At 73.3% G+C, this 52851-nt stretch carries 59 protein-coding genes and 3 pseudogenes (2 of these 62 only partly in view); 28 read left to right on the top strand and 34 right to left on the bottom strand.

All coding sequences use genetic code 11. The features are described 5' to 3' along the window. Positions 1-496, bottom strand: the 5' portion of a protein-coding gene (locus AB0O11_RS20800; RefSeq protein ID WP_363388850.1) for a hypothetical protein. The gene continues 200 nt to the left of window position 1, outside the view; the window shows 496 of its 696 coding nt (coding positions 1-496); it begins with the start codon at positions 494-496; its stop codon lies off the left edge, out of view. A gap of 335 nt (positions 497-831) precedes the next feature. Here AB0O11_RS20800 and AB0O11_RS20805 point away from each other — a divergent pair, with 335 nt between their 5' ends. Continuing rightward, positions 832-1329: a hypothetical protein gene (locus AB0O11_RS20805; RefSeq protein ID WP_363388853.1), complete on the top strand. Its 498-nt coding sequence runs from the start codon at positions 832-834 to the stop codon at positions 1327-1329. A 167-nt stretch (positions 1330-1496) separates the two neighbouring features. On the opposite strand, the pseudogene AB0O11_RS20810 reads toward AB0O11_RS20805, so the two are convergent. Beyond that, positions 1497-1580, bottom strand: a pseudogene (locus AB0O11_RS20810) (histidine phosphatase family protein); the annotation flags it as partial. A gap of 37 nt (positions 1581-1617) precedes the next feature. Further along, positions 1618-2817 carry a transposase gene (locus AB0O11_RS20815; RefSeq protein ID WP_363389117.1) on the bottom strand — a complete coding sequence of 400 codons (1200 nt, stop codon included), beginning with the start codon at positions 2815-2817 and terminating at the stop codon, positions 1618-1620. 335 nt (positions 2818-3152) lie between these two features. Between AB0O11_RS20815 and AB0O11_RS20820 the strand changes: the two genes are divergently transcribed. Then, positions 3153-3473 carry a hypothetical protein gene (locus tag AB0O11_RS20820; protein ID WP_363388856.1) on the top strand — a complete coding sequence of 107 codons (321 nt, stop codon included), beginning with the start codon at positions 3153-3155 and terminating at the stop codon, positions 3471-3473. Positions 3474-3537: 64 nt separating this feature from the next. Here AB0O11_RS20820 and AB0O11_RS20825 read toward each other — a convergent pair whose 3' ends face one another. The 3 genes from AB0O11_RS20825 to AB0O11_RS20835 are packed head-to-tail and all read right to left on the bottom strand — an operon-like array spanning position 3538 to position 4485. Further along, positions 3538-4005 (bottom strand): NUDIX domain-containing protein, encoded by a 468-nt coding sequence (locus AB0O11_RS20825; RefSeq protein ID WP_363388859.1) that lies wholly within the window; start codon positions 4003-4005, stop codon positions 3538-3540. Between the two features lie 34 nt (positions 4006-4039). After that, entirely contained in the window at positions 4040-4285 is a 246-nt protein-coding gene (locus AB0O11_RS20830; protein WP_363388861.1) for a hypothetical protein, read from the bottom strand. Beyond that, positions 4285-4485: a hypothetical protein gene (locus AB0O11_RS20835; RefSeq protein WP_363388864.1), complete on the bottom strand. Its 201-nt coding sequence runs from the start codon at positions 4483-4485 to the stop codon at positions 4285-4287. The genes AB0O11_RS20830 and AB0O11_RS20835 overlap by 1 nt, the downstream gene beginning before the upstream one ends. 118 nt (positions 4486-4603) lie before the next feature. Between AB0O11_RS20835 and AB0O11_RS20840 the strand changes: the two genes are divergently transcribed. The 3 genes from AB0O11_RS20840 to AB0O11_RS20850 all read left to right on the top strand — a co-directional run bounded on the left by AB0O11_RS20840 (position 4604) and on the right by AB0O11_RS20850 (position 6302). Next, positions 4604-5443, top strand: a complete 840-nt coding sequence (locus AB0O11_RS20840; protein ID WP_363388867.1) for a helix-turn-helix transcriptional regulator — start codon at positions 4604-4606, stop codon at positions 5441-5443. After that, a complete protein-coding gene (locus AB0O11_RS20845; RefSeq protein WP_363388870.1) occupies positions 5428-5637 on the top strand; it encodes a DUF397 domain-containing protein in 210 nt (69 codons plus the stop codon). The genes AB0O11_RS20840 and AB0O11_RS20845 overlap by 16 nt, the downstream gene beginning before the upstream one ends. A 149-nt stretch (positions 5638-5786) precedes the next feature. Continuing rightward, entirely contained in the window at positions 5787-6302 is a 516-nt protein-coding gene (locus AB0O11_RS20850) for a DinB family protein (protein ID WP_363388873.1), read from the top strand. A 7-nt stretch (positions 6303-6309) separates the two neighbouring features. Here AB0O11_RS20850 and AB0O11_RS20855 read toward each other — a convergent pair whose 3' ends face one another. Both AB0O11_RS20855 and AB0O11_RS20860 read right to left on the bottom strand, forming a co-directional pair. Next, on the bottom strand, positions 6310-7125 hold the full coding sequence (locus AB0O11_RS20855) for a GNAT family N-acetyltransferase (RefSeq protein ID WP_363388876.1): 816 nt from the start codon (positions 7123-7125) through the stop codon (positions 6310-6312). Positions 7126-7135: 10 nt separating this feature from the next. After that, complete coding sequence (locus tag AB0O11_RS20860; protein WP_363388879.1) at positions 7136-7516, bottom strand: hypothetical protein; 381 nt, start codon at positions 7514-7516, stop codon at positions 7136-7138. Positions 7517-7800: 284 nt separating this feature from the next. On the opposite strand from AB0O11_RS20860, the gene AB0O11_RS20865 reads away from it, so the two are divergent. Continuing rightward, a complete protein-coding gene (locus AB0O11_RS20865; protein WP_363388881.1) occupies positions 7801-8574 on the top strand; it encodes a nucleotidyltransferase family protein in 774 nt (257 codons plus the stop codon). 108 nt (positions 8575-8682) lie between these two features. Here the strand turns inward: AB0O11_RS20865 and AB0O11_RS20870 are convergent, their stop codons facing one another. Together AB0O11_RS20870 and AB0O11_RS20875 are read right to left on the bottom strand one after the other, a co-directional pair. Then, complete coding sequence (locus tag AB0O11_RS20870; RefSeq protein ID WP_363388884.1) at positions 8683-9183, bottom strand: peptidylprolyl isomerase; 501 nt, start codon at positions 9181-9183, stop codon at positions 8683-8685. An 85-nt stretch (positions 9184-9268) separates the two neighbouring features. Further along, positions 9269-10375: a hypothetical protein gene (locus tag AB0O11_RS20875; protein WP_363388887.1), complete on the bottom strand. Its 1107-nt coding sequence runs from the start codon at positions 10373-10375 to the stop codon at positions 9269-9271. Between the two features lie 251 nt (positions 10376-10626). Between AB0O11_RS20875 and AB0O11_RS20880 the strand changes: the two genes are divergently transcribed. Next, a complete protein-coding gene (locus tag AB0O11_RS20880) occupies positions 10627-11229 on the top strand; it encodes a dihydrofolate reductase family protein (RefSeq protein ID WP_363388890.1) in 603 nt (200 codons plus the stop codon). Between the two features lie 231 nt (positions 11230-11460). Here AB0O11_RS20880 and AB0O11_RS20885 read toward each other — a convergent pair whose 3' ends face one another. Further along, a complete protein-coding gene (locus AB0O11_RS20885; RefSeq protein WP_363389120.1) occupies positions 11461-11820 on the bottom strand; it encodes an SRPBCC family protein in 360 nt (119 codons plus the stop codon). Between the two features lie 134 nt (positions 11821-11954). Here AB0O11_RS20885 and AB0O11_RS20890 point away from each other — a divergent pair, with 134 nt between their 5' ends. The 5 genes and pseudogenes from AB0O11_RS20890 to AB0O11_RS20910 form a co-directional block, all read left to right on the top strand. Beyond that, positions 11955-12632 (top strand): HAD-IA family hydrolase, encoded by a 678-nt coding sequence (locus AB0O11_RS20890; protein WP_363388893.1) that lies wholly within the window; start codon positions 11955-11957, stop codon positions 12630-12632. Positions 12633-12769: 137 nt separating this feature from the next. Next, positions 12770-13135 (top strand): hypothetical protein, encoded by a 366-nt coding sequence (locus AB0O11_RS20895; protein WP_363388895.1) that lies wholly within the window; start codon positions 12770-12772, stop codon positions 13133-13135. 218 nt (positions 13136-13353) lie between these two features. Further along, on the top strand, positions 13354-14454 hold the full coding sequence (locus AB0O11_RS20900; RefSeq protein ID WP_363388898.1) for a substrate-binding domain-containing protein: 1101 nt from the start codon (positions 13354-13356) through the stop codon (positions 14452-14454). A gap of 37 nt (positions 14455-14491) precedes the next feature. Continuing rightward, the gene (locus tag AB0O11_RS20905; protein WP_363388900.1) at positions 14492-15283 is read left to right on the top strand and encodes an ATP-binding cassette domain-containing protein; all 792 of its coding nucleotides are present in this window, start codon (positions 14492-14494) and stop codon (positions 15281-15283) included. A 2-nt stretch (positions 15284-15285) separates the two neighbouring features. After that, a pseudogene (locus tag AB0O11_RS20910) lies at positions 15286-16533 on the top strand (sugar ABC transporter permease); the annotation flags it as partial. Between the two features lie 86 nt (positions 16534-16619). Here AB0O11_RS20910 and AB0O11_RS20915 read toward each other — a convergent pair. The 3 genes from AB0O11_RS20915 to AB0O11_RS20925 all read right to left on the bottom strand — a co-directional run bounded on the left by AB0O11_RS20915 (position 16620) and on the right by AB0O11_RS20925 (position 18110). Further along, on the bottom strand, positions 16620-16829 hold the full coding sequence (locus tag AB0O11_RS20915) for a hypothetical protein (protein WP_363388903.1): 210 nt from the start codon (positions 16827-16829) through the stop codon (positions 16620-16622). A gap of 276 nt (positions 16830-17105) precedes the next feature. Continuing rightward, positions 17106-17660 (bottom strand): hypothetical protein, encoded by a 555-nt coding sequence (locus AB0O11_RS20920; protein ID WP_363388906.1) that lies wholly within the window; start codon positions 17658-17660, stop codon positions 17106-17108. A 15-nt stretch (positions 17661-17675) separates the two neighbouring features. After that, positions 17676-18110: an ATP-binding protein gene (locus AB0O11_RS20925; protein ID WP_363388909.1), complete on the bottom strand. Its 435-nt coding sequence runs from the start codon at positions 18108-18110 to the stop codon at positions 17676-17678. Positions 18111-18432: 322 nt separating this feature from the next. On the opposite strand from AB0O11_RS20925, the gene AB0O11_RS20930 reads away from it, so the two are divergent. The 3 genes and pseudogenes from AB0O11_RS20930 to AB0O11_RS20940 form a co-directional block, all read left to right on the top strand. Continuing rightward, positions 18433-19260, top strand: a complete 828-nt coding sequence (locus AB0O11_RS20930; protein ID WP_363388912.1) for a helix-turn-helix transcriptional regulator — start codon at positions 18433-18435, stop codon at positions 19258-19260. Beyond that, positions 19253-19450, top strand: coding sequence for a DUF397 domain-containing protein (locus tag AB0O11_RS20935; protein WP_363388914.1), 198 nt, complete (start codon positions 19253-19255; stop codon positions 19448-19450). Before AB0O11_RS20930 ends, AB0O11_RS20935 begins: the two co-directional genes overlap by 8 nt. 65 nt (positions 19451-19515) lie before the next feature. Then, positions 19516-19695, top strand: a pseudogene (locus tag AB0O11_RS20940) (NUDIX domain-containing protein); the annotation flags it as partial. 177 nt (positions 19696-19872) lie between these two features. Here AB0O11_RS20940 and AB0O11_RS20945 read toward each other — a convergent pair. Both AB0O11_RS20945 and AB0O11_RS20950 read right to left on the bottom strand, forming a co-directional pair. Further along, the gene (locus AB0O11_RS20945; protein ID WP_363388917.1) at positions 19873-20535 is read right to left on the bottom strand and encodes a response regulator transcription factor; all 663 of its coding nucleotides are present in this window, start codon (positions 20533-20535) and stop codon (positions 19873-19875) included. Beyond that, a complete protein-coding gene (locus AB0O11_RS20950) occupies positions 20532-21692 on the bottom strand; it encodes a histidine kinase (protein WP_363388920.1) in 1161 nt (386 codons plus the stop codon). The genes AB0O11_RS20945 and AB0O11_RS20950 overlap by 4 nt, the downstream gene beginning before the upstream one ends. Before the next feature lie 465 nt (positions 21693-22157). Here AB0O11_RS20950 and AB0O11_RS20955 point away from each other — a divergent pair, with 465 nt between their 5' ends. Both AB0O11_RS20955 and AB0O11_RS20960 read left to right on the top strand, forming a co-directional pair. Next, positions 22158-23648: a hypothetical protein gene (locus AB0O11_RS20955; RefSeq protein WP_363388923.1), complete on the top strand. Its 1491-nt coding sequence runs from the start codon at positions 22158-22160 to the stop codon at positions 23646-23648. A 236-nt stretch (positions 23649-23884) separates the two neighbouring features. After that, on the top strand, positions 23885-24772 hold the full coding sequence (locus AB0O11_RS20960) for a hypothetical protein (protein WP_363388926.1): 888 nt from the start codon (positions 23885-23887) through the stop codon (positions 24770-24772). Between the two features lie 195 nt (positions 24773-24967). On the opposite strand, the gene AB0O11_RS20965 is transcribed toward AB0O11_RS20960, so the two are convergent. Both AB0O11_RS20965 and AB0O11_RS20970 read right to left on the bottom strand, forming a co-directional pair. After that, positions 24968-26278, bottom strand: coding sequence for a S8 family serine peptidase (locus AB0O11_RS20965; RefSeq protein ID WP_363388929.1), 1311 nt, complete (start codon positions 26276-26278; stop codon positions 24968-24970). 404 nt (positions 26279-26682) lie between these two features. Next, entirely contained in the window at positions 26683-27336 is a 654-nt protein-coding gene (locus tag AB0O11_RS20970) for a hypothetical protein (protein WP_363388932.1), read from the bottom strand. 349 nt (positions 27337-27685) lie between these two features. Here AB0O11_RS20970 and AB0O11_RS20975 point away from each other — a divergent pair, with 349 nt between their 5' ends. Further along, positions 27686-28423, top strand: a complete 738-nt coding sequence (locus AB0O11_RS20975; RefSeq protein ID WP_363388935.1) for a histone-like nucleoid-structuring protein Lsr2 — start codon at positions 27686-27688, stop codon at positions 28421-28423. 54 nt (positions 28424-28477) lie between these two features. Here AB0O11_RS20975 and AB0O11_RS20980 read toward each other — a convergent pair whose 3' ends face one another. Next, positions 28478-30115 carry an alkaline phosphatase D family protein gene (locus tag AB0O11_RS20980; protein ID WP_363388938.1) on the bottom strand — a complete coding sequence of 546 codons (1638 nt, stop codon included), beginning with the start codon at positions 30113-30115 and terminating at the stop codon, positions 28478-28480. A gap of 325 nt (positions 30116-30440) precedes the next feature. Between AB0O11_RS20980 and AB0O11_RS20985 the strand changes: the two genes are divergently transcribed. Further along, a complete protein-coding gene (locus tag AB0O11_RS20985; protein ID WP_363388941.1) occupies positions 30441-30704 on the top strand; it encodes a LysR substrate-binding domain-containing protein in 264 nt (87 codons plus the stop codon). Between the two features lie 12 nt (positions 30705-30716). Here the strand turns inward: AB0O11_RS20985 and AB0O11_RS20990 are convergent, their stop codons facing one another. Further along, entirely contained in the window at positions 30717-31619 is a 903-nt protein-coding gene (locus AB0O11_RS20990) for a neutral zinc metallopeptidase (protein WP_363388944.1), read from the bottom strand. 118 nt (positions 31620-31737) lie between these two features. Next, the gene (locus AB0O11_RS20995; RefSeq protein ID WP_363389123.1) at positions 31738-32574 is read right to left on the bottom strand and encodes a helix-turn-helix transcriptional regulator; all 837 of its coding nucleotides are present in this window, start codon (positions 32572-32574) and stop codon (positions 31738-31740) included. A 142-nt stretch (positions 32575-32716) separates the two neighbouring features. Between AB0O11_RS20995 and AB0O11_RS21000 the strand changes: the two genes are divergently transcribed. After that, entirely contained in the window at positions 32717-33574 is an 858-nt protein-coding gene (locus tag AB0O11_RS21000; protein ID WP_363388947.1) for an NAD(P)-dependent oxidoreductase, read from the top strand. A 50-nt stretch (positions 33575-33624) separates the two neighbouring features. On the opposite strand, the gene fusA is transcribed toward AB0O11_RS21000, so the two are convergent. The 4 genes from fusA to AB0O11_RS21020 form a co-directional block, all read right to left on the bottom strand. Then, entirely contained in the window at positions 33625-35673 is a 2049-nt protein-coding gene (gene fusA / locus AB0O11_RS21005) for an elongation factor G (RefSeq protein WP_363388949.1), read from the bottom strand. Positions 35674-36056: 383 nt separating this feature from the next. After that, positions 36057-36569 (bottom strand): hemerythrin domain-containing protein, encoded by a 513-nt coding sequence (locus AB0O11_RS21010; RefSeq protein ID WP_363388952.1) that lies wholly within the window; start codon positions 36567-36569, stop codon positions 36057-36059. A gap of 151 nt (positions 36570-36720) precedes the next feature. Next, positions 36721-37278: a nuclear transport factor 2 family protein gene (locus AB0O11_RS21015; protein ID WP_363388955.1), complete on the bottom strand. Its 558-nt coding sequence runs from the start codon at positions 37276-37278 to the stop codon at positions 36721-36723. A 69-nt stretch (positions 37279-37347) separates the two neighbouring features. Continuing rightward, the gene (locus tag AB0O11_RS21020) at positions 37348-38343 is read right to left on the bottom strand and encodes an EamA family transporter (protein ID WP_363388958.1); all 996 of its coding nucleotides are present in this window, start codon (positions 38341-38343) and stop codon (positions 37348-37350) included. 48 nt (positions 38344-38391) lie between these two features. Here AB0O11_RS21020 and AB0O11_RS21025 point away from each other — a divergent pair, with 48 nt between their 5' ends. From AB0O11_RS21025 to AB0O11_RS21035, 3 genes are all read left to right on the top strand, one after another. Further along, entirely contained in the window at positions 38392-38931 is a 540-nt protein-coding gene (locus AB0O11_RS21025; protein ID WP_363388961.1) for a MarR family transcriptional regulator, read from the top strand. Between the two features lie 24 nt (positions 38932-38955). Further along, a complete protein-coding gene (locus AB0O11_RS21030) occupies positions 38956-39480 on the top strand; it encodes a DUF6328 family protein (RefSeq protein WP_363388964.1) in 525 nt (174 codons plus the stop codon). 129 nt (positions 39481-39609) lie between these two features. Further along, positions 39610-40212, top strand: coding sequence for an AAA family ATPase (locus AB0O11_RS21035; protein WP_363388967.1), 603 nt, complete (start codon positions 39610-39612; stop codon positions 40210-40212). Between the two features lie 19 nt (positions 40213-40231). On the opposite strand, the gene AB0O11_RS21040 is transcribed toward AB0O11_RS21035, so the two are convergent. After that, positions 40232-40642: a helix-turn-helix domain-containing protein gene (locus AB0O11_RS21040; protein WP_363388970.1), complete on the bottom strand. Its 411-nt coding sequence runs from the start codon at positions 40640-40642 to the stop codon at positions 40232-40234. Positions 40643-40753: 111 nt separating this feature from the next. Here AB0O11_RS21040 and AB0O11_RS21045 point away from each other — a divergent pair, with 111 nt between their 5' ends. After that, the gene (locus AB0O11_RS21045; protein WP_363389126.1) at positions 40754-41692 is read left to right on the top strand and encodes an NADP-dependent oxidoreductase; all 939 of its coding nucleotides are present in this window, start codon (positions 40754-40756) and stop codon (positions 41690-41692) included. 62 nt (positions 41693-41754) lie between these two features. Here the strand turns inward: AB0O11_RS21045 and AB0O11_RS21050 are convergent, their stop codons facing one another. Next, positions 41755-42507 (bottom strand): helix-turn-helix domain-containing protein, encoded by a 753-nt coding sequence (locus tag AB0O11_RS21050; protein ID WP_363389129.1) that lies wholly within the window; start codon positions 42505-42507, stop codon positions 41755-41757. 273 nt (positions 42508-42780) lie between these two features. Here AB0O11_RS21050 and AB0O11_RS21055 point away from each other — a divergent pair, with 273 nt between their 5' ends. The 3 genes from AB0O11_RS21055 to AB0O11_RS21065 all read left to right on the top strand — a co-directional run bounded on the left by AB0O11_RS21055 (position 42781) and on the right by AB0O11_RS21065 (position 45108). Beyond that, positions 42781-43446 carry a DUF4097 family beta strand repeat-containing protein gene (locus AB0O11_RS21055; RefSeq protein WP_363388972.1) on the top strand — a complete coding sequence of 222 codons (666 nt, stop codon included), beginning with the start codon at positions 42781-42783 and terminating at the stop codon, positions 43444-43446. A 36-nt stretch (positions 43447-43482) separates the two neighbouring features. Continuing rightward, on the top strand, positions 43483-44310 hold the full coding sequence (locus AB0O11_RS21060; RefSeq protein WP_363388975.1) for an alpha/beta fold hydrolase: 828 nt from the start codon (positions 43483-43485) through the stop codon (positions 44308-44310). Positions 44311-44457: 147 nt separating this feature from the next. Beyond that, a complete protein-coding gene (locus AB0O11_RS21065; RefSeq protein WP_363388978.1) occupies positions 44458-45108 on the top strand; it encodes a GNAT family N-acetyltransferase in 651 nt (216 codons plus the stop codon). A gap of 124 nt (positions 45109-45232) precedes the next feature. Here the strand turns inward: AB0O11_RS21065 and AB0O11_RS21070 are convergent, their stop codons facing one another. The 4 genes from AB0O11_RS21070 to AB0O11_RS21085 all read right to left on the bottom strand — a co-directional run bounded on the left by AB0O11_RS21070 (position 45233) and on the right by AB0O11_RS21085 (position 48902). Then, complete coding sequence (locus tag AB0O11_RS21070) at positions 45233-45772, bottom strand: HAD hydrolase-like protein (protein ID WP_363388981.1); 540 nt, start codon at positions 45770-45772, stop codon at positions 45233-45235. Then, complete coding sequence (locus tag AB0O11_RS21075) at positions 45658-46857, bottom strand: transposase (protein ID WP_363389131.1); 1200 nt, start codon at positions 46855-46857, stop codon at positions 45658-45660. The genes AB0O11_RS21070 and AB0O11_RS21075 overlap by 115 nt, the downstream gene beginning before the upstream one ends. Positions 46858-47201: 344 nt before the next feature. Next, positions 47202-48407: a hypothetical protein gene (locus tag AB0O11_RS21080; protein WP_363388984.1), complete on the bottom strand. Its 1206-nt coding sequence runs from the start codon at positions 48405-48407 to the stop codon at positions 47202-47204. A gap of 144 nt (positions 48408-48551) precedes the next feature. Continuing rightward, positions 48552-48902 (bottom strand): helix-turn-helix transcriptional regulator, encoded by a 351-nt coding sequence (locus tag AB0O11_RS21085; RefSeq protein ID WP_363388987.1) that lies wholly within the window; start codon positions 48900-48902, stop codon positions 48552-48554. Positions 48903-49053: 151 nt separating this feature from the next. Here AB0O11_RS21085 and AB0O11_RS21090 point away from each other — a divergent pair, with 151 nt between their 5' ends. Continuing rightward, positions 49054-50229 carry an MFS transporter gene (locus tag AB0O11_RS21090; protein WP_363388990.1) on the top strand — a complete coding sequence of 392 codons (1176 nt, stop codon included), beginning with the start codon at positions 49054-49056 and terminating at the stop codon, positions 50227-50229. Positions 50230-50320: 91 nt separating this feature from the next. On the opposite strand, the gene pgm is transcribed toward AB0O11_RS21090, so the two are convergent. The 3 genes from pgm to AB0O11_RS21105 all read right to left on the bottom strand — a co-directional run. Next, entirely contained in the window at positions 50321-51961 is a 1641-nt protein-coding gene (pgm, locus tag AB0O11_RS21095) for a phosphoglucomutase (alpha-D-glucose-1,6-bisphosphate-dependent) (RefSeq protein WP_363388993.1), read from the bottom strand. A gap of 137 nt (positions 51962-52098) precedes the next feature. Next, a complete protein-coding gene (locus tag AB0O11_RS21100) occupies positions 52099-52398 on the bottom strand; it encodes a YciI family protein (RefSeq protein ID WP_363388996.1) in 300 nt (99 codons plus the stop codon). 128 nt (positions 52399-52526) lie between these two features. Beyond that, positions 52527-52851, bottom strand: the 3' end of a protein-coding gene (locus AB0O11_RS21105; RefSeq protein ID WP_363388998.1) for an IS200/IS605 family accessory protein TnpB-related protein. The gene runs 1307 nt beyond the window's last position; 325 of the gene's 1632 nt are visible here — the last part of the coding sequence; its start codon lies beyond the right edge, outside the window; its stop codon occupies positions 52527-52529.

Here is a 52851-nt window from a genome sequence, read left to right on the forward strand (position 1 = left end):
CGAACAAGTGGGTGTCGTCGCCCCGCAGTTCGACCTTCCCCACGTCGCCCGGGAAGAAGGTGAAGAACGACAGCCGCCGGTAGTCGCCGATCGTCTTCGGCTTGTGCCTGGCCGTGAGGACCTCGGTCCGGTTGCCGTAGATCTCCGTGGACAGCCCGCCGTCGACCCGGGTGAGCGAGGCGGAGCACAGGTGGGAGTCGTCCACGAGCCACAGCACGTCCGCCCGGTCCTGGCCGTCGTCGTCCAGCACGATCGGGTTCGACAGCGCGGGGACGGGACAGCGCTGCAGGCGCATGCCGGCCAGCTCGTCCGCGATCCACTGCTTGGACGCCGGAGCCGGCTCGGGCAGCACCACCGAGTGCACCGTCGGCGTCGCCGACACCGCAGGCACGGTGCTCGGCGGCGCCTGCCCTCCGCCGCCCTGCCCCGTACAGGCCACCGCCGCCAGCACCAGCACCACCGCCGCCGCGCACCCGCCCCACGCCGTCCGCCGCATCACGCCTCCCCCGTGCCGCTCCCCCGTGTCACTCCCCCGGACCGTGATCATGCCCAACCTGAGGACCCGGGAGTGTCCGGGAACGGCAACAGCCCTGCACCGGAGCGGCGTTGGCCGTGCGCCGGTGGTGGTGCCACCGCACCACGTCGCCCGGGCCGCCGTCGAATGCTCGTACGCCCCGCCGACCGACGACCGGTGGACGGAGCAGTCAACGGCGCGGGCCGCGCCGTTCATCGCGCCGTCCATCGTTTGTCGACCGGTGTTGCGCATCGTTCATCGCGGCGCGGGAGACAGCCTGCGCCACCCACCGAAGACACACGGAATCGAGGGAAACCATGCGCACCTCCGCACGCTTCGCGGCGCTGGCCGCGGTGGCCGCCATCGGACTCGGCACCATCGCCACCGGCACCGCCCAGGCCGCCCCGACCACCCCCCAGCCCGCCCGGGCCGCCCTCTCGGCCGCCCGGAGCACCGCGATCCACCTGCACAACGGGACCGGCTGCACGCTCTACCGGACCGACTACTCCCTGGCCCACGGCATCTGGACGCAGGGCCAGGAGCCGCCGCAGACCCTGGGGAACACCAACGACTTCACCTTCCAGTCGGAGAGCAACGGATTCATGACCGGCACCGAGGGCACGGTGACCTTCCGGGGGTACAACTGCGAGGACGGCTGGCGCGAGGGCAAGGCCGTCGTGCTGCACTGGGCCAACCCCTACGTCGGCTCCAACAGCTACGACGACAACGGCACCGACCGCGGCATCTTCCGCACGACCCGCGAGGGCGGCGGCGGCGACAACGCCGACGTCTTCTGGGGCGCGTGGAAGGCCTGATCCCGGCCACCGGGCACCGCCGGGCAAGCGCCGTCGGACAGTTCAGGATCTGCTCGGACCCCCGCACCCGCGCCGGGTGACGCTTGAAGGGCGGCGCCCCGCGGCCCGCTGTCGAACGGCCCGGGCCGACCGGGCCGTTCGGCAGCGGGAGCGTCCACCGGGGGACGTCAGACGTGCGGTGCCCAGAAGTCGACGAGCCGGCCGACGCCGTGCTCGACGGACTTCCAACTGCCCTGGAACGTCAGGATCGCGGTGACTCCTCCCCCGGCTGATGCCGGGGGCTTCTCGCTAACCCGGGCGGGCGTTGCGACGGGCCAGCCCGGCCCGTAGGACGTTGACGGCTCCCACCGTGTCGGCGTGCGCCCGGTGGGCGCAGCCGGTGCAGTGGAAGGTGTCCTGGGTGGGCCGGTTCTCCGCTGCGACGTGTCCGCATGCGGGACACGTCCGGGAGGTGTTGCGGGGGTCCACGGCGATCACTTCCCGTCCGGCGCTTTCAGCCTTGGCGTGCAGGATCGTGAGGAACACCCCCCATCCGGCATCCGATATCGAGCGGTTCAACCCCGCCTTGGCCGCAGCCCCGTTGGGGAGAAAGGCACCCGGCCGGCCGGGATCAGGCTTCGGCGCGGGGGCCCTGACCATGCTGCGGATCCTGAGGTCCTCGTGCGCGATGAAGTCATGCGCGCGGACCAGGCCGAGGGCGGTCTTGTGCGCGTGGTCGAGCCGTTGACGGCGGACCTTACGGTGCAGCCTGGCCACGGTCTCCACAGCCTTACGGCGGCGCTTCGACCCGCGCTTGCACCGGGAGAGGGCCTGCTGGGCGGCTTCGAGCTTCGCCGCGGCCTTCCGGCCATGGCGGGGATTGGGAACGAACCCGCCGTCGGAGTCGGCGAGGAAGCTGGCTATGCCCATGTCGATGCCGACCACGGATCCGGTCGCGGGCAGCGGCTCGGGCCGGGCCTGTTCGGCCGTCAGCACCACGTACCAGCGTTTGCCCTCACGCTTGACCGAGATCGTCTTGACCGTGCCGGCCACCGAGCGGTGCCGGTGCACCCTGACGTGGCCGACGCCCTGGAAACGGACGCGGGTCACCGGGTCGTGCGGGGTTGAGTCCCAGCGGCAGCCGTCGCCGTTCTTGGGGAAGTCCACCGTGTCGAACCGGTTCACGCCGCGAAAGCGTGGGTATCCGGGTTTCCCGCCGGACGTGACCCGGCGGAAGAACGCGGCGAACGCCTTGTCCAGCCGTCGAAGCGTGGCCTGCTGGGAGGAGAAGGACCAGCGGCCCTGACGCTCCGGGTCGAACGCCCGGATCTCCTTGAGCTGCGCGGACTGATCGCCATAGCGGACCGTCGTCCCGGAGACATGCCGCCAGGCATCCCGACGTTCCTGCAACGCCCCGTTGTAGAGCGAGCAGTGATCCCGCAGCATCTCCGTCAGTGCCTGCTGCTGGCCCACGGTGGGCCGCAGCAGGAACTTGTACGCACGAATCAACACGACCCACCCCCTCCACCGCCTCGGCAATCAACATGCCACACACCACTGACAGAAGACACCACGAGCGTTGTGGCACGTAGGGACGCGGCGGCGCTCCGCACCGCCGATCCCAGGATCGGATTCCCTCCCCGGCTGAAGCCGGGGATACCCTCCGAAGATCAGGGATGGAATCGGTCAGCACGCGAATTCCTTTCGGGTGAACCACCGGCCCCACGGTGGAGGCCGGCCCCGGACCGGGGTAATCGGTCACCGGGAGTGGCGAGACACCGACGGGTTCGGGGTTTCGGGACTCCCGCCGACACCCCCTCATGCACCCAGTACGGGAGTCCCCCATGCGTATGCGCTTCAGCCCGCGCGCGGCCCTCGTGGTCACCGCCGGCGTTCTCACCCTGTCCTCCGTCAACGTCTCGACCGCCTCGGCGGCCCCCGGCATCGTGATCATGGAGAAGGGCGACCAGTTCCGGCCGGTCCGTGACCCGCGGGGCGGCCAGTGCTACGCCGGCCTCGGCCCCGACACCGCGATCGTCAACCGGACCGGCGGCACCATCCTGCTCTTCCCCGACGGCAACTGTCAGACGAGGATCCTCAACCCCCTGGGGCCGGGCGAGTTCCGGCCGGACGAGAACGTCGGCAGCTTCCTCGCCCTGGACTGATCCAGTGAGAATGCCTCGGCCCGGCTCGGACGTCCGCGCCGGGCCGAGGCGTGTCCACGCACCGTCAGGCCGCGCGCTGGCCGTGGAGGAGGACGGGCAGGGAACGGTTGGCGAGGGCCTCGGCGGCGCGGGCGGCCTGGGAGGGGGCCATGAAGTCCGGGAGGCTGCGGGCGGGGACGAAGCGGGCGCCGAGCAGGCCGCTCTGGCGCTGCGCGGGGACGGTGATCTGGGTGCCGTCGGGGACGGCGCCGCCGTCGAACACCAGGGTGAGGCGCTCCAGGTAGCGGTCGGCCGGGGTGAAGTCGACCGCGAGGATGTGGGCGAGGCGGATGACCAGGCCGGTCTCGGCGTGCAGGTGGCGGGCGGCGGCCAGGTGCGGGGGCTCGTCGGGGCGGGCGGCGCCGCCGGGAAGGATCATGCCGTCCATGTAGTCGGGGTCCACGAGCAGGACGTCGCCGCGCTGGTTGCGGACCAGGGCGAGGCAGCCGAGCCGGCAGACGGGGGGCTTGGCAAGGAGGCGGGGGTCTTGCACGGGGGAGGTCACTTTCTCGACGCGGCAGGGGTGTTCAGTCGTCGTAGGTGAGGCGCTCGTAGCGCAGCCCCTTGCGCAACAGGTCGACCATCCGGAGAAGGTCGAGCGGCCGGGCGGTGAGGTGGAGCAGGTAGCTGCACGTCAGGCGGCCGCCCGCCCAGTCGACTTCGAGGGTGGGGAGCTTGACGCCGCCGAGGGCGAGGACGGTGGTGAGGTCGTCCAGGACGTCGGCGGCCTGGCGGCGCTGCTCGGCGGTCGCACGGGAGAGGGTGGAGGACATCACCGCTCCCCCGGCCGCTTGTGGACCTCGAAGGCCCGCCAGGCGCTGTAGGCGTCCCCGAAGAAGACGAAAGAGACGAGCTCGCCGTCGGGTTGGCGCAGCCACTCACCGGTCATCTCGTTGCGGACCCGGTAGCGGTCGGCCTCGGTGTCCCAGCGGACGCCGTAGCCGTGGAGGCGGGGGGCTTGGTCGTGGGCCATGGGATGGAACCCTCTGCGATCGGAGTTTCACGTTCTGTGCACATGGTGGCGCAAGGTCACCTAGCATCGGAAGCGGCCTGCTACTTGCCAAGAGGCCACACGGAAGTTGAGGGCCACCATGAACAAGAAGAAGATTGACCCGGAGTCGAGCCCCTGGGCGCCCTTCGGAATCCAACTCCGCAACTCACGAGAGGCCAGGGGCCTCCTCCAGGAGGAGCTGGCCCCGCTCATCGGGTGCTCCCCCTCACACCTCTCCTACGTCGAACTTGCGCACCGGCCGCCGAGTCGCAAGCTCGCCGAACTCTCCGACATCGCGCTCGACACGGGCGGCACCATGATGTTGATGTGGTATCAGCTGAAGAACTCCGCGATCCTGGAGGGCTTCCCGGAGTACTCCCGCTACGAGGCTCTTGCCGAAGAGATGAGGATCTTCGAAGTCGATCTCGTCGCCGGACTTCTACAGACCCGGGCGTATGCAACCGCAGTCCAGATGGGTTACGTAAGGCAGGGCCTTTCAACCCAAAAGCTGGCCGAGGAACGCGTCGAATTCAGGCTTGCCCGGCAGCAAATCCTGGGACGGACTCCTCCTCCACTCGTACACGTGGTGTTGGACGAGGCCTGCCTCAGGAGGGTCATCGGTGGACGCGATGTCATGGTCGAACAACTGCTTCACCTTGAGCAGTTGTCCGCTCGACCCCACGTAGTCATCCAGGTGGCTCCGTTCTCCATGGGCGAGAACCGGCCATTCACACACATGACCTATCTCCTTACCATGCCGAACCGCAAAGTTCTCGCTTACGGCGAAATTGAATCGCGTGGCTACATCGACCGCGATACCAAGTCGGTTGCCGCACTCGCCAGGAGCTACGATCGGCTTGCGGTCGAGGCCCTCGGCCAGGCCGAATCGCTGGCTTTCATCCGTGCGGCAAGGAGAGACCTGGAGTGGATGTCAACCTGACCGCGGCGTCCTGGCGAAAGAGTTCGTACAGCGGCGGAACCGGCGGCGCATGCATCGAGGTCGCCGACGGCTTCATCGGCGTCATGCCCGTACGCGACTCCAAGGACCCCTCCGGCCCGGCTCTCCTCTTCCCCGCCCCCGCCTGGCAGGCCTTCGTCACCGCCGTCCGCACCGGCGAGTTCGACGCCCGCTGACCGCAGCCATCGGCCCCGCCGCCCCGACTGCGACGGCGGCGGCCTGAGCGGGAAGCCGGCCCTGCCGACTTCCCGCCCGAGCCCGGTCCACCCGGCCGCACGCGTAAATCCGGTGCGCCCGTCGGACCGCCCCGGTAGCCTGCACCGCCATGGCATCGGAACTGGAACGCCCCCCACTCCTTGCGGACGAACGCACCGCACTCATCGGCTGGTTGGACCTGCAACGGCAGATCCTGCGCTGGAAGTGCGAGGGGCTGGACGACCGGGACGCGCACCGCTCGGTCATCCCGACTTCTCCGACCATGACGATGGCCGGCCTCGTCTCGCACATGCGCTGGACCGAACACCTCTGGCTGGAGGTGCTGTTCCTCGGCGGCGACGAGAAGCAGAACCCGGCGTTCGACGAGTCGGCCGAGGACGCCGACTGGCACACCGGCGGCCGCCCCCTCGCCGAGCTGCTCGCGGAGTACGAGGCCCAGTGCGCCCGCAGCAACGAGATCGTCGCGGCGGCCTCCCTGGACGACGCCGGCCGCCACTCCGGCTTCCGCACCGGCGGCGCCAACCTCCGCTGGATGCTGATCCACCTCATCGAGGAGACGGGCCGGCACGCAGGGCACGCCGACATCGTCCGGGAGCTCCTCGACGGTTCGAAGGGCTACTACTAGCTGCGGGTCAACTGCCCGGGACCGAAGTCCCGGGCAGTTCACGCAGCGGGACGGCGTAGACGGGCTCCGGGCCGAAGGGCGTGAAGCCCGACTTCCGCAGGATCGGCCCGGACGTGGCCGCGTTGGCCTTGACCAGGGCCATCGTCGCGCCGTACGCCACCCCGTAGGACAGCCGGGCGTCGAGTACCGCCCGGTACACCCCCAGGCCCTGCCAGGACGGTGCCACGGCCCCGCCCGACAGCCGCGCGACGCCGTCCGCCACCTTCACGCTGCCGGTTCCGGCGGGCTCACCGTCCACGTACGCGACGACCATGCCGCCCTCGCCGGCCGCAACGGCCTTCGCGCTCCTGGCCGCGAGCTCCTCGATCTGTTCGTCGGGCGGGAGTTCGCCGCCGAACCCGGTGACCCCGACCGCCGCCCCGTCCCTGGCCGTCGCGAAGTCCGTTGCCCAGACGGGCGATACGCCCACCGTCGGCGGCCGCAGCCGGGGTGCGCCCTGGCTCAGGTCCACGGCCAGGACCTCCAGGTCGAGCTTCACCCGCCCGCCGCGCGCGGACAGCTCGGCGGCCAGTGCGGCCGGGTAGCCGATCAGCACCTGCCAGTCCAGCGTCGGCAGCCCGAACGCACGCGCCCGCTCCAGCACCGCGTCGACGGCCGGGCCGAGCGGCCCGGCCGGTGTGAAGGAGACGACCGAGAGGTCGAAGTCGACATAGTCGGGCAGCCGCAGGATCGTGCACTCGTCGCCCTCGACGACCTCGGCGTCCGGCGGTGTCCACACCCAGGCCGCGCTGGCGGCGGCGACGGCAGAAGCTGACAGACTCATGCGGGGCAGCCTAGGGGCCGCTTGCGGCGGGTGCGGTGGTGGGCCGCCGCACTGTTGCAGGACCAGTACCTGACGGTGACGCAGCGAAGTGGCGGGCGGCGAGGGTCTGCAGGCCGACGGCCCGGCCGTTCTCGAGGACGGCCAGGTTCAGGGCCCAGTCGTCCGGGGACCAGTTTCCCTGGCGCAGCCAGTGGTGTTGCACCACCGAGCGCGCCCGTTGGGCCGGGGGCAGGTCGGTCCACGGCACGAGGAAGGGCATGCGGTCCGGTTCGTGGACGCCTTCCGCGGCCAGTTCGGCCAGGGCGGCGAGTTCGTCGTCGGTGGGCAGGCGCAGTTCGAGGCGGGGTGTGGTCAGCCGCAGGCCCAGCAGGGGCCAGTGGTCGGTCAGCATGTGCCATTGTCGAGGACGGCGGCGGTTGCGGTCATCCGGTTTCCGGGCCCGGCCGGCCGCTCGGAGCAGGAAGTCGGCCGGGCCGACTTCCTGTTCCACCGTCCCGGTCACCGGCCGCGGGGTCCGTGTGCCGGTGACCGCCGTGCGCGGCGAGGGATTTCACGGTGAGTGGGTCGGGTATCTGTCTACGGCGCGTCGGGGCTGCCCGCGTCGCATCCGTACGCTCCGCCCGTGCCTCGCGGCGGGTGTTCCGATGCTGTGCCGTCGCTCCCGGGAGGTCGGGGATGTGGTTGCCGGAGGCTCTTCCCCGGATCCGTCAGGCCGTGGTCCTCGCGGGTGGGCGCGGCAGGCGGCTCGCCCCGTACACGGACCTGTGTCCCAAGGCGATGGTCGAGGTGAACGGTGCACCGCTGTTGCGCCATCAGATCGAGTGGTTCGCCGCCGCGGGCGTGGAGACGGTGGTCGTCTCGGCGGGCTACCGCTCGCAGGTGATCACCGACTACGTGCGCACGGCGAGCCTGCCGGTCCGCACCACCGTGGTGGTGGAGGACCGCGCGCGGGGGCGGGGTGGAGGGCTGAAGCTCGCCGCCGGTGCGCTTCCGGCGCCGCAGGAGCCGTGGTTCGCTGTCTACGGCGACATCTGGGCCGATTTTCCGCTCACCGCGCTGGGCGCTCATCACCTGCGGTACGGGGCACTGGCCACGGTCGCCCTGGTCCCGCCCCGGCTGCCCCGGGGCACGGTCGTGTGCGATGCGCTGGGGAGGGTCGCCGAGCTTGCCGCGCCGCCTCCGGCCGCCTGCACGGTCAACGGCGGCGTGTACGCCTTCGCGCCCGGTGTCGTCCCCCTGTTGCCGGATCAGGGGGACCACGCGGACACGACGCTTCCGTACCTGGTGCGGCTGCGGCAGCTGGCGGGGTACCGCGTCGGTGGCTTCTGGTGCGCTGTCAACACCTTGGGTGATCTGTGCGAGTTGCGGGCACGCGTGGCGGCGCCGGCCTGGTCGGAGCAGGGCCGGCAACCGGCTGCGGTCAAGGGAGCGGATCCGGCTGCTCGTTGACGGTCTCCCCCACCGGGCCGGGGGCCGCTCTTTCCTGCGGCCGGGGGGCGCGTAGCCGTGTGAGCAGGAAGTCGGCCGGGCCGACTTCCTGTTCCACCGTTCCCGGGTCTACTCGACGATCTCGGCCTTCGTGATGACGACGTCCTCCTTGGGGACGTCCTGGTGGCCGGCCTTGGTGCCGGTGGGCACGGCCTTGATGGAGTCGACGACGTCCTGGCCTTCGACCACTTCGCCGAAGACCGTGTAGCCCCAGGCCTGGGCGGTCTTGGCGGTGTGGTTCAGGAAGTCGTTGTCGGCGACGTTGACGAAGAACTGGGCGGTGGCCGAGTGCGGGTCCATCGTGCGGGCCATGGCCACGGAGTACTTGGTGTTCTTCAGGCCGTTGTCGGCCTCGTTCTGGATGGGGTCGCGGGTCTTCTTCTGCTTCATGCCGGGTTCGAGTCCGCCGCCCTGGATCATGAAGTTGTCGATGACCCGGTGGAAGACCGTCCCGTCGTAGAACCCGTCCCGGACGTACTGGAGGAAGTTGTCCACCGTGGCCGGGGCCTTCTCCGCGTCGAGCCGGAGAACGATGTCGCCGTGGTTGGTGCTCAGCTTGACCTTCGACATGACTACCTCACTGTCTGCGTTGTGGCGGCTACGGAACGCTCACGGCATTGTGACAGGAGGTGCGGCTGGGCACTGTCAAGGCGCCTCAGTTGGCGAGACTGAAGTCGCCGCCGACGGGGGCGGCGAGCTTGTCGATGCCGGTGAGTGCGGTGAGGGTGGGCACCGGAGTGGTGCTGTCGCTGGTGGTGCCGTCGCCGAGCTGGCCGGAGCCGTTGCTGCCCCAGGAGTGCACGGTGCTGGTCCCCGACAGTGCCACGGTGTGCTCCCGGCCGCCGGCCACCAGCTGCACGCCCGTCAGGCCGGGGACGGTGACGGGGGTGATGCGGAAGACCGTGGTGCCGTCGCCGAGCTGGCCGGCGGTGTTCTGGCCCCAGGCCTTGAGGCGGCTGTCGCCGTCGACCACGGCCAGGCTGTGGTTGCAGCCGGCCGCGATCTGCCAGACGCCGCCCGACCAGGCGCCCTGCGTGGCGACCGGGGTGAAGCGGTTGATGGTGGTGTTGTCGCCGAGCTGGCCGGTGGCGTTGTAGCCCCAGGCCTTCACGGTGGCGCCGTTACCCGGCTTGCCGACCAGGGCGAGGCTGTGGCCGGCGCCGGCGGCGATCGCGCTCGCCCCGGTCAGGCCGGCCACCGGCGCCGGGATGCCTCTGCTCGCCGAAGTCCCGTCCCCGAGCTGGCCGTTGCTGTTGTAGCCCCAGGCCCACACGGTGCCGTCCTCGCGCAGTGCCAGGCTGTGGTGGAGGCCGGCGGCGATGGCGACGACCTTGGCCAGGCCCTCGACCCGCACCGGGACGCTGCTGTCGGCGCCGGTCCCGTTGCCGAGCTGGCCGTGGCCGTTCTGCCCCCAGGCCGCCACGGTGCCGTCGGCGAGCAGGGCGAGGCTGTGTGCGCCGCCGGCGGCGATGTCGGTGGCGTCGGAGAGGTTGACCACCTGGCCGGGCACGTTGTGGCTGAACACCGTGCCGTCGCCGAGCTGGCCCGCACCGTTGACGCCCCAGGACTGCACCGTACGGTCCGTCAGCAGGGCCAGCCCGTGACCGGTGGAGGAACCGAACCCGCCGGCGGCGATCTTCACCACCTCGGCGCTGGTGAGACCGAGCACGGCGGTGGCCGTGGTGCGGAGGTCGGCCCAGGTGCCGTCCCCGAGCTGGCCGGAGCGGTTGTTGCCCCAGGACTTCAGGCGCTTCTCTGCCATGCGACGATGCCTCTTTACTGATACGACAATAAGTCAAATCGTCGATACGTCAGGCCGGTTGACGATTCCACGATCATGGACCGACGCTACCCACGCGCCCACCACCGCCATGTGGAACGCCAACGCCGGCCACTCGATCGGGTGACGACACCCCCGCACTCCGGCCCCGCGGGCATTCCCCGCGCCCCTGTCCGGGCTCCGCCCGTTTGTCAGGCCCGTGTTCTAGCCTGCACGGACAAGGGAGGTGCGACATGGGTGGCACGGGCAGGCTGGTCGTGGCGATGCAGGTGTCGGCGGACGGTTTCGTGGACAGCGAAGTCCCCGGGGCCGACTGGCAGTTGTGGAACTGGGGGCCCGATTGGCCGTGGAGCGCGGATCTGCGGGCCTCGTTCAACGCACTGCTGGCGGGGGCCTCGGGCATCCTGCTGAGCCGGCCGATGACCGACGAGGGGTACCTGGGGCACTGGGAGCGGATGGCCGCCCTGCACCCCGGCGACGGGGACTGGGAGTTCGCCCGGGCGATCGGGGCGCTGCCGAAGTTCACGGTGTCCCGGGCGGGCCGGCCGCTTCAGGAGTGGCCGCGCACCGAGGTGCTCACCGGGGAGCTCGCGGACACGGTGGCACGGGCGAAGCAGGCGGCGGGCGGGCGGCTGCTGTGCTTCGGCGGTGCGGGGCTGGTGGCCTCGCTGCTGCGCGAGGGACTGGCCGAGGAGCTGCGGCTGTTCGTCAATCCCGGGTTCGCGGGGGCAGGCAGCCGGGTGTCCGGGCCGTGGCTGGTGGAGCACGGGTACCGGTCGGGCGGGGTGTCGGCGTACGGGTGCGGGGTGGTGGAGAGCCGCTGGTCACGGGAGTAGCGGGCGGCCGTCACGGCGACGGTCCGCTGCCCGTGCTCGGCGAGGAGGACCCAGTGGGCGCGGAGGCCCTCGCCGCCGGGGGCCTCCGCACGCCAGGCGTCGAAGCCCGGGAGCCGGTCGGCGGCCGGACGCGGATCCGCACGAGGCGGCCGTCGAGGCGGTGGGCGTCTTCCCGCACGCCTACGGCCCCTGAGCCGGGGCCAGGGGGCGTGAGCCCCCGGGCCCGAGGGCTCACGCCGCGCCGAAGTGCCGCTTGGTGTCGGCGATCAGTGTGCGCAGGAACGCCGCCCCGGGCAGGTCGGTCAGTGCCGCGGGGCGGCGCAGCAGTGGGGTCGGCTCGTAGGCGAAGGTCCAGGTGAAGCGGGTGCCGCCGGCGGGGAGGGGCTCGACCAGGTAGTCCTCGCCGAAGCGCCGGTACAGCGGCAGGCCGGCCCGGGTGACGCAGAACGCGTGCCGCCTGCCCTCCTCCCAGTGCACGAACTCCTCGCGCAGGTGCAGCATCCGAAGTGCCGTGATCTCCCGGGTCGTGCCGACGCCGTGCGGGGCCGGCGAGGTGTAGCGCCCGCCGGCCAGGCCCCGGCACCAGGACAGCGGCGCCGCGCCGGCGAGGTCGGGGCGTGCGGTGCCGGGCCGTCGACGCGGGGGTTTCCTTCTGACGCCCCCGTCCCGGCCCGCCCTTCGAACGCCCCGGCCGTCCCGTGGCGGGCTCCCCGTAGGGTGGCGGCATGTCTGTTCCCGTCGAGCTGGTGGTCTTCGACTGCGACGGTGTGCTGCTCGACAGCGAGCGGCTGGCCGTGCGGGTGGATGCGCGGGTGGTCGCCGAGGTGGGGTGGCCGCTGTCGCAGGAGGAGATCGTCGAGCGGTTCCTGGGCCGTTCGCACGCGTTCATGACGGCCGAGATCGAGGCGCACGCGAGCGTGCCGCTGGAGGCGGGCTGGGAAAAGCGCTTCCAGCACCTGTACGACGAGGTGTTCGCGGCCGGACTCGCCCCGGTGGAGGGGGTGGTGGAGGCGTTGGCCGTTCTGGAGCGGGCCGGGGTGGCGGACTGCGTGGCGTCCTCCAGCAGCCACTCGCGGCTGCGCTCCACGCTCGGGCGGACCGGGCTGCTGGCGCGTTTCGCCGGGCGGATCTTCAGCTCCGAGGACGTGGAGCGCGGCAAGCCCGCCCCGGACCTGTTCCTGCACGCGGCTGCCGCGATGGGTGTGGAGCCGGCGGCGTGCCTGGTGGTCGAGGACAGCAAGTACGGGGTGGCCGCGGCGCGGGCGGCGGGGATGCGTTCGCTCGGCTTCCACGGCGGTCTGACCCCGCAGGCGTGGCTGGCGGGCCCGGGCACCCGGACCTTCGCGGACATGCGGGAGCTGCCGGCGCTGGTCGCCGGGGCCGCCGCGCTCCCCCTTCCGTAGCGGGGCCTCGGGCTCGCGGGGCGAGCAGGCGCGCCCCTGTCAGATGTCAGGGACCGCTGCGGGCGCGGGATTCCTAGGCTGACGGGCATCGGGCGGATCGATCGTCCGTCCTCGTACCAGCCAAGGGAGAACCACTCATGCGCAGGATCACCCACGCCGCCGCCGCCCTGGCCCTGGCCCTGGCCGCCCTGACCACGATGGGGGCCGGCGGCGCCGGTGCCGCGGACGGCGACTGGGCGGGCTGCCCGTCGGGCGCGGTCTGCGTCTACCCGCAGGGCCAGGACCCGGCGGTCAGCCCGAGTGCCGTCTACTGGAGCTACGGCGCGCACAGCCTGAGCGGCCAGTACGGCATGCACTGGGTGCTCAACAACCAGACCGGCGGCGCGCACGCCCGCCTGTGCCGCGGCTCGGGCGGCGCCGACTGCGTCTACGACCTCTCCTCCCCGAAGGGCGTCTACTACGACCTGGGGCCGATCAACGCGATCACGCTCGACCGTCCCTGACGTGTCGTCAGCTTTGAGCAGGGAGTGCCCGCCGCACGGGGGACCGGCGGGCACTCCCGTTTTCGCATGTCCTCTCCCCCTGAAGCGTGTTCACGAAGATAACGAGTGGACGTGGATTGCGGGCAGGCTGGTTTTACTTATTGACGTCATGTACGCGCCCAGGGTTGACTCCTCCCACCCCGCCGCGAAGCCGCGGCGACCCCAGGGAGAGGCACCCTATGAACGCCGTCCTGCGTCGCGCCCTCGTCTCCACCGTGGGCCTCGCGCTGACCCTGTCCATGACCGCCGCCTGCGGGAAGGCCGGCGGCGCCAAGAACGAGGCATCCGCCTCCTCCGGCAACCCGAACGCCATCGGCCTGCTGCTGCCCGAGAACGCCTCCTCCGTGCGCTACGAGTCCTTCGACCGGCCGTTCATCGAGGCCAAGGTCAGGACCCTGTGCGCGCAGTGCAAGGTGCTCTACAACAACGCCGAGGGCAGCGCCGCCAAGCAGAAGCAGCAGTTCGACACCCTGCTCGCCCAGGGCGTCAAGGTGATCATCCTCGACCCGTACAACGCCAAGTCCACCCAGGACTGGGTCCAGGAGGCCGCCGCCAAGGGCGTCAAGGTCGTCGCCTACGACCGCCTGGCCGCCGGCCCGGTCGCCGCGTACACCTCCTTCGACAACGAGAAGGTCGGCGAACTCCAGGGCCAGGCCCTGCTGGCCGCGCTCGGCGCGCAGGCCGCCGAGGCGAACATCGTCATGATCGACGGCGACGAGGCCGACCCGAACGCCGCGGACTTCAAGTCCGGCGCGCACAAGATCCTCGACGGCAAGGTCAAGAAGGTCGTCTACGAGCAGTCCGGGCAGTGGGACCCGGCCGTCGCCGGGCAGAAGATCTCCGCCGCCGTCACCGAGTTCGGCAAGAACGGCTTCCAGGCCGTCTACTCCGCCAACGACGGCATGGCCGCCGCCATCATCACCCAGCTCAAGGGCGCCGGCATCAAGGTCCCCGTCGGCGGCCAGGACGCCTCCCTGGACGCCATCCAGCGCATCGTCAACGGCGACCAGGCGTACACCATCTACAAGGCCTACCGCCCGCAGGCCGAGGCCGCCGCCGAACTGGCCGTCGCCCTCCTCCAGGGCAAGGACGTCAAGACCATCGCCACCGCGAGCGTCGACAGCGACACCGCCAAGAACATCCCCACCAAGCTGCTGGACGCCAAGATCGTCACCAAGGACACCATCGCCTCCACCGTCCTGGCCGACGGCATCTACAAGGCCTCCGACATCTGCACCGCCGACTACGCCGCCGCGTGCGCCGCCGCCGGCCTCAAGTAGCCCATCAAGTAGCTGCTCCCCCAAGGTGGTTGTTCCCGTGACAGGCGCACCCGTCCTCCAGCTGCGCTCGGTCTCCAAGCGCTTCGGGGCCGTCCAGGCCCTCACCGACGTCGACCTCACCGTCCACGCCGGCGAGGTGCTCGCCCTCGTCGGCGACAACGGCGCCGGCAAGTCCACCCTCGTCAAGACCGTCGCCGGCGTCCACCCCGTGGACGAGGGCACCCTCACCTGGCACGGCGAGCCGGTCCGCCTGGCCCGCCCCCAGGACGCCGCCGCCCTCGGCATCGCGACCGTCTACCAGGACCTCGCGCTGTGCGACAACCTCGACGTCATCGCCAACCTCTTCCTCGGCCGCGAGAAACGCCGCCGCGGCCTGCTCGACGAGGTCGCCATGGAGCAGCACGCCCGCCGGCTGCTGGACACCCTCGCCATCCGCATCCCCGACGTGCGCACCCCCGTGGCCGCGCTGTCCGGCGGGCAGCGCCAGGTGGTGGCCATCGCCCGCGCCCTGGTCGGCGAACCGGCCCTGGTCGTCCTGGACGAGCCCACCGCGGCGCTCGGCGTCGAGCAGACCGCCCAGGTCCTGGACCTGGTGGAGCGGCTGCGCGAGCAGGGCCTGGCGGTCGTGCTGGTCAGCCACAACATGGCCGACGTACGGGCGGTGGCCGACACCGTCGCCGTGCTGCGCCTGGGCCGCAACAACGGCGTCTTCCCGGTGGCGGGCACCACCCAGGAGCAGATCGTCGCCGCGATCACCGGCGCCACCGACAACGCCCACGCCCGCCGGGCCCGCCGCACCGAGCACACCGAGGAGGCCGAGGCCCTGTGAGCACCCCCGAAGCACCCGCCACCCCCTCTCCGGTCGCCGACCCGCGGCTGCACCCGCCCGCACAGGGCTGGGCGGGCCGGGCGCGGGCCGCCCGACGGCGCCTGGCCTCCGGCGAACTCGGCTCGCTGCCGGTCGTCGTGGGCCTGGTCGTCATCGCCGTCGTCTTCCAGTCCGTCACCCACCACTTCCTCCAGGCCGACAACCTCACCAACATCACCCGCTTCATCGCCGGCCCCGGCCTGATCGCGGTCGGTGTCGTCTTCGTGCTGATCCTCGGCGAGATCGACCTCTCCCTCGGCTCGGTCGCCGGCGCGAGCGCTGCCATCGCGGCGGTGCTGGCGGTGCGCCAGGGGTGGAGCGAGTGGGTGGCGATCCTCGCCGCCCTGGGCGTGGCCTGCGCCATGGGCCTGCTGCACGGCCTGTTCTTCGCCCGCGTCGGAGTTCCCGCCTTCGTGGTCACCCTCGCCGGGATGCTCGCCTGGAGCGGCTTGCAGGAGTGGGTCCTGGGCGACGCCGGCACCGTCAACAACCGCCACGACGGCGTCGTCGCGAGCCTGGACACCACCTTCCTCGGCGACGGCGACATCGCCTACGCCTGGGGCCTGGCCGTCCTCGCCCCCGCCCTCTACCTGGCCGCCCGCCTGCGCACCGCCCGCCGCCGGCGCGCCGCCGGCCTCACCGCACCGCCGGCCGCCGACAGCGCGATCCGCGCGGGGGCGCTGGCCGTCCTCACCCTCGCCACCGCCTACACCCTCAACCAGGACCGCGGCCTGCCGCTGTCCCTGGTCGTCCTGCTCGGCGCCGTCCTCGCCACCGACTTCGTGCTGCGCCGCACCCGCTACGGGCGGCAGGTCTTCGCCGTCGGCGGCGGCGTCGAAGCCGCCCGGCGCGCCGGCGTCAACGTCGCCCGGGTACGGATCTCCGTCTTCGTGCTCTCCGCGTTCCTGGCCGGCCTCGGCGGCCTGTTCTACGCCTCCCAGCAGGGCTCCGCCGACAAGCAACTGGGCAGCGGCAACGTGCTGATGAGCGCGATCGCCGCGGCCGTCATCGGCGGCACCAGCCTCTTCGGCGGCCGCGGCAAGACCTGGTCGGCGCTGCTGGGCATCCTCGTCATCCAGTCCATCACCACCGGCCTGGACATGGTCCACGCGGCCCAGGCCATCCAGTACATGATCACCGGCGCGGTGCTGCTGGCCGCCGTCGTCCTCGACTCCCTCACCCGCCGCACCCGCAGCAGCGGCCGCGGGTAGGGAAGTCCGGCCCGGCGCCCCCGCCCCGCCCCGTCGCATCGCGGGCGGGGGCGCCGGGGCCTTCGGCGCGTGCCGGGCCGCCCAGGTCAGGAGAAGCCGATCTCCGGCCAGGGGCTCATCATGATTCCGGTCTTGCCGCGCGGCTGCCTGTCCAGCTCCGCCTGGGCGGCTTGCAGGTTCTGGCCCGGCCCCCGCCAGAACGTGTACGGCCCGCCACCGACCTCGGGAGGGATCAATGCCCGGTACTGGTAGTGCGTCAGGGTGAGGCAGACACGCTTGTTGATGCAGTCCAGCACCACCTTGACGTTGTGCTCCCAGTCGCTTCCCGTACGAGCGCCCCGGAGTGCGGCCTCGCCCGGCCACCGTGCCGGGTGGTGGTCCGTGGCGCCTGGTGCCGGGGTGCGCGGAAGCGGAAGAGCGCCGGCCGGTGTCGCCGGCAACTGGCGGCCCTCGGGTCCGGCTGCCCCACAGGCTCGCCGCGGGCCTGCGGCGGTGGAGGCGCTCGGCTGATCAGGCCGGTTCGGCCGTGCTGCGCAGGAAGTCGGCGGGGTCGACTTCCTGCGCGGTGGGGTTCAGGTGCGGGTGGCTGCTTGGGTGCGGCAGTGGGTGAGGGCGTAGGTGATGCGGGTGTCGGGGTTGGGGGTGGTGGTGAGGAGTTCGCCTGCGGTGACGAGGGCGGTCCAGTAGCGGGCGGGGTCGCCGGTGCGGGGCAGGGGTTGGGCGGCGGCGAGGGAGAGGTAGGCGGCGGTGAGGTTGCCGGTGGTGAACCAGCGGGTGAGGCCGTGCTGGTGGCCGGGGCGGATGCCGCCCATGGCGTCGACGGCGGCGAGGAAGTGGTCGACGACGGCGAGTTCAGTGGGGGTGAGGGAGGCGGGGACGTCGAAGACGCCGAGGGCTTCGAGGAGTTCGCCGGTGTCGGTCTCGGAGTTCGGGCGGGGGTTGGCGAGCAGGGCGTCGTAGCAGTCGTCGAGGCGGCGGGTGGTCTCGGCGAGGGGGATGGTCAGGGCGAGGCACACCGCGCGGGCGGAGGGCAGGGGCTTGTGGGTGCGGCGGGCAAGGAGGGCGTAGGTGGCGGCTGGGGTGGTGCCGCGGGAGAGGGCGTGGCGGGCCAGGGTGGCGAGGCGCATGTGGGATTCGGGCTTTCAGGCGGTGACGAGGACGGGAGCGGGGGCGGGGGCGACGAGGGCCCAGACGAACTTGCCGATGCCGCCGGGCCGGGAGGCGCAGCCCCAGCGTTCGGCAAGCTGGTCGACGAGGAGAAGGCCACGCCCGCGCTCGTCGTCCGGCGCAGCGACACGGAGGGACGGATGGCCGCTGCCGGCGTCGTGGACCTCCAGCCGGAGGCGGGAGTTGACGAGGGCGAAGCGGACCTCGATGTGGCGGTCGCCGGGGGCGTCGGAGTGCTGGACGGCGTTGGCGAACAGCTCGCCGAGGAGCAGTTCGGCGGTGTCGCGGTAGCAGTGCCCAGAGGGCAGCCCCGCGAGGTAGGCCCGGAGCAAGTACCGGGCCAGGGGCGTGGATTCGGTGCGCGAGTCGAGGCGCGCGACGAACGTACGGGGCCGGTGGGTTTTGAGCATGGGGAGTACCTCAGGGGGTGCGTGCGAATGGAGTGCGCCGTGCGCTGGGCCTTTCCTGGTGCGGCGTCATCCAACGGTCAGGCGCCACTTCCGGGCGGATCCTCACCTTCAAATCTGCTGAAGTCCTCTATGGCTTCGTTGAGTTGGAGGGAATCCGAGGAGCTCCGGCCTTCGGGCATGGGTGTCTGCGTGAAGGTCGTGCGCCTGCCGCCCCAGCGGGCGGCTTCGGTCAGTAACCGAATGACTACCAGGGTGGCTCAGCCTGCTCTAGGATCGGAAGAGTTTCAAATCTCTAGTCCGGCAGATTTTAAAGAGGGCGATCTTGGTTCGTCGCACACTTGACCCAACGTCATCTCCACTGGAGGCTCTTGCTGTTCAAATCAGCAGGTCACGCCAGGCCAAGGGGATGACGCAGATCGAACTCGGCAAGCAAGTCGGGTACTCCAACGTCTACATCTCGAACGTGGAGAGAGCCAAACAAGCCCCGTCTTTAAAGTTCGTAGAACGCGTGGACGCCGCCCTCGACGCCGGTGGTGCCCTGACGGGGCTGTGGTGGAGCTGGAAGAACGGCGCTCTGTTGCCGGGGTTCTCCGAGTACCTTCGCCGGGAGCGCGAAGCGATCACAGCCAGACTGTTCGACACGGATATGGTGTCGGGCATACTTCAGCACCCGGACTACAGCGCAGCCTACGAAGCCGGCATCGTCCGACGTGGGGAAGCGACTCGGGAACAAGCCGACGGGAGGCTCGGCTTGCTGGCCCAACGCCAACTTATGCTCGAACGGGGCACGACGATCCATGCTGTCCTGGACGAGGGTGCCCTGCGCCGACCAATCGGCGGTCGGGAGACTATGGCCATGCAGCTCTCTCACCTGGAGCGTCTGAGTGATCACCCGAATGTGATCATCCAGATTGCCCCGTACCGCCTCGCCGAGGATCGACCACTGTCCCACCCCGTCACGCTCTTGACCCTCCCGAATCGCGCTTTGGTCGGGTACACGGAGACGCTTCAACGGGGATACCTGGAACAAGATGCCGGGACGGTGGCCCGATGGGTCGATCGATACGATCGACTCCAGGTCAACGCGCTCAGCCAGCCGGACAGTTTGGCCATGATCCGGGAGGCACGGAAGGAACTGGACCATGCATGACCCAACGGGCGCCAAGTGGCGCAAGAGCACCTACAGCAATGGCGGGGGCGGCTGCATCGAGGTGGATGATGCGCACCCGGGCAGGGTCCGTGACTCCAAAGACCCCCAAGGCCCGGCTCTGATCTTTGCCGTCGAGGCCTGGGAGTCGTTCGTCGCCGCTGTCTGCAGCGGGGAGTTCGGCGACGTCTGAACCGCAGGCCCGGGCGGCGTTCAGGGTCCGGGCCTGCGGCCCGCTCCTTCCGGAGACGGTGGATCATGCCCAGGCATGACTACAGGGACGACCCGGACGCCCCCAAGGCGAACTCGCTGGTCCCGGCTGCGTCCGTCGTCGTGGTCGACGACGCGGGCCATGTGCTGCTCCAGCGCCGTACCGACAACGGGATGTGGGCGCTGCCCGGCGGCAGGATGGACATCGGGGAGTCGCTCGCCGGGTGCGGCAGTGGCTGAGGGCGTGCTTGATGACACCCGCCCTGCACCTGGGGACCACCTGCACTGTGCGCAGGAAGTCGGCGGGGCCGACTTCCTGCGCACGGTTGGTGGCCAGGGCAGCCCGGGTGCGGCAGACGGCGGGTCCCGCGACCGCACCGGGTGGGCGGGCCCGGGGCGGTGGCGTCATGCCGGGTGGACGAGGCGGCTTTCGTAGGCGAAGACCACGGCCTGGATCCGGTCGCGGAGTTCGAGCTTGTGCAGGATGCGCCCCAGGTGGGACTTCACGGTCGCCTCCGCGAGGTACAGGGTGGCCGCGATCTCGGTGTTGGACAGGCCGCAGCCCACCTGGACGAGCACCTCGCGTTCACGGGCGCTGAGCCGGCTCAGCCGCTCGTCGTGGTCGGCGCTGCGGCCGTCGGGGATGTGCGGGCGGAGGCTCTCCAGCAGGCGGCGGGTGATCCGCGGGGAGAGCACCGCGTCGCCCGCGGCGACGTTGCGGATCGCGGTGAGCAGTTCCTCGGGCCTGGTGTTCTTCAGCAGGAAGCCGGAGGCTCCGGCGTTGAGTCCGGCGAAGGCGTATTCGTCGAGGTCGAAGGTGGTGAGGATGAGCACTCTGCTCTGCGGGCAGACCCCGATGACCTGCCGGGTCGCCTCGATCCCGTCGGTCCCGGGCATCCGGACGTCCATGAGGACGACGTCGGGGCGCAGCTCCCGGGCGAGGCGCACGGCCTGGGCGCCGTCCGCGGCTTCGCCGACCGGTGCCATGTCGGGCTGGGCCTCCAGGACCGTGCTGAAGGCCATGCGGAGCAGTGCTTCGTCGTCGGCGATCAGGATGCGGATCGTCATGCGGACACCGCCGCGCAGCCGTCGAGGAGGAGTCGGGTGTGGACCCGCCAGCCGCCGCCCGGCAGCGGTCCGGCCTTCAGCGTCCCCCCGTAGGCGGCCGAGCGCTCGCGCATGCCGGGGATGCCGTGGCCGGACGGTGTGGCGGCGGGATGTGGCGGGCGGGGGCCGCTGTCGGTGACGTCCACGGTGACGGTGACGGTCGAGCACTGGATCCGGACGCTCGCGCGGGTGCCGGCGGGCGTGTGCTTGAGGGTGTTGGTCAAGGCTTCCTGTACCAGGCGGTAGACGGTGAGCTGTGCGGTGGCGGGGATGTGGGTGTGGCCGCCGTGGACGTCGAGGCGGGTGGGCAGTCCGGCGGCGCACATCTGGTCGGCGAGGGCCTCCAGTTGTGCGATGCCGGGCAGCGGGTGGCGCTGCGCGTCCGGTTCGTCGGTCCGCAGGACGCCCAGCGAGCGCCGCATGTCGGTCAGGGCCTGCCGGCCCGTCCCGGAGATCTGGAGCATCGCGGCGGTGGCCTTGTCGGGCGACCGGTGCTGCGCGTAGAGGGCGGCGTCGGTGAGCGCGACCATGACGGACAGGTTGTGGGTGACGATGTCGTGCATCTCCCGGGTGATGCGGGTCCTTTCCTCGGCGGCGGCCAGTCGCGCCTGCTGTTCCTGTTCCTGCTCCAGGCGTGCGGCCCGTTCCTCCAGGGCCGCGAGGTAGGCGCGCGTGGTGCGCACGTTCACGCCGAGGACGGCGGCGGCGACGGTCATCGCGGTGGCCGCGACGAAGGGGGCCAGGAACGCGCCTTCCGTCGTCCAGCGCAGGCAGGCCAGGAGGACCCCTGTCTCCACGACGGCACCGGCGACGAGCGTGCCGCGCCGGCCCGCGTTCGCGGCCACCGTGTAGAGGGCCACCAGCAGGGCGACGTCGGCCGGCAGTTGGACGTCCGTCAGCCACTGGACGAAGGCCGCGGCCGCCACGGCGCCGAACACCGTGAACGGGGCCCGGCGCCGCCACAGCAGGGGCAGTGCGAGGGCGGCGGTGAGCGCCGTGGCCACCGGCAGCTCGTGCGGCGCGCGCGTGGTGATGACGTTGAGGAGCAGGAGCGTCGCCAGCAGCGCGTCCCACACCGCGGGCGGCAGCCGGGAGCCCAGGCGCCGGGCGGCTGTCACCGGTCGCGCCGCCCGTGCGGAGGCCGGGCCGGCGTACCTCGTCAGCCGTGGGGCCGTCCTCGCCCACCACGCCCGCGACCGGTCCCGCGACCGGTCCCGCACCCGTTGGGCCTGGCCGGGTTCCGCGGCCGCCTCGGTCATCGCACGTTCCTGTCGGTTCGGCGTCCTGGTGGCCCCGGCCGGGGCCACCGCCGCGGACAGCCGGATCCGCGTCGGGTACGGGGACCGTACGCCTCGCGCCGCCCGGCACGTACCGCGGCCCTGTCACCGTAGGCCGCGGGCCCGCGCCGCACATGAGTCCACCGTCTGACGGCACCGTGCCGGGATACGACCGCAGGAGGAGTCCCGCTACCTCCCGGGGTCGCAGAGCGGCCGCCGATCCGGCGTGCCCGACTGCCACTGCGGTCGCACAGGGACCTGCCGCGGATTGCGACCCCGGTCGCCCACGATGACGACCCGTGATCGATGCGGCGGCGCACGCCCGGCGCCGAGCATGGCCGGGTGACCGAGAACATCGCGGGACTGCCCATGTCCCCCCTGGAAATCCTCGCCCTGATGGGTGCCGTCGCGCTGGTGGTGGCGCGCTGGCTTCCCCCCGCCGCCCGCCCGCGCGTCACGGTCGCGGCGGGGGCGGTTCTCCTGCCGTCCGCGATCGTGCTGGGCGTGGCGGGGATCCGCTGGCAGCTGCTGCCGGTACTGGCGGGCGCCGCCTTCGCGTTGCCGTTCGCCCTCTCCCCCCTGCTGCGACGCCGTACCGGCCGGCCGGCGTGGCGGGCCCGCTGGTGGCCGGCGCTGCCGGGGTCGGTGGCCTGCGTCGGCCTGATCGCCACGAGCCCGGTGGCCGCCTGGGCCTTTCCCGTACCCGTGTTCCCCGAGCCGACGGGCGGCTTCGCGGTCGGCACCCGCGTGGTGCAGTGGACCGACCCGCACCGCCCCGAGACCTTCACCGCCGATCCCGGCGACCTGCGCACGGTCGTGGTCCAGCTCTGGTACCCCGCGCGGAGGAGCCCCGCGGGCGCGCGGCGGGCCCAGTACCTCGGACGTACGGAGCACGAGGCGCGCACCGTCTCCGAGGCCCTCGCCCGCGGCGTCGGCCTGCCGGGGTTCCTGGTCGACGGCGTCCCGCGCGCCCGCAGCCGTGCGGTCTTCGACGCCCCGGTGGCCGGCGGCGGCGAACGGTTCCCGGTCGTGCTGTTCTCTCCCGGGTCGGGCGGAGTGCGCACCCAGAACACCGCCTGGGCGGAGGAACTGGCCAGCCACGGCTACGTGGTCGCCGCCCTCGACCACCCGTACGACTCCGCCGCCGTCGTCCTCGCCGACGGCCGGACGATCACCACCGAGACCGCCTCCACCGGCGACCCGGCCAAGGACGAGGAGCTGGCGGCCGGCTGGACAGCGGTTCGAGCCGCCGACCTCGGCTTCGTCCTCACCCGGCTGGACGCTCTGGACCGGGGTGAGAGCGCCGACCCGCTGACCGGACGCCTGGACACCGGCCGGGCCGCGGTGACCGGCCACTCCATGGGCGGTGCCGCCACCCTGCAGGCAGCCCGGCAGGACCGCCGCTTCCACGCCGTCATCGATCTGGACGGCTACCCCCACGGCCCCGCCTCACCCGCCCTCGACCAGCCGGCTCTCGCGCTCACCCAGGCCGTCACCCCGGCAACCGACCCGCGCTACCTGCCCCGCCTCACCGAGGCCCTCGGCTCCGGCACCGCGACGAGCTACCGGCTCACCGTCCCCGGCGCCGCACATCTCACGTTCATGGACGGCCCCCTGTACCTGCCGCCCGTGCCCTCGATCGTCGGTTCCCTGGGCCGCACCGAGGGCCCGCGCGTCGTCGCCGCAGCCACCCTCGCCTTCCTGGACTCCGTACTGCGGGGCAAACCCGGCGACCTGGCCGGCGTTCTGCCCGCCTACGGCAGCCTCAGCGTCCACCACCCGGGTGACAAGGCGTGAAGCCGGGCGCCGGGGGCCGGGGGCCGCCGGGGCGGCCCCCGGGTACAGGAAGTCGGACCCGCCGACTTCCTGCGCGAGGCCGTCAGGAGCGGACGGCTCCTCGGTCGGGGCAGTTGTCGCGAACGCCCGTTGTGTGCGTGACCGCCGTGGTACGTTCCGTTACCTCAACCGAAAACAGGCGACCCCGGCGGTGCTACCAACACCCCGGGGTCCGGCAACAGGAGCAGCAACTCCCGATGCGTGTTCATCGTAGCGCCCACGTGCGCGACTTCACCGTGTTGCCCAACGGCATGCTGCAGTGCCGGCGGCTCTCGTACACCGCCCGCGGCCTGCTCGCGGACCTCCTCTCCCGCCCCGACGGCCGGCGCGAGGACGGCCGGCACATGGCCGACACCAGCCCCCAGGGGCGCGGCGCGATCCGCCAGGCCCTGAAGGAGCTGACCGCCGCCGGGTACTACCGGGTCGAGAAGATCCGCAGGCCCGACGGCACGATCGTCACCGAGACCCACGTCTACGACACCCCTCAGCTCGTGCCGCCGGGTGCCACCCGTCCGGTTCCCGGTCGAGCGGCCACCGGCGGCGCCGGCGCCCTTCCAAAGGACCGGCACCAAGAACCCTCCCTCCCTGCCGAGCAGATGACGGCCCATCAGAAAGCAGGCGGCCAGGTCCCGGAGGTGCCGGACGAGCAGCTCCGCGAGGCGGTCGCCACGCTGTTCCGGGTGATCCGCCCGGAGCCGCGCCTGCGCCTGGGCGAGGCCGAGGCGCGTGAACTCGCCCCCCTGGTCGCACAGTGGCTGGAGCGCGGCAGCAGCCCCGCCGACCTCGCCCAGGCCCTGCTGCCGGGCCTGCCCGCCCGGGTGCACTCGGCGCTCGCGGTGCTCCGCTACCGCCTGGAGCGCAAGATGCCACCCGCCCCGGCCGCCGTTCGGCCTGTCGCGGCCGGGTACGCCGAGTGCGCCAAGTGCCATGACCCGGTGCCCCGTTCGGGAATCTGCGGCCCCTGCGCGGGCCTCGCGCCCCGGCCCGCCGGGATCGGCGGCGGCGAGGCCATCACCCGTACCGGTGCGGCCCGCGCCAGGGCGGCGCTGCGGGGCTGCGGCCGATCGCTTCGGCCCGCGTGTTGAGTGCGGGCCGGGTCCTCGTCGACCCCGCGCCGCCGGGTATCCCGGTCACCGTGCACCTGCCGGTCTGCGCGGCCGGATGACGCCCCGTCACTCACCCGGGCAACCCACCACCGAGCTCCAGAGCCCCGCCGATGCGCAGGCGCACCGGGCGCCGTGGGGGCGGTCCGGTGCGCCGTGACCCGGTGTGCGGGTGTGTCAGCGCCGCAGCCCGCGGACGCCGTGAGGTGTGCCGATGCCGGTGGGTCCGTCGTAGCCGCGGACCGCTGTGCACAGGTAGGAGCCGCCGCAGGAGCCGGTGGAGCCGGTGACGATGTCGTTGAAGGCCCGGGGCCGGGCGTAGGGGTAGGAGGCGGCGAAGTCGTTGGCGCCGGGTGTGCCGGCGACCGCGTACATGCCGGTGATCAGCGGCGCGGCGACGCTGGTGCCACCGATCACGTGCCAGCCGGCCCCGTCGTTGGGGTCGGTGAAGTAGACCGCGATGCCGGTGCCGGGGTCGGCGACGGCGGAGACGTCGGCGATGGTGCGGTTGGCGCAGCCGGGGTCGTGCTGCCAGGACGGCTTCGGGTCGAAGAGCGAGCAGCCGGAGCCGGCGCCGGACCAGGCGCTCTCGGACCAGCCCCGGCGGGTGAACGGCTGCACGCGGTGGTGTACCCGGTGCAGGCTGGTGCCGCCGGCGGCGGTGACGAACTGGGAGGCCGCGGGGTAGGTCGGGTTGGGGTAGCCGTTGTCACCGCTGCTGGCCACGAACGCGATGCCGCGGTGGAAGAAGAACGCGTCGACGAGCGTCTGGTTGGGGAATTCCGGCGCGCCGAAGCTCATCGAGATGAACGTGGCGCCCTGCTGGAAGGCCTGGCCGACCGCTTGGATCTCGTTGCGGAGCAGGTCGTTGTCGGCCTCGACCAGCAGGAGGTGGCAGTCCGGGCAGGCGGCGCTGACGGCGGCGAGGTCGGTGGCGGTCTCCGCCACCCAGCCGGGGTCGGTGGTCGGCGGCGGGGTCGTGCCGCCGTTCTGGTTGATCTTGCGGAAGCACCCGTTGGCCGTGGTGCACGGTGGCAGGTGGTACTGCTCCCGGTAGACCGCGAGGTCGCTCTCGGCGGTGCGGTCGTCGAAGGCCACCACGATGGCCACCGTCCGGTCCCCGCCGCCGTTGCGGGGCAGGTCGTAGGCGGCCTGGAGGTCGCGCGCTCCGAAGCCCGGCGGCTCGGTGTCCGGCCGCGGGTGCCGCAGCCGGGGCAGGTCGGTCCGGATCAGGGCGAGGCAGGGCGCCCGCAGGTCGGCCGGCACCTCGGCCACCTCGCCGGACGGGGCGGTCAGCGCCACGGTCGGTGCGTGCGCCGCAGCGGCCGGCGCCGGTGCGCAGGCGCGTTCGGCCGTCACGGCCGCGGGGCCGGACGGCTGCACGCCGCTGCCGGCAGGCGTCAGGGCCTGCGCGGGCGCGGCGACGCCCGCCAGGGCCAGCAGCAGGGGAAGGACGAGCAGGGACCGCATCGGTGGGGTGGGCCTCATGGGACTCCTCGTTCCGCCGGCCGGGGCACGAAACCCGATGAGGCGTCACCCGGCCTGAGCCGAATTCCGGTTGGACTCGCGGCCCCACGTGGGTGGACCGCTCGATGTGGTCGCCATCATCGCCGCCGACGGTCCGCGGCACGCCGACGGCCGGCACCGCACTACGCCGGACACCGCACCGCGCTCACCCCGGCGGCGCAACCGGTCTCGCACCGGACCGGTTCCGCCGGGTGTTCATCGCCGCCCGGTTTCCGCCCGCCCGCCCTGACCGGCCCACCGGTCAGGAAGTCCACGCCGTCCGGCATGCACGGGCCGCGGCCGGCGCCGCGTGATCACCCGGACCCGTCAGAACATCGAAGGTCGAGGGGCAGACCGGCCCGGGAAAGTCGCCAAGGACCACAGGGTCACGGGTTCACGGGGCCGAAGATCGTGGTCGGCTTCTTCTGCTGCGGGTTCTCCAGGCTCTGCAGGCAGAGGGTGTACTTGTTGCTGCCCCGCTTGTAGGTGAAGTAGCCGTCGGAGGTGGGGAAGGACGTCCGGCACACGTTCTCGCCGTCGTTGGTGTCGTCCTTGCGGCCCACGACGCGGGCCTCGGCCTTCGGGTCGGAGCAGGGGACCACCTCGACGTCGGCGTTCTTGTCGATGACGCCGGGCAGGGCGGCGGCGATCGGATTGTTGTTGTGGATGCAGTCGCCGGCCTTGGCGAACTCGGGGTCGCCCTTCTCGATGAGGAAGATCACCGAGATCAGGAGCGCGGGGATGAGCACGCCGAAGATCGTGGGCCGCAGGTACACCGGCTTTCCGGGGTCCAGCGGCGGGCGGGGCGCGCCGGGCAGCGGCTGCGCCAGCTTGTTGACCTTCAGGCGCTGCGGGATGTTGATCAGCATGATGATCGGGTTGACGATCATCGAGGGTATGCCCCACCAGCCCTGCCAGAGGCTGTCGGAGGTCATCTCGCGGTGCGTGGCGATGCCGCAGCTGCGGCAGAACGGCCCCCGGGTCTTCAGGTACTTCAGGACGATGATGAGGCCCAGGTGCCCGCGGAAGGTCGCGTCCACGGCCGGGACGGATCCGCAGTGCCGGCAGCTGAGTTGCCCCTCACCGTAGACGGGCAGGTCCGGGGCCGTGGCGTCGGAGGCGGGCTCGGTGGGCGCGGCGCCGTGGGACGGCTCGGCAGACTGAGTGGAAATGGTGAATCCCCGTGACGATCATGAATGTGTGCGTCGGGAAACCTACCGCTGCCGGGGAGTCGGGAGGAGCGATTTAATCCCCCGGCGGACGGAAGGTCGCCGAACCGTGATGACAAATCAGTCGATCGGTCTCGAAACTCCCCTGCCGGCCCGGCCGTACGACGGGCGGGCCGGCGTCCGACTGCCCCCTGTCGGTGGCCCCGCGTACGGTCTTCCCATGGATGACCAGCGGGGGTCGCACGTGATGGGAGCTCCGGTACCCGGGGCGGGAGACGTACGGCAGGCGTGGGGCCGGGTGACGGCGTGGCTGGAGCGGCACGACCCGGCGGTCTTCGCCGCGCTCGGCGGTCCGGGGGGCCGGGAGGCCGTCGAGCGGGCCGAGCGGCGCATGGGCCTGACGCTGCCGCGGGAGCTGCGGGAGTGGCTCCTGGTGAACGGCATCGATGCCGGCGTGCGGCCCGACATGCCCTCGTGTCTGGTGACGCGGGGCTGCGGCGTGCCCGTGCCCGGCGGCCACATGCTGCTGGGCCTGACGGACATTCAGCGGGTGTATCTCAGTCGGATGGGCCTGGAGGAGATGGAACCGTCCGAGGACCCCGACTGCCCGTTCTGGCGCCGCACCTGGGTGCCGATCGCCGCCGAACGCGACGGCCTGTACGGGACGTTCGTGGACACGGTCACCGGAACCGTCGGAACGTGGGCGGAGGCGTCCTGTCCCGAGGAGGGCGTGTACGCCTCGTTGTCCGCTTTCTTCCAGGATGCGGCGGACCGGCTGGAGGGAGTCCCCTCAGGGGACTGGACGGGCCCCGGCAGGCCTGCTGCCTCCCGTGAGCCCGGTCCCTGGCCGCAGGACGAGCCGATACGCCTCTGGGCCCGCGCCCACGGCATCCTCGTCAACGAGCGCGGGCGCGTCCCGGCGGCCGTCCGCGAGGCCTACGAGGTGTCGCAGGGGTGAGCGGTCCCGCCGCCTCCCTCAGGGCGGCGGGACCGGCGGGTTGCGCGACGCGCGTCAGGCGGGGCGGATGCCCGGGTTGCCGGCCTCGGTGGTGAAGGAGGCGGCGGTGGACAGGGTGCCGCCGGGGCGGGTGATGTGGGAGACCGCCCGGTAGTCGGCGCGGGCCCGGTGGCGGTCCAGGGTGAGGACGGTGTAGCCGCGGCGCCCGTCGTAGAACTTCATGTGCGGGTTGGCCGACATGAGGTTGTTCCAGTTGGAGGGCTTCTCCTCGCCGTCGCCGTCGCTGCTGATCGAGGTGCCGACGAACTCCACGCCCACGGTGCGGGAGTTCGGGTCGTTGAAGTCGCGCTTGACGTCCAGGGCGTAGGCGACGTGCACGTCGCCGGTGAGCAGTACGAGGTTCTTGACGCCGGACTGGTCGACGGCTTGCAGGAAGCGTTCGCGGGCGGCCGGGTAGCCGTCCCAGGCGTCCATGGAGAGCTTGGAGCGGTCGGCGGTGGTGTTCTTGCGGCGGGAGAAGACGACCTGCTGGGGCACCACGTTCCAGGTGGCCTTGGAGTGGCGCAGGCCTTCGGCGAACCAGCGTTCCTGGGTGGCGCCCATCAGGGTGCGCTTGGGGTCGTCGGACTCCGGGGTGGGGTACTGCCAGCCGTCGCCGTTGGCCTGGTCGTCGCGGTACTGGCGGGTGTCGAGGATGTCGAACTGGGCCAGCTGGCCGAAGTGGACGCGCCGGTAGAGGGTCAGCTCGGTGCCGCGCGGCTGGGGCATGCGCAGCGGCTGGTTCTCCCAGTAGGCGCGGTAGGCGGCGGCGCGGCGGGCGACGAAGGGGGCCGGGTCCTGGTTCTTCTCCGGGATGCCGGCGGCGTAGTTGTTCTCCACCTCGTGGTCGTCCCAGGTGACGTACCAGGGGTGGGCGGCGTGGGCGGCCTGGAGGTCGGGGTCGTTCTTGTAGAGGGAGTAGCGCAGCCGGTAGTCCTCCAGGGTGGTGGTCTCGTGGTTGAAGTACGCGGGCAGGGTGCGGTCGGTGTACTTGCGGTCGCCGCCGACGGCGTCGATGCCGTACTCGTAGATGTAGTCGCCGACGTGGAAGACGGCCTCGACGTCCTCGCCGGCGAGGTGCTTGTAGGCGGTGAAGTAGCCGTCCTCGTAGGCCTGGCAGGAGACGAAGGCGATGCGGGCGCTGTCGGGCTTCCTGCCGCGCGGCGGGGCGGTGCGGGTGCGGCCGACGGGGCTGGACCAGGGGCCGACGGTGAAGCGGTACCAGTACTCGCGTCCGGCGTCGAGGTCGTCGACGTCCACGTGGACGGCGTAGTTGAACTCGGCGTGGGCGCGGGCGGTGCCGCGGCGCTCGACGCGGCGGAACTTCTCGTCGCGGGCGATCTCCCAGCCGACCTTGACCGAGCCGGTGGGCGGCAGGCCGGCGCCGGGCTCCAGCGGGCGCGGGGCCAGGCGGGTCCACAGCACGACGGCTTCGGAGGTGGCGTCGCCGGAGGCCACGCCGAGGGTGAAGGGGTTGTCGCCGATGGCGCGCGGGGCGATCTCGTTGTCGGCGGCGTGTGCGGAGGGCAGGTTGACGCTGAAGGCGAGCGCGGCGGCGGCCGAGGTGACGGTCAGGAAGCGGCGCCGGTCCAGGCGGGCGGCGGCGTCGCGCAGCATCCGGTCGGCGGTGGGGTGATCGGCGGGGCGGGTCATGGGGGTGGTGGCCTTTCGCTGCTCGGGTGTGTGCGAAGGGAATTGGAGTGGACCGCCCCGTACTGCGGGGGTCGGGATTCCGGCAGCAGAGTGATCATCTGATGGGAGACCCGTGAAGGTCCGGCACTTCGTCCCTAACCGGACGGAACGTCATGTTCCGGTTGCGTTCGCCGCGTCCCGCCCGGCCCCGCCGCGCACCCGCAGGCCCCTGCGCCCGCCCGTACGCCCGGTGGGCGCGGCCCGCGCAATGGGCCGGTCAAGCCGCGCGCCCCGGGTGCCGGCAGCGCCGCCTGCCGCAGCGGCCGTTCGCCCCGCGCGCGGCCTGGTGCCGCGGATCGTCTGCGAGAGCGACGAGGCCGCTGCCATCGCCGAGCTGGTCAGCGCGGGCCTGGGCATCGGCCTGGTGCCCGCCGTCGCCCGGCGCGCCGCCACCTGCCTGCCGCTGGTGCGGGTCGGCGTCGACAGCCCCGACTGCCGGCGCTCCCTGGCGCTGCTCCGGGACGCGCAGGCGCGTCTGCCCGCCTCCGTGCGCCTCCGCCCGCCGGCTGGGACCGGGCGCGGGGCGGGGCAGGCGGACGGGGGCTTGTGACGGCGGGGGCTGCTACAGCTTGGCGGCCGAGAAGGTGTCGCACTGGGCGAGGTCGCCGCTGCGGTAGCCGGTGGTGAACCAGGCCTTGCGCTGCTCGGCGGAGCCGTGCGTCCAGGCCTCCGGGTTGATCCGGCCGGTGGCCTGCTGCTGGATCCGGTCGTCGCCGACCGCCGCGGCCGCGTCCAGGCCCAGGGCGATGTCCTGGTCGGTGAGCGAGGCGATCAGCGGACGGCCGGTGGAGGCCTGCGGGGTGGTGGTCGCGTGGTGCGCCCACACTCCGGCGTAGCAGTCGGCCTGAAGTTCCAGGCGCACCGAGCCGCTGGTGGCGCCCTGGCGGTCGCCTCCGACCTTCTGCATGGCGCCGGTGAGGGTCTGGATGTGGTGCCCGTACTCGTGGGCGACGACGTAGGACTCGGCGAACGGGCCGCCCTTGGCACCGAAGCGGGCGGACAGGTCGTTGAAGAAGCCGAGGTCGAAGTAGGCCTTCTTGTCGCCGGGGCAGTAGAACGGGCCCACCGCCGAGGTCGCCGCGCCGCAGGCGGTGGAGACCTGGCCGGTGAACAGCACGGTCTCGGCGTTCTTGTACGGGATCTTGGCGGCACGCGGCAGCTCGGTGCGCCAGAACTCCTGGAGGCTGTTGGTGACGGCCACGATCCGGCAGTCCTGGCGCTTGTTGGCGTCCGCCCCGGTCTTGCAGGTCTTCTGCGCCTCGCCTTCGGTGCGCACGCCGGAGGAGCCGGAGGAGCCGGAGCCGGAGGACAGGCCCAGCAGCTGCGGGTCGACCCCGAGGACGACCGCCACCAGCACCGCGATCAGGCCCACGGCCCCGCCGCCGATGGCGAGCTTCCCGCCGGGGATGCCGCGCCGGTCGTCCACCTGCGAGGTGTCGAGGTCCCCCTGGTCGTCGAACTGCATTGCCCCTGCCTGCCCGCTTCTGTCGGTCGGTCGCTTTTGTGTGTTCTGGTGACGGTCTGTGCCATGACGGCCCGGCCCAGCCTACGGGCCCCGGCCCCCGCCACGGCGCAGCGGGGTCTCAGGCGGGGGCCGGGGCGCCGACGACGCGCAGCAGTTCCAGTCGGGAGGCGCACTCGCTGCCGGGCGCGGCGGTGTGCACGAGCAGCAGCTGGTCCTCGCCGCCGGCGGCCAGCACCTCGCACTCCAGGTCCAGCGGCCCGACCACGGGGTGCAGCACCCGCTTGCGGCCGCTGCGCCGCCGGGCGACTTCGTGGCGCTCCCAGTGGGAGGTGAACTCCCCTCCGGCGGTGAGGAGTTGTTCCAGCAGTTCGGCGGCGCGCCGGTCCCCGGGGCGGGTGGTGTGGGCGGCGCGCAGGGCGGCGACGTGGGCGCGGGCGAGGTCCTCGTGGTCCTCGGGCGGGAACAGTGCCCGGGTGTCCGGTTCGGTGAACCAGCGCAGCAGCAGGTTGCGCCGCTCGGGTGCGAGGGCGGCGGCGTCGCCGAAGACGGCGGCGGCCATCGGGTTCTGGGCGAGGACGTCGCCGAGGTCGGAGACGATCTGGGCGGGCGTGTCGTGCAGCCGGTCCAGGATCAGCAGCAGTCCCGGCCGTACGTGCCCGAGCGGTCCGTGTCGGCGTGGCGGCTCGTGCCCGGCCAGGCGGAACAGGTGGTCGCGCTCGTCCTCGCTCAGCCGCAGTGCCCGCGCCAGGGCCGCGAGCAGCTGCGGCGAGGGCTGCGGGCCGCGACGCTGCTCCAGGCGCGCGTAGTAGTCCACCGACAGTCCCGCCACCTGCGCCACTTCCTCCCTGCGCAGCCCGGGTGTGCGCCGTCGCGCCCCGGGCGGCAGCCCCAGGTCGGCGGGGGCGAGCCGGGCCCGGGTGCGGGTGAGGAAGTCGGCCAGTGCCGCTCGGTCGATCATGCCCCCAGTCTGACCGGCCGGGGCGCGCGGCAACCAGGGATCGCCGGTCCCTGGTTCGGGGGGTCTCTGCCGCGCCGTTCGTGCCGCGGGCAGGGTGGTGGGCGTCGGAGGAGAACAACTCCCCTGGAGGGGGCGGGCGATGGCGAAGATCCTGGTGACGGGCGCGACCGGTGCGGTGGGCAGTCGGCTGGTGCCGCGGCTGGTGCGGTGGGCCGGGGCGGACGGCTCCTCGGTGCGGGTGCTGGTGCGGGACGCGGCGAAGGCGGCGGCTCTGGCGGGTGCGGGGGTGGAGGTGGTGGTCGGCGACCTGTGCGAGGAGGCGGACCGGGCGCGGGCGCTGGCGGGGGCCGAGGTGGTGCTGAACGTGGCGGCGGCGCTGCGCGGGGTGCCGGACGAGGCGGCGTGGGCGGTCAACCGGGACGCGGCGGTAGCGCTGGGGCGGCAGGCGGCGAAGGCCGGGGTGGCGCGGTTCGTCCACACCAGTACGAACCTGGTGTACGGGCGGGGGCTGGGGCGCCCCGCGGTGGAGGGCGACCGGCTCGCGCCGGATCCGGCGTGGGGGGTGTACGCGGCTTCCAAGGCGCAGGCGGAGTCGGGTCTGCGCGCGCTGGGTGACGAACTTCCTTTGGTGGTGGCGCGGTTGGCGTTCGTGTACGGGCAGGGAGATCCGCATCTGGAGCAGTCGCTGCGGTGGGCGGCGAACTGGCCCGCGCACCAGCGCCTGGCGGTGGTGCACCACGCGGACGTGGCGCGGGCGCTGTGGCGCGCGGTGGTGGCGCCCGGCATCGAGGGGCGCACGTACAACGTCGGCGACGACGCGCCGCTGACGGCCTGGGACCTGTACGCGCTCAACGGGCAGGTCCACCCGGGCGGTTCGCCGCAGGAGCCGTTCGACCCGTGGGAGGGACAGGTGTCCACGGCGGCGGCGCGCCGGGAGCTGGGCTGGCGTCCGCTGTACCCGTCGGCGTGGGCGGCGGCCGACGCCGGGGCGCTGTAGCGGGCGCCGCCCGGCCCCGCCGTGGGAAGGGCGGGGCCGGGCGGCACTGCTCAGCCGGCGGGGGCGTAGCCGGCCGGGCGGGTGGTGAAGGTGCCGCGGCCCTGGGTGCGGCCGCGCAGGCGCCCGGCGTAGCCGAACAGTTCGGCGAGCGGTACCAGTGCGCTGACCCGGGCGGTGGTGCCGGGGCCGGGTTCGGTGGCCCGGACGTGGCCGCGGCGGGCGGCGAGGTCGCCGAGGACGGCGCCGAGGGCGTCCTCGGGCAGGGTGATGCTCACCTCGGCGAGCGGTTCCAGCAGGTGCATCCGCGAGGCGCGCAGTGCCTCGCGCACACCGAGGCGGGCGGCGGTGCGGAAGGCGAGCTCGGAGGAGTCCTTGGGGTGGGTGGCCCCGTCGGTGAGGGTGACGGCGACGCCGGTGACCGGGTGGCCGCCGAGCGGTCCCTCGGTGAGGGCGTCGCGGCATCCGGCCTCGACGGCCTGCACGTACTCGCGTGGCACCCGTCCGCCGGTGACGGTGGAGGCGAACGCGAACCCCTGCCCGGTGCCTTCCGGCAGGGGGTGGACGTCGAGGACGAGGTGGGCGAACTGCCCGGCGCCGCCGTCCTGTTTGGCGTGCCGGTAGGTGAAGCCGGTGACGCCCTCGACGAGGGCCTCGCGCAGCGCGACCTTCGGCCGGCCGACCACCGCTTCGACGCCGGCCTCGCGCCGGACCTTCTCCACCGCGACTTCCAGGTGCAGTTCGCCCAGGCCGGACAGGGTGCGCTGGCCGGTCTCGGGGTCGGTGGCCACGCGCAGGGACGGGTCCTCCTCGGCCAGGCGGGCCAGGGCTGCGGCGAGCTTGTCGGTGTCGGCGGCGCGGCGGGCCTCGACGGCGACGGTGACGACCGGTTCGGCGCTCACGGGGGCCTCCAGGACGATGGGGTGCTCGGCGTCGCACAGGGTGGCGCCGACGCGGGTGTGCTTGGGGCCGACGACGGCGACGATGTCGCCGGCACGGGCGCTCTGGGTCTCGGTGTGGCGGTCGGCCAGGACGGTGAGGATGCGGGCGATGCGCTCGCGGCGGCCGGTGGTGGTGTCGAGCACGGTGGCTCCCTTGTGCAGGGTGCCGGCGTACAGGCGCAGGTGGGTGAGGCGGCCGGTGGGGGCGGCCGTGACCTTGAACGCCAGGGCGGTCAGGGGCTGTTGGGGGTCGGTTTCACGCTGCTGGGTACGGTCGGCGGAGCGGGTGGGCGGGACGTCGAGCGGGGAGGGCAGGTAGGCGACGGCGGCGTCCAGGAGCGGTTCGATGCCGCGGTTGCGGTAGGCGGAGCCGCACAGCACCACGACGGCCTCGCCGGTGCGGGTGAGGTCGCGCAGGGCGGCGGTGAGGGTGGCGGCGCCGAGGGTGGCGTGGGCGCAGAACTCCTCCAGGGCGTCGGGGTGCAGTTCGGCCACCGCCTCCTCCAGGGCGCGGCGGCGTTCGGCCGCCCGGTCGGCGAGGTGGCCGGGGACGGGGCCTTCGTGGAGGGTGCCGTCGTCGTGCCAGGTGAGGGCGCGCAGGCGCACCAGGTCGACGACGCCGGTGAACGACTCCTCGGCTCCGATGGGCAGTTGGACGGCGAGCGGGCGCGGATGCAGGCGTTCGCGGATGGCGGCGACGGCGGTGTCCAGGTCGGCGCCGGCGCGGTCGAGCTTGTTGACGAAGGCGATGCGCGGCACGCCGTGGCGTTCGGCCTGGTGCCACACCGACTCGCTCTGCGGCTCGACGCCGGCGACCGCGTCGAAGACCGCCACCGCGCCGTCGAGGACGCGCAGGGAGCGTTCGACCTCGTCGGCGAAGTCGACGTGGCCGGGGGTGTCGATGAGGTTGATCCGGTGCCCGGCCCAGGCGCAGCTGACGGCGGCGGCGAAGATGGTGATGCCGCGGGCGCGTTCCTGGGGGTCGAAGTCGGTGACGGTGGTGCCGTCGTGGACCTCGCCGCGCTTGTGGGTGGTGCCGGTGAGGTAGAGGATCCGCTCGGTGACGGTGGTCTTGCCGGCGTCGACGTGGGCGAGGATGCCGAGGTTGCGGACGGCGGCGATGGTGTTCGCGATGGTGGCGGTGGTGGTGTGGGTGCGCATGGCCCGGGTGCCTTTCGAGGCGGTTCGCTTCTGGGGTGGGCGCGCGATTTCGGCAGTGCCCGCCGGCTGACTGGTCATCAGATATGGCTGTGTGGACGGACCCTGCGGTCGGACGGGGCCGGTGTCAGACGGTGGCGGCACTGCTCCGGTGCCGGCCGCGCAGCGGGCACCGGGAGGACGGGGACACCATGATCACCTCGTACCGCGACGCGGGAGAGGGGGTGGCGGCGCTGTGCTTCGGCATGGCCGCTCGCCCCCCTTTCCTCGTCTCGTGCGTCACGTTCGTCGCGTCGGGCCGCGCGTCGGCGCGGCTGCGTGGCGAGTGTAGGGAAGGCGGGCCGCGCGGGGCGAAGGGTTTTACGGCGCCGGGCCCTGGACGGGTCCTACGGGGCCGGGCTGCGCGGTGTCCCGAAGCGCAGCACGGGCTCGGACCAGCCGTCGTCGGCGACGCCCGTGTCGAGGGCGGCGCCGATGGCGCGTTCCTCGTACGCGAAGTGGGATTCCATGATGGCGGCGAGCCCGTCGAGTTCGCGTGCGATGGCCTCCGGGTCGGCGCCGGGGGCGGCGCCGGCGGCCCGGTCGGCGAGGTGGCGCACCCGGGTGAGGATGTGGGTGATGAGGCCGTGGTCCTCGACGAGTTTGCCGACGGTCGGCGCCAGGTCGGGCCGTTCGCGCAGGAGTTGGGCGAACAGGCCGGTGTCCTCGCCCTGGTGGTGGTTGGTCAGGGCGGTGCAGAAGGCCAGGCAGTGGGCGAGGAGTCCGTTGTCGTCGCCGTCCGGGCGGCGGGGCCGGCCCAGGCTTGCGCGGACGTCGGCGAGGCGGTGGCGCAAGTCCTGGTGCGCGCGGGAGAGTTGCAGGCTGAGGGCGGCCGTACGGCCGGTGGAGGGGGAGGCCACGGGGGCGGTCCCTTCGGTTGCGCACCTCCATGCCTGACGCAGTCCGTCACCGGCACGCGATGCTCGCGCCATCCGATCACGCGGCCCGGCCGGCAGGCAAGCGGAGCGCCGGTGCCCGGCTGGTTTCCGGGGCCGCCGTCACGCCCCGCCGTCACGCCCCGCCGGCGAGGTCGCGCAGGGTCGCCCCGGCCTTCGGGGTCAGGACGAGCGGGCCCCTGCCGTTCGTCCACACGGCACGCACGTCGAGGCTTCGCAGGCGCCAGCCGTCGGGGGTGCGCACCGCCTCGCCGGTGAACGTGCCGCCGACGTCGAAGTGGCCGCCGGGTTCCTCGCCGCGCGCCTGCTGGGTCGAGGCGAGGTGGACGTGCGCCATCACGGCGTTCCAGCGCACCGCGGCCCGGTCCCCGTCCAGGTCGATCATGTAGTTGGCGCCCACGTGCTGGGTCCGCTCGAACTTCCCGAGGGTCGCCTGCTCGGACTCGGCCAGCCCGTCGATGCCCTCGTGGTCCCCCACCGGTGTGGTGATCCGCACGTCGGGGGTGAAGTAGCGCCGTGCCCACGCCTCGTCGAACCGCCCGCCGCCGTGGGGCACCATGTCGAGGCTGAGCAGGTAGCCGTCGATGAGGCCGGTGATCTCGGCGCGGTCGGTGAGGACCTGGACCCGCTGTTCGAGCGCGGCGAGGTTCGTGTTCGTGGTGGTGATGGTCATGGCCCCGACTCCCTGGGATCGCGGTGCGTGTCGCGGCCGGTCCGGTCGCGCACCACGGAAACTAGAAGTTCAAGTCGACTTGATATCAAGGCCTCGGTCCGGAACCGGCCGGACCCGCCCGGCGGCGGGATCGGGATCGGCGGAGGGCCCGGCGGCATCAGGCCCGGCGGCATCGGGCCCGTCGGCGGGGCCGGGCTCGGCGGTGGGCTCGGCGGCCGCGCCGGTGCGCGGGCGCCCGAGCAGGATGCCGACGACGACCAGCGCCAGTCCCGCGCCCCGGCGCGCCCCGAAGGGGTCGCCGTCCAGCGCGGTGCCCAGCAGCACGCCGGTGAGCGGGTTGAGCAGTCCGAGCAGGCCCACCGTGCCGGCCGGCAGGTGGCGCAGTCCGGCGAACCAGCAGGTGAAGGCGAGCGCGGTGGCGACCACGGTGGTGTAGCCGAAGGCGAGCAGGGTGGGCGTGTCCGCCGCCGGGGGCGCGCCCTCGACGGCGGCGGCCGGCGGCAGCAGCACCAGGCCGCCGGCGGTCAGCTGCCAGGCGGTGGCGGCGAGCGGGTCGGCGCCCTCGCGCCAGCGGGCGGCCAGTACGTAGCCGACGCAGGAGACCAGCATCGCGGCCGCGGAGGCCGCCAGCCCGGCCCAGCCGATCCCCTCCCCCGTTCCGGCCAGCGCGAGGGCGACCCCGGCCAGGCCCACCACCGACCCGGCCAGGTGCGCGCGGCGCGGCCGCTGCCCGGCCAGCGCCCAGGCGGTGAGCAGCATGGCCAGCGGGGAGGCGGCCATGAGGGTGGCGGCGGCGCTGGTGGGCAGCAGTTGGGAGGCGAGGTAGAGCAGGACGAAGAAGGCGGCGGTGTTGAGCAGGCCGAGCAGGGCGCTGCGCCACCACCACGCGCCGTGCGGGCGGCGGCGGGCGAGGGCGAGCAGCAGCAGGCCGGCGGGCAGGGCGCGCAGGGCGGCGCCCCACAGCGGGCGGTCGGCGGGCAGGTGGGCGTGGGTGACCCAGTAGTTGGCGCCCCAGGCGACGGGGGCGAGGGCGGTGAGCAGTACCCACCGCTTGGTGGCTTCCATGGAAGGCAATATAGCTTCCCGGGAAGCTACTGGGGTAGGGTGGTGGCCATGGAGCCCGACCAGCACGAGGACCACGTCGCCCGGGTCCAGGCCGCGTGGCGGCGCGAGCGCCCCGACCTCGACGTCTCGCCGCTGGCCGTCATCGGGCGCCTGCACCGCCTCGCCGCCCGCCTGACCGCCGAACTGGCCCTCGTCTACCAGCGTTACGGCCTGGGCGAGGGCGAGTTCGACGTGCTCGCCGCGCTGCGCCGTGCCGGCGCCCCGTACGAGCGGGCGCCGGGCGAGCTGGCCGCGCACACGATGGTGACCACCGGTGCGATGACCAAGCGGATCGACCGCCTGGAGCGGGCCGGGCTGGTCACCCGCCGCCCCACCGTGGACGACCGGCGCGGGCGTGTGGTCGCCCTCACCGGCGCCGGCCGGCGCCTGATCGACGAGGCGTTCGCCGCCCACCTGCGCAACGAGCACCGCCTGCTGGCCCACCTGAGCCCCGAGGAGGCCGGCGCGCTGCAGGGCCTGCTCACCGCCTGGCAGCGCCGTCTGGACGGCGCCGGGGGCGCGGAACCCGGGGAAGCGCACGGAGCCTGACGCCGGGCCGTGAGAAGCTGGCGCATGACCAGCTCGCCTCCCCCGCCCGACGCCCCGCAGCCCTCCCCCGCCGCGCCTCCGCCCGGCTGGGAGAACCCGGCGGTGCGCGCCGACCGGCGCCTGGTGGAGATGCTGCAGGAGCTGCGGGTGCTCCAGACGGGCGTGCAGATCGTCTTCGCGTTCCTGCTCGGGGTCGCCTTCACCCCGCGCTTCGCCCAGCTCTCCGACGCCCAGCAGGACATCTACGTCGCCACCCTGCTGCTGGCCGTCGTCGCCGCGGCCGTCCTGGCCACCCCCGTCGCCCTGCACCGCGGGCTGTACCACCACCCCGGCAAGCAGCGGATCGTCACCGTCTCCGTCCGCGTCGCCCAGGTGGGCCTGCTGCTGCTCGCCTCCGCGCTGACCGGCGCCGTGCTGCTGGTCCTCGACGTCGTCCTCGGCACGGCGCTCGCGGTGCCGATCACCTGTGCCATCGCGCTGATCTTCGGCGTGCTGTGGTTCGCCCTGCCCTGGGCGGTGCGCCGCGCCGCCACCCGCGACGGGGCCTGACCGCGCCGCCCCGACCGCTGCCGGCCCCGGGGGGCCGCGGGGGCCGGTGGCCGGGCCGAAAGGCGCGCCCCGGTCCGTCTCCCCCACCCCCCGGAGCCCACCGCACCCCGAACCGTCTACCGTGCCGGTATGCACACCGACGACAGCCCCTGGGACGTCCTGCTGATCGGCGGCGCCTCCGGCATCGGCAAGAGCCGTGCCGCCGCCCACCTCTCCGCCCGGCACGGCGCGTTCGTGGTCGAGTTCGACGACGTCGTGGCCGCCCTCCAGGCCGCCACCACCCCCGCCGGCCACCCCGGCCTGCACCACTTCTCCGCTCTGCCCGACCCCGGCGCGCTGGGCGCCGACCGCGTCCTGGAACTCCAGATCGCCACCGCCCGGGCCCTGGACGACGCGCTGCTCGGCGTGGTGCGCAACCGGCTCACCGTGGACGTGCCCGCGATCGTGGAGGGCGACTACCTCACCCCGGCCGCCGCCGCCCGCGCCGGCGCCGAGGCCGCCCGGCAGGGCCGGCGCGTGCGCGCGGTCTTCCTGCACGAGGACGACCCGCGGCGCATCGGCGCCAACTACGCCGAACGCGAGCCCGACTCGGGCCCGCAGCCCGAGCGCGCCGCCGTCAGCGCCCGCTACAGCACCTGGCTCGCCGGCCAGGCCCGCACCCACGCGCTGCCCGTGGTCGACTGCCGCCCGTACGCCACCCTGCCCGGGCGCCTGGCCGCCGCCCTGGCGTGACGGCCGCCAAGGCGGCGGGTCAGCCCTGTGCCTGCTGCCCGTCGTCGTACGCGGCGCGCGCCGCCAGCACCTGCGGCATGTGGCACTCCGCCCAGGCCTTGATCTGCTGCACGAGCGGCAGCAGGTCGCGCCCCAGCCCGGTGAGCTCGTAGTCGACGCGGGCCGGCACCCCGGCGGTGACGGTGCGGCCGACCAGTCCGTCGCGTTCCAGGACGCGCAGGGTCCGGGTGAGCATCTTCTCGCTCACCCCGGCCAGGCGCCGGCGCAGGCCGCTGTAGCGCAGCGGTCCGTCGGCGAGGGCGCTGACGACGAGGCTGACCCACTTGTCGCCGATCCGGTCGAGGAGTTGGCGCGCCGGGCACGAGGCGAGGTAGGCGTCGTAGCCGGCCGCCTCGGCGGCGCGGCGCTGGGCGGCGGTCATGGTGGGCACCGGCCCACTCTCCTTTCCGTGCGGTACGCACCTTCGGGTTCGTCCTTCCCGGTGGAGAGTAACTCTCCTTAGGCTGGGTGGAGTTGCCGAGTCGTGAGGGGTGTGGGTGTGATGCGTGCCGTGGTGGTGCGGGAGTTCGGCGGTCCCGAGGTGCTGGAGCTGGTGGAGGTGCCGCTGCCGCAGCCGGGCCGCGGGCAGGTGCGGGTGCGGGTGGCGGCGGCCGGGGTCAACCCGGTGGACGTGGTCACCCGCTCCGGGGTGCTCGCCGGGGCCGGGCTGATGGGCCCCCGGGCGGTGACCGGCATCGGCTGGGACGTGGCCGGGGCGGTGGACGCCGCCGGTCCCGGCGTGACGCAATTCGCCCCCGGGCAGCGGGTGGTGGGCCTGCGCGACCGCCTGGACACCGACTTCGGCACCTATGCCGAACACGTCGTCCTGGACGCGGACGCCCTCGCCCCCGCCCCGGCGGGCGCCACCCTCGCGCAGGCCGCGACCCTGCCCCTCAACGGCCTCACCGCACTGCAGGCCCTCGACCTGCTCGACCTGCCGGCCGGCTCCACCCTGCTGGTCACCGGCGCCGCGGGCGCGGTCGGCGGCTTCGCCGTCGAACTGGCCGCCCTGCGCGGTCTGCGGGTGGTCGCCCTCGCCGGGGAGGGCGACGAGAAACCGGTACGCGGCCTGGGCGCCGAGTGGTTCGTGCCGCGCACGGCGCCCGATGTGGCCGCCGCCGTACGGGAGTCGGTGCCCGGCGGGGTCGACGGCGCGATCGACGCCGCCCTGCTCGGCGTACGGGCCCTGGGCGCGGTGCGCGGGCGCGGCGCCTTCGTCGCGGTCGCGGCCGGCAGCGCCCCGGTGGCGCTGCGCGGCATCCGGGTCGCCAACGTGTGGGTCACCGCCGACGGCCCCGCCCTCGCCCGCCTGTCCGCCCTCGCCGCCGACGGCCGCCTCACCCTGCGGGTGGCCGACACCCTCCCCCTGGAACACGCCGCCCGGGCCCACCGCCGCCTGGAGGCCGGCGGCCTGCGCGGCCGCCTGGTCCTGACGCCCTGACCCGCCCGTGCGCAGGAAGTCGACCCCGCCGGCTTCCCGCTCCCCCGGCCTCCGCGGCCCGGCTACCCCCGCTGCGGGGCGGGCTCGTCGTCCGTGACGGCCGTCGCGGGCTTGGTGTGGAGGACCTCGCGGGCCTGCTCGGCGGCGCGCACGATGCTCTCGCTGATGAAGTCGAGGAAGCGGGCGATGTTCTCCAGGCGGACGGCGGCGGGGGTGCCGGGGCCGAGGACGGCGACGCCCTCGCGGGCGGTTTCGACGACCTTGTCGTTGGCCCGGGCGCTGGCGATGACCGCCTGGTAGTAGAGCTCGTCGTCGACGATGTAGCGGTCGCGGCGGCGTTCGTCGCGCTCCCGGCGCACCAGGCTCTGGCTCTCCAGGAAGGCGATCGCCTTGGAGATGGACGCCGGGCTGACCTGGAGGCGCTGGGCGAGTTCGGCCGCGGTGAGGCTGCCCGCGTCGGCGGTGAACAGGCAGGTGACCACCCGGGCCCCCATCCGGTTCAGCCCCGAGCCCATCAGGACGGTGGTGAGCTGCTCCTCGTACGCGGCCACGGCCTCGCCGTCGCGCCCGTGCGGCTGCGGGCCGGACTGCGGCCCGCCGGGGGTGGCGGGCCGGCGCCGCTGGGCGCGGTGTTCGGTGGCGCGATGGGCCAGGTCGGCCCGGTAGGCGAGGGGGCCGCCGTTGCGCATCACCTCGCGGGTGACGGTCGAGGTGGGGCGCTCCAGGCGCCGGGCGATCTCGGCGTAGGGGAGGCTGTCGGCCAGCCCCAGCGCGATCTGCCGGCGTTCCTGCTGGGTGAGCCTGCCTCCCGGCATCGCGTTCTCCTCGGTGGTCGTCGCTGCGTGGTTCCCGGTCGACCCCACCATAGCGTTCACCTTCCACCCATTGCAATGATCGCACCAGCCGCCGTTGCATTACCCGGCACACCCGTTGCAACAGTTTCCCGTCAATCACCTGCAATGACGCAGTTTTGACGCAACGAACTAGTTGCCGACATCTTGAAAGCAACGTAGCGTTTCCAATGTCAGAAACATCGACCGGGCGGTCCCGGAACCGGGCCCGAGCCCGCACCCGTACAGGAGAGCACCGTGCAGAAGTTCGACACCTGCGCCCCGATCACCGTCGTCCTGGACATCCCCGGCGGGCGCGTCCGGCTCATCGCCGCCGAGCGCGGCGACACCACCGCCGAGGTCCGGCCCGCCCAGCCCGGCAAGGACCGCGACGTCCAGGCCGCCGAGCGGACCGCCGTCGCCTTCACCGACGGCGTCCTGCGGATCGTCACCGCCGCGGCCGACCACCAACTCCTCGGCCCCACCGGCTCCCTGGAGGTCACCGTCCAGCTGCCGGCCGGCTCCGCCGTCCGGGGCAAGGCCGCCGCCGCCGAACTGCGCATCGTCGGCCGCCTCGGTGACGTCGCCTTCGACGGCGCGTACCGCCACACCAAGATCGACGAGGCCGCGAGCCTCGACCTGACCGCCGTCGACGGCGACATCGAGGTCGGCCGCCTCGCCGGCCCCGCCCGGATCAGCACCGCCCGCGGCGACATCCGGATCACCGAGGCGCAGCGCGGCACCGTCGAGCTGAGCACCCGGTCCGGGAGCATCACCGTCGGCGCCGCCGCCGGCGTCTCGGCGGCCCTGGACGCCGGCACCGGCCACGGCCGGATCGGCAATGCCCTGCGCAACGACGGCACCACCGTGCTCGACATCCGCGCCACCACCTCCCACGGCGACATCACCGCCCGCAGCCTCTGACACCGGCACCGGCCCGACACCATCCAGGGGGAAGACATGACGGACGACGCCACACCCGCGGCCGGCGCGACGGCCTGGACCGGCATGGTGCCGGTCGACGACACCGCCCTGGCCGTCACCGACACCGGCGGTCCCGGACTGCCCGTGGTCTACCTCAACGGCCAGTTCGCCACCCAGGGCTACTGGCGCCGGGTCCTGGCCGAACTCGGCCCGCAGTTGCGGCACATCACCTATGACGAGCGGGCCCGCGGGCGGAGGTCGAAGCGCTCCGCGGACTACTCCTTCGAGGCCGCCGTCCGGGACGTCGACGCCGTCCTCGCCGCCCGCGGCGTGGAGCGGGCCCTGCTGGTGGGCTGGTCCTACGGGGCGTTCGTCGGCGCGCACTGGGCCTCGCGCAACCCGCAGCGCGCCATCGGCGCCGTCCTGGTCGACGGCGCGCAGCCCTACGACTGGCTCACCGAGGAGATGGAGCAGCGCATCCGCAAGCAGTTCCGGCAGTGGGCCCCGCTCATGGCGCTGATGCGCCCCACCGGGCTGACCCCGCGGATGACCCACGGGCAGATGTCGGAGTGCAACATCGAGCTCGGCAGGATCGGCAGTGCCCGCGAACTGGGCCCGGTGCTGGACGCCATCACCGTCCCGACCCGGTACGTGGTCGCCTCGGGGTCGTCGCTGGGCAGCCGCGGCGACGAGCAGGAGCTGATCCGCGCGGCCCTGCCGTCGGTGACCGAGCGCAACCCGCACATCGCGATCAGCGCGAAAGTCCCCAGCAACCACGGCGCGATCCTGAAGAAGGACTTCCGCGCCGTCGCGGACGCCGTGCGCGAGGTGGCTGTCCTCGACCGCCCCGGGGCCGGTCGCTGACGGCCTGCCCACCCCCGCATCCGCCACCACCGGGCGGCCCGCCGCGACGACGCGGCCGCCCGACACCGCGCCACCACAAGTGGCCCGGCAGTCAGGGATGGTGGAAATGGCGGTGCGGGCCGCGCGCCGGCTGGGCACACTGGTTCGGTGATCATCGACCACTGGCCCCTGCGGGGGCTGCGCGTGACCTCGCCCCGCCTGGAACTGCGCCTGCCGGCCGAGGACGAACTCGCCGAGGTGGCCGACGTCGCCGCCCGCGGCGTCCACCTCCCCCAGGACCGTCCGTTCCTGACGCCGTGGGGCGAGCTGCCGCCCGCCGAACGGGCCCGGCACGTGGTGCAGTCGCACTGGGTGCGGATGGGCCGCTGGAGCGCGCAGGACTGGGCGCTGGACCTGGTCGCCTTCCACGAGGGGCGCCCGGTGGGCATCCAGGACATGCGCGCCAAGGAGTTCGGGGTGCGGCGCGAGATCGTCTCGGGTTCCTGGCTCGGCCTGGAGTACCAGGGCAAGGGCCTGGGCACCGAGATGCGCGCCGCGATGCTCCATCTGGCCTTCGCGGAGCTGGGGACGCAGTCGGCGACCTCGCTCTCCTTCGCCGACAACCACTCCTCGCTGGCCGTCTCGCGCAGGCTCGGCTACCGCAGCGACGGCATCGACCGCGGCGTCCTGGACGGGCGGGTGGTCGTCTCCGAGCGGCTGCGCCTGAGTCCCGAGGCCTGGGCCGAGCACGCCCGCACCCCGGTCACCGTCACCGGCCTGAGTGACGGCTGCCGCGCCCTGTTCGGCATCGGCGGCTGACCGGGGCCCCGCGCGGGCGGAACGTCGGCCGAGCGCACCCGGCGCCCCGGGAGCGGACGGTCCTGGCGCAGCCGGTGCACCGGAAGTCGGCCCGGCCGACTTCCGGTGCACGTCGGCCGCCGCCTCAGGCGTGCAGGGCGGCGGGCAGGTCGGCCAGGGTGTGCAGGACGTGGATGCCGTCGTCGGCCGGGGTGCGGGAGGCGGTGCGGTCGAGCCAGAAGGGGTGCAGGCCGGCGGCGCGGGCGCCGAGGGCGTCGAGGTCGTACTTGTCGCCGACGTAGGCGACCTGGTGCGGGGGCAGGCCGAGGCGGGCGCAGCCGGCCCGGAAGATGCCGGGGGGCGGGTTTGGCCTCGCCGTGCTCGTCGGAGCAGACGAGGGCGGTGTCGGGGAAGCGGCGCAGCAGGCCGAGTCGGTGCAGGCGGGCGAGGATGCCGGCGCGTTCCGAGCCGGTGTAGTCGAAGAGGGTGTCGTCGACGTCGAAGAGCACGCCTTTGACTGCTCCCCCGCCTGAAGGGCGGGGGATTTCTGACTCGTGCTGCGTGGTTGCCCTACGGGCGGCCACGTCCTACGCACTCGACGCCAGCCGGGTTCAGACCTGCCCGGATGAGCATGACGCGGGCGGAATTCTTGTCCCTGGGGGACGCGGTTCCGCATCGTGTGCATGTATAGGTGCGCTCTCCCAGCGGCAGTGCGTGCTTGGCTCTCGCTCCGCAGTGCGCGCAGTCCATCGTGGTGTGCGCGGGGTGGATGAGGTGAAGGGAGCGGCCGTGCTTGTCGCTCATCTCCACGAGGGCCCGTTTGGTCGCGCCGATGGCGGCGTCCGCTGCCTTGCGGGCCATGGTGGTACGGCTGAGGAACTTCGGCCTGAAGTCCTCGACGGCTATCGCGTCATGATCGCGGACAACGGCCTTGGCCCACTTACGGGCGGTGTCCTGGCGTTGCCGGGCGACCTTCTTGTGCAGCTTGGCGGCCTGCCGCCGGGCCTTGCGGTAGCCCTTGGTCCGGGCCTTGCCCCGGGGCCGGCCGCGGCGGGCCATCTGCCGCTGGTAGTGCGCCAGCTTCTGCGCGGCACTCTTCCCGTACTGGGGGTGGGGCAGGTCGCGGTCGTCGCAGGTCGTGGTGGCGATCTCCTTGACGCCCCAGTCGATGCCGATCACCCGGCCGGTCTCCGGCAGGATCTCCATCCGCGCGGGCACGACGAATGAGACGTACCAGTGCCCGAGCGTGTCCTGGTAGACCCGTGCACTGCTCGGCGGGGCCGGCAGCTCGCGGGACCAGACAACGACCAGGTCCATCCCGCCCGCCAGGTGCAGACGCCCGTCCCTGAGACGGAAACCGCGCCGGGTGTAATTCAGGGACGGCCGGGCCTCGTGCTTCTTCTTCGGCTTCGGCATCCCGGCCCGCCGCATGACCGGCAGCTTCGCTTTGATGTCCTTCTGCGCTTTCACTCTCGACGTGGCGAAGTCCCGGATCGTCTGTTGCTGCGGAACGCTCGCGCCTTCCCGCAGCCACACCATGGAAGCGCGGGCCTCGGTCAGCATCCGGTCCAGCTCCGCCGGACCACAGGTCACCTTCGCGGCACCGTCCGCCCGGGTGTGGTTGCGGATGTGGCGCTGCTTGGACTTGGCGACGCACTCGTTCCACAACCACCGGCACCGGCCCCACTCCGCCTCCAAAGCGGCACGGGCCGTAGAACACACACGAAGACGATAGGTGTACCGGGCATGGCCCAGGTCCCCTGCCGTCATCCGCGGTGTCGCCTCCATCACGACCCGCAGCATAAAGGGCCGCTCTGGCGACTGGTCAAATCAGACAATTCCGACCGGAATTCGGACCTTGGATGGCGTAAGCCGATCCACCCAGAGGGCGAATCGACCACCTCTGACCCGCTACCCGGGAAAGCGGATTCCTCCCCGCCTGAAGGCGGGGGCATCCTCCGGTTACTTGGTGATCGGCACGGTCCGTCCTTTCGCCCCTGTGTCCGCCCGGGTCCGCCTGTCGCCGGTCCGTGCAGACCCTATGCGGTCGCCGGTGCCCCGCTCCACCGCGCGGGCGGTGGGGCGGCCGGGAGAGGGTGTGGGTGCGGCGGGGTTCAGGCGTCGAAGCGGATCTCGGGCCAGCGGGGCGTGGGGGCGTCGAGCAGGGGGGTGGGGATGGCGCGCAGGTGGAGGTTGAAGTAGGCGGTGAGGTAGGCGCGTTGGGCGGCGACGGCGCGGTGGGGGTCGCCGGTGCCGAGGAAGTGTTCCAGCTGGTCGGCGGGCCAGGCGAAGACGCTCTGGCCCTGGGGGACGAGCAGTTGGAGGTCGCAGTAGGACAGGTGTCCTGAGCGGGTGAGGGTCAGGCGGCGGCGCCAGCCGGTCAGGTGCGGCCACAGGGTGTCCCACATGGCGTCGCGGGCGGGGCTGTCCCAGGCGGAGGCCATCAGCAGCAGGGGGCGGGCCTGGTCGGCGGTGGCGCTGGTGCCGAACAGGGGGCCGTCCAGGACGGCGCCGGCGCGGATGCGGGGGTCGTCGTGCAGGGTCTGGGCGGTGGTGGCGCCGCCCATGGAGTGGCCGAACATGCCGACGGCGTCGAGGTCGAGGGTGGTGTGGAGGGCGGCGGGCAGCGGGCCGCTTTCGAGGCGGTCGAGCAGGCAGCGGGCGTCGGCGGCGCGGTAGGCGACGATCTCGGCGTCGGTCATCGCCTGGACGCGGGTCTTGTCGCGCACTTCGAGGCGGTGGCCGGGGAATTCGACCTCGCCGGCGTCGTAGGTGTGGTCGACGGCGGCGACGACGTGGCCGTGGGAGGCGAGTTCCTCGGCGAGGGCGGTGTTGAAGGCGCTGTCGGCGCCGGAGCCGTGGGAGTTGAGGACGACGGGGTGGCGGCGGGTGCGGTCGGCGGGCGCGTTGGGGCGGGCGTGGGTGGTGGGCCAGGTGAGGCGGGCGTCGGGGACGGCGAAGTAGGCGGCCTGGAGGTGGGCGGTCTCGGCGGGGCTCATCCACGGTGCGTGGGGGCCGCGGGTGCCGGGGGCGGCCGGGTACCAGAGGCGGGCGCGCAGTTCGCGCGGGCGCGGTGCGGGGGCCCAGGCGTCGGTGCGGGCGGGGTCGGTCGGGTACAGCAGGGCGGTGCCGACGGGGTGGGGGCCGGTGGGCGCGGGCAGGCTCAGGCGGGGCTCGCCCTCGGTGCCGGCCGGCGTGGCGGCGGCGCGGGTGCCGGCGCGTGCGGGCCCGGCGCCGGCGGCGGCGGTGGCGGCACCGAGGGCGAGCGCCCCGAGGACGCCGCGGCGGGTGAGCGGAGGGCCGGGCTGAGGTGTGGTCATGCGTGGCTCCTGCGGCAGGTCGGCGGCGGTGTGCGTCCACCGTGCCGACCGGGCCCGCCCGGGCGCGTCCGCCCGTGGCAGGAGCCGCCCGCGGCGCCTTGCGACCGCGGGCCTACGCCTGCGGCGGCAGGCCGGTGCACCCCCCTAGGGGCCAGCCGGCTTTGGGGAGGCGGGAGTTGCCGAGGCCGTCAGGAGCGCGTCGAGCAGGCCGGGGAAGCGGGTGTCGAGGTCGGTGCGGCGCAGGCTGACGAAGCGGTTTCGGCCGGCGACGCGGGTGGTGGTGACGCCGGCCTCGCGCAGCACCCGCATGTGGTGGGAGACGGTCGACTTGTGGAGGTGGTCCAGGCCCAGGCCGCGCGGGTCGCAGGAGTGCTCGCCGCCGTCGGCGTAGCTGAGCAGCAGGGTCATGCGTACGGGGTCGCCGAGGGCGTGCAGGACGGTGACGAGGTCGATGTCGGCGGTGGCGGGCTGGGGAAGCCGTTCGTCGTCGCTCATGGCGCACGCTCCTCGGGGCCGCGGGCGGGGAATGAATGGTTTGACAATCATCCACCAATCCCCGAGTGTTTGGCGAGCGTCAAACTGTTGCATGCCTGTCCAACAGTCTTCCTGTCCGATCGTCCACCCTTGCGCCCCGGGGGGCTCTCCCGTGCCCGTACGTCTGCTCCTGCTCGCCCTCGGCACCTTCGCCATGGGCACCGACTCGATGGTCGTCGCCGGCGTCCTCGGCCCGATCTCCGCCGACCTGGGGGTGTCGGTGCCGGCCGCCGGCCAGCTGGTCACCGTCTTCGCGCTCGGCTACGCGCTGCTGGCCCCGGTGCTGGCCACGCTCACCGCCCGCTGGCCGCGCCGGCGTCTGCTGCTGACCGCGCTCGCGGTGTTCAGCGCGGCCAACGCGCTCAGCGCGCTCGCCCCCACCTACGGGCTGCTGCTGGCCACCCGCGTCCTGGCCGCGGCCGGCGCCGCCCTCTACACCCCGACCGCCAACGCGGTGGCCACCACCCTGGTCGCCCCCGAGCGGCGCGGCCGGGCGCTGGCGACGGTGCTGGGCGGGATGACGGTGGCCACCGCACTCGGCGTGCCGCTGGGCACCTGGGTGGGGCGCACCGACTGGCGGATGACGATGTGGCTGGTCACCGCCCTGGGCCTGGCGGCCCTGGCGGGCCTGGCGCTGCTGCTGCGCGGCCTGCCCGCCCCCACCGCCGCCCCCACCCTCAAGGCGCGTCTGGCGCCGCTGGCACAGCGCCGGGTGCTGGGCGCCGCGGCCACCACGCTGGTGTTCTTCCTCGCCTTCCAGAGCGTCTACATCTACCTGGCCACCGCCGTCTCGGGCGCCACCGGCGGCGACGCCGACCGGCTGAGCGTGGTCCTGCTGACCTGCGGCGTGATGTCGGTGGCCGGCAGCTGGCTGGGCGGGCGCCTGGTGGACCGCCTCGGGGTGCGGCGGGTGCTGCTGGCCGGCTCGGCGGTGGCCGCCGGCGCGTTCGCCGCGCTGCCGTGGCTGGGGCGCAGCATGCCGGGGGCGCTGGGGTACGCGATGGTGGTGCCTCTGGCGGGGTGGGCGGTGTCGGTGGCGTTGCCGCACCGGCTGGCGTCGATCGATCCGGGCAGCGCGCCGCTGCTGATCTCGCTGAACAGCAGTGCGCTGTACCTGGGGACGGCGGCGGGGGGTGTGTCGGGGTCGGCGGCGATCGCGGTGCTGGGCGGGCGGTGGTTCCCGTTCGCGGCGGCGGTGCTGGCGCTGGTGGCGTGCGCGGTGGCGGCGGCGACCACGCGCGACGAGCGGGCGGTCCGGGCCCGGGTGCCGGAGCCCGTCCGCGTCTGAGGAAGCGGCCGTGCCCCGCCCCGGCCGTGCCCCGCTGCGGCCGGGGGCCGGAGCGGGGCGCGGGCGTCGGAGCGGGGCGCGGGTGTCGGGTTCAGCCCCGCAGGACCTCGCCGACCAGGGCGCGGGCCTCGTCCTGGACCCGGGCGAGGTGCTCGTCGCCGTGGAAGGACTCGGCGTAGATCTTGTAGACGTCCTCGGTGCCCGAGGGGCGGGCGGCGAACCAGGCGTTCTCGGTGCAGACCTTGATGCCGCCGATCCGGGCGCCGTTGCCGGGGGCCTCGGCGAGGACGGCGGTGATCTCCTCCCCGGCGATCTTGCCGGCGCCGACCCGTTCCGGGGACAGCCGGGCCAGGCGGGCCTTCTGCTCGCGGTCGGCGGGGGCGTCCACGCGGGCGTAGGAGGGGGCGCCGTGGCGCTCGGTCAGTTCGCGGTAGTGGGCGCTGGGGGTGGCGCCGGTGACGGCGGTGATCTCGGCGGCCAGCAGGGCGAGCAGGATGCCGTCCTTGTCGGTGGTCCACACCCCGCCGTCGCGGCGCAGGAAGGAGGCGCCGGCGCTCTCCTCGCCGCCGAAGCCGATCGAGCCCTCCAGCAGGCCGTCGACGAACCACTTGAAGCCGACCGGGACCTCCACCAGGGTGCGGCCGAGGTCGGCGGCGACGCGGTCGAGCATCGAGGAGGAGACCAGGGTCTTGCCGACGCCCGCGTCGCCGGGCCAGTCGGCGCGGTGGCGGTAGAGGTAGTCGACGGCGACCGCCAGGTAGTGGTTGGGGTTCATCAGGCCGCCGTCGGGGGTGACGATGCCGTGCCGGTCGGCGTCCGCGTCGTTGCCGGTGGCGATGGCGTACTCGTCCTTGTGGCCGATGAGGGAGGCCATCGCGGCCGGGGAGGAGCAGTCCATGCGGATCTTCCCGTCCCAGTCCAGCGTCATGAACCGCCAGGTCGGGTCGGTCACCGGGTTGACGACGGTCACCTCCAGGCGGTGGGTCTCGGCGATGCGCTCCCAGTAGGCCACCGACGCGCCGCCCAGCGGGTCGGCGCCGATGCGCAGGCGCGCCTCGCGCACCGTGTCCAGGTCCAGGACGGAGGGCAGGTCCTCGACGTAGGCGGTGAGGTAGTCGTGGCGTCCGGTGGTGGCGGCGGCCAGTGCCCGCGTGTAGGGGACCTTCTTGACGCCGCGCATGCCCTCGCGGATCAGCTCGTTGGCGCGGTCCTGGATCCAGCCGGTGGCCTGCGAGCCGGCCGGGCCGCCGCTGGGCGGGTTGTACTTGAAGCCGCCGTCGCGCGGCGGGTTGTGCGAGGGGGTGATCACGATGCCGTCCGCGAGCGCGCGGGGGCTGCGCCGGTTGTGGGCGAGGATCGCGTGCGAGACCGCCGGGGTGGGGGTGTAGCCGTCGGCGGCGTCGATCAGCACCTGCACGCCGTTGGCGGCCAGCACCTCCAGGGCGGTGGCCTTGGCCGGCTCGGACAGGGCGTGGGTGTCGGCGCCCAGGAACACCGGGCCCGCGACGCCCTGTTCGGCCCGGTACTCGCAGATCGCCTGCGTGGTCGCGGCGATGTGGTCCTCGTTGAACGCCGCGTCCAGCGACGAGCCCCGGTGCCCCGAGGTCCCGAACGCCACCCGCTGCCCGGGCTCCTGCGGGTCCGGGTTCAGCGCGTAGTACGCCGTCACCAGCCGCGCCACGTCCACCAGGTCACCGGGCTGCGCCGGCTGCCCGGCCCGTGCGTGTGCCATCCGTCTTCTCCCGCCGAAAGTCGGTAACTCGCGATACGTCCTCGCTCCGCGCTCACCGATCGTAGCCAGAACGCGACCGTGCCTCGAACCGCGCGGGCGGTCCGGGGTACCACGGACGGGCGGGCGGGAGGGGGGCCTCAGGCGGGCAGCTGCTGGCGGTGGGCGGCCAGCACCTCGGCGGTGGTGGTGGCGAGGAACTCCGTCACCCGGTACTCGGTCAGCCCGGCGCGCACGAACGGGTCGGTGGCCACCAGTGCCTCGATCAGGGCACGGTCCTCGCCGGCCGCGAGGATCACCCCGCCGTCGCGCGGCACCTTGCGCCCCGAGGCGAGGAAGGTGCCCGCCGCGTAGTGCGCGTCCAGCCACTCGACGTGCTGCGGCAGCACGGCGTCGATCGACTCCAGGTCGGCGGTGTACGTCAGCTCCAGTACGAACATGCCGCCAGGCTAGACCCCGGGCCCCGGCGGGCCGCGGCGCCCCCCGCAGCTCCCGGCCCGGGAGGGTGCCGACCCCGATCCTGCCGGCTCGGGCAAGGGTTGCGGTAGGACGCAGCACACCGTTCCAATCAAGTGATCAGGAGTGAGTCTTGGACCCAGGTCTGATCACTGCGTGCATCCCGAACGGTGGTGGATGCCCGACTGGTCGCCCGCGTTCTCGCTGTCCCTGCTCGGCTGCGTGCATCGTGTGCACGATCCGTGACGGGGCGGCGGGTCTCCTCACGCCCCCGGATACCCGATGGGGCCTGGACGGTCCGATGCCTACGACGATCACTCCGGTCGTCGTGGGGCGGTGCAGTCCGTCGCCGGATCGGGTGTCCGAGGGCGCGTCGCCCGATCGCGATGCTCGCAACATCGTGCCGGGTGGTCTTGCGGCTGGGTGTCGCGAGCGGC

Origin of the sequence: Kitasatospora sp. NPDC093102 (genome assembly GCF_040683915.1) — a bacterium.
Classification (GTDB): domain Bacteria; phylum Actinomycetota; class Actinomycetes; order Streptomycetales; family Streptomycetaceae; genus Kitasatospora.

What these genes read in the sequence shown, in the direction of transcription:
- AB0O11_RS20945 (WP_363388917.1), bottom strand. Translation starts at nt 20,535, where the DNA reads ATGACGATCCGCATCCTGATCGCCGACGACGAAGCACTGCTCCGCATG.
- AB0O11_RS20890 (WP_363388893.1), top strand. Translation starts at nt 11,955, where the DNA reads ATGTCTGTTCCCGTCGAGCTGGTGGTCTTCGACTGCGACGGTGTGCTG.
- AB0O11_RS20830 (WP_363388861.1), bottom strand. Translation starts at nt 4,285, where the DNA reads ATGTCCTCCACCCTCTCCCGTGCGACCGCCGAGCAGCGCCGCCAGGCC.
- AB0O11_RS20840 (WP_363388867.1), top strand. Translation starts at nt 4,604, where the DNA reads ATGAACAAGAAGAAGATTGACCCGGAGTCGAGCCCCTGGGCGCCCTTC.
- pgm (WP_363388993.1), bottom strand. Translation starts at nt 51,961, where the DNA reads ATGGCACACGCACGGGCCGGGCAGCCGGCGCAGCCCGGTGACCTGGTG.
- AB0O11_RS20865 (WP_363388881.1), top strand. Translation starts at nt 7,801, where the DNA reads ATGTGGTTGCCGGAGGCTCTTCCCCGGATCCGTCAGGCCGTGGTCCTC.
- AB0O11_RS21000 (WP_363388947.1), top strand. Translation starts at nt 32,717, where the DNA reads ATGGCGAAGATCCTGGTGACGGGCGCGACCGGTGCGGTGGGCAGTCGG.
- AB0O11_RS20925 (WP_363388909.1), bottom strand. Translation starts at nt 18,110, where the DNA reads ATGCTCAAAACCCACCGGCCCCGTACGTTCGTCGCGCGCCTCGACTCG.
- AB0O11_RS20935 (WP_363388914.1), top strand. Translation starts at nt 19,253, where the DNA reads ATGCATGACCCAACGGGCGCCAAGTGGCGCAAGAGCACCTACAGCAAT.
- AB0O11_RS20835 (WP_363388864.1), bottom strand. Translation starts at nt 4,485, where the DNA reads ATGGCCCACGACCAAGCCCCCCGCCTCCACGGCTACGGCGTCCGCTGG.
- AB0O11_RS20965 (WP_363388929.1), bottom strand. Translation starts at nt 26,278, where the DNA reads ATGAGGCCCACCCCACCGATGCGGTCCCTGCTCGTCCTTCCCCTGCTG.
- AB0O11_RS20960 (WP_363388926.1), top strand. Translation starts at nt 23,885, where the DNA reads ATGCGTGTTCATCGTAGCGCCCACGTGCGCGACTTCACCGTGTTGCCC.
- AB0O11_RS21085 (WP_363388987.1), bottom strand. Translation starts at nt 48,902, where the DNA reads ATGAGCGACGACGAACGGCTTCCCCAGCCCGCCACCGCCGACATCGAC.
- AB0O11_RS21020 (WP_363388958.1), bottom strand. Translation starts at nt 38,343, where the DNA reads ATGGAAGCCACCAAGCGGTGGGTACTGCTCACCGCCCTCGCCCCCGTC.
- AB0O11_RS20875 (WP_363388887.1), bottom strand. Translation starts at nt 10,375, where the DNA reads ATGGCAGAGAAGCGCCTGAAGTCCTGGGGCAACAACCGCTCCGGCCAG.
- AB0O11_RS21080 (WP_363388984.1), bottom strand. Translation starts at nt 48,407, where the DNA reads ATGACCACACCTCAGCCCGGCCCTCCGCTCACCCGCCGCGGCGTCCTC.
- AB0O11_RS21060 (WP_363388975.1), top strand. Translation starts at nt 43,483, where the DNA reads ATGACGGACGACGCCACACCCGCGGCCGGCGCGACGGCCTGGACCGGC.
- AB0O11_RS20880 (WP_363388890.1), top strand. Translation starts at nt 10,627, where the DNA reads ATGGGTGGCACGGGCAGGCTGGTCGTGGCGATGCAGGTGTCGGCGGAC.
- AB0O11_RS20850 (WP_363388873.1), top strand. Translation starts at nt 5,787, where the DNA reads ATGGCATCGGAACTGGAACGCCCCCCACTCCTTGCGGACGAACGCACC.
- AB0O11_RS20980 (WP_363388938.1), bottom strand. Translation starts at nt 30,115, where the DNA reads ATGACCCGCCCCGCCGATCACCCCACCGCCGACCGGATGCTGCGCGAC.
- AB0O11_RS20975 (WP_363388935.1), top strand. Translation starts at nt 27,686, where the DNA reads ATGGATGACCAGCGGGGGTCGCACGTGATGGGAGCTCCGGTACCCGGG.
- AB0O11_RS21070 (WP_363388981.1), bottom strand. Translation starts at nt 45,772, where the DNA reads ATGCACACGATGCGGAACCGCGTCCCCCAGGGACAAGAATTCCGCCCG.
- AB0O11_RS20900 (WP_363388898.1), top strand. Translation starts at nt 13,354, where the DNA reads ATGAACGCCGTCCTGCGTCGCGCCCTCGTCTCCACCGTGGGCCTCGCG.
- AB0O11_RS20870 (WP_363388884.1), bottom strand. Translation starts at nt 9,183, where the DNA reads ATGTCGAAGGTCAAGCTGAGCACCAACCACGGCGACATCGTTCTCCGG.
- AB0O11_RS20820 (WP_363388856.1), top strand. Translation starts at nt 3,153, where the DNA reads ATGCGTATGCGCTTCAGCCCGCGCGCGGCCCTCGTGGTCACCGCCGGC.
- fusA (WP_363388949.1), bottom strand. Translation starts at nt 35,673, where the DNA reads ATGCGCACCCACACCACCACCGCCACCATCGCGAACACCATCGCCGCC.
- AB0O11_RS20855 (WP_363388876.1), bottom strand. Translation starts at nt 7,125, where the DNA reads ATGAGTCTGTCAGCTTCTGCCGTCGCCGCCGCCAGCGCGGCCTGGGTG.
- AB0O11_RS20990 (WP_363388944.1), bottom strand. Translation starts at nt 31,619, where the DNA reads ATGCAGTTCGACGACCAGGGGGACCTCGACACCTCGCAGGTGGACGAC.
- AB0O11_RS21050 (WP_363389129.1), bottom strand. Translation starts at nt 42,507, where the DNA reads ATGCCGGGAGGCAGGCTCACCCAGCAGGAACGCCGGCAGATCGCGCTG.
- AB0O11_RS20895 (WP_363388895.1), top strand. Translation starts at nt 12,770, where the DNA reads ATGCGCAGGATCACCCACGCCGCCGCCGCCCTGGCCCTGGCCCTGGCC.
- AB0O11_RS20920 (WP_363388906.1), bottom strand. Translation starts at nt 17,660, where the DNA reads ATGCGCCTCGCCACCCTGGCCCGCCACGCCCTCTCCCGCGGCACCACC.
- AB0O11_RS20860 (WP_363388879.1), bottom strand. Translation starts at nt 7,516, where the DNA reads ATGCTGACCGACCACTGGCCCCTGCTGGGCCTGCGGCTGACCACACCC.
- AB0O11_RS21075 (WP_363389131.1), bottom strand. Translation starts at nt 46,857, where the DNA reads ATGACGGCAGGGGACCTGGGCCATGCCCGGTACACCTATCGTCTTCGT.
- AB0O11_RS20955 (WP_363388923.1), top strand. Translation starts at nt 22,158, where the DNA reads ATGCGGCGGCGCACGCCCGGCGCCGAGCATGGCCGGGTGACCGAGAAC.
- AB0O11_RS21035 (WP_363388967.1), top strand. Translation starts at nt 39,610, where the DNA reads ATGCACACCGACGACAGCCCCTGGGACGTCCTGCTGATCGGCGGCGCC.
- AB0O11_RS21025 (WP_363388961.1), top strand. Translation starts at nt 38,392, where the DNA reads ATGGAGCCCGACCAGCACGAGGACCACGTCGCCCGGGTCCAGGCCGCG.
- AB0O11_RS21030 (WP_363388964.1), top strand. Translation starts at nt 38,956, where the DNA reads ATGACCAGCTCGCCTCCCCCGCCCGACGCCCCGCAGCCCTCCCCCGCC.
- AB0O11_RS21100 (WP_363388996.1), bottom strand. Translation starts at nt 52,398, where the DNA reads ATGTTCGTACTGGAGCTGACGTACACCGCCGACCTGGAGTCGATCGAC.
- AB0O11_RS20805 (WP_363388853.1), top strand. Translation starts at nt 832, where the DNA reads ATGCGCACCTCCGCACGCTTCGCGGCGCTGGCCGCGGTGGCCGCCATC.
- AB0O11_RS21045 (WP_363389126.1), top strand. Translation starts at nt 40,754, where the DNA reads ATGCGTGCCGTGGTGGTGCGGGAGTTCGGCGGTCCCGAGGTGCTGGAG.
- AB0O11_RS21015 (WP_363388955.1), bottom strand. Translation starts at nt 37,278, where the DNA reads ATGACCATCACCACCACGAACACGAACCTCGCCGCGCTCGAACAGCGG.